General features: G+C 73.1%; 52 protein-coding genes and 1 riboswitch (1 of these 53 cut by a window edge). Of the genes, 24 read left to right on the top strand and 28 right to left on the bottom strand.

Annotated elements, in window-relative coordinates; all coding sequences use genetic code 11:
- On the top strand, positions 1-410 hold the 3' portion of the coding sequence (locus tag ACFXGX_RS08355) for an SCO1860 family LAETG-anchored protein (RefSeq protein WP_384786531.1). It extends 538 nt beyond the left edge of the window; the window shows 410 of its 948 coding nt (coding positions 539-948); its start codon lies beyond the left edge, outside the window; its stop codon occupies positions 408-410.
- A gap of 104 nt (positions 411-514) precedes the next feature.
- Here ACFXGX_RS08355 and cobC read toward each other — a convergent pair whose 3' ends face one another.
- The 6 genes from cobC to cobM are packed head-to-tail and all read right to left on the bottom strand — an operon-like array spanning position 515 to position 6,730.
- Complete coding sequence (gene cobC, locus ACFXGX_RS08350; protein ID WP_384786527.1) at positions 515-1,690, bottom strand: Rv2231c family pyridoxal phosphate-dependent protein CobC; 1,176 nt, start codon at positions 1,688-1,690, stop codon at positions 515-517.
- On the bottom strand, positions 1,680-2,615 hold the full coding sequence (locus tag ACFXGX_RS08345; RefSeq protein ID WP_384786524.1) for a sirohydrochlorin chelatase: 936 nt from the start codon (positions 2,613-2,615) through the stop codon (positions 1,680-1,682). The genes cobC and ACFXGX_RS08345 overlap by 11 nt, the downstream gene beginning before the upstream one ends.
- Positions 2,612-2,914, bottom strand: a complete 303-nt coding sequence (locus tag ACFXGX_RS08340) for a hypothetical protein (RefSeq protein WP_384786521.1) — start codon at positions 2,912-2,914, stop codon at positions 2,612-2,614. The genes ACFXGX_RS08345 and ACFXGX_RS08340 overlap by 4 nt, the downstream gene beginning before the upstream one ends.
- The gene (cobJ, locus tag ACFXGX_RS08335) at positions 2,911-4,617 is read right to left on the bottom strand and encodes a precorrin-3B C(17)-methyltransferase (RefSeq protein WP_384786518.1); all 1,707 of its coding nucleotides are present in this window, start codon (positions 4,615-4,617) and stop codon (positions 2,911-2,913) included. Before cobJ ends, ACFXGX_RS08340 begins: the two co-directional genes overlap by 4 nt.
- Positions 4,614-5,882, bottom strand: coding sequence for a precorrin-6y C5,15-methyltransferase (decarboxylating) subunit CbiE (gene cbiE / locus ACFXGX_RS08330; protein WP_384786589.1), 1,269 nt, complete (start codon positions 5,880-5,882; stop codon positions 4,614-4,616). Before cbiE ends, cobJ begins: the two co-directional genes overlap by 4 nt.
- A gap of 2 nt (positions 5,883-5,884) precedes the next feature.
- Entirely contained in the window at positions 5,885-6,730 is an 846-nt protein-coding gene (cobM, locus tag ACFXGX_RS08325) for a precorrin-4 C(11)-methyltransferase (protein WP_384786515.1), read from the bottom strand.
- Between the two features lie 134 nt (positions 6,731-6,864).
- Between cobM and ACFXGX_RS08320 the strand changes: the two genes are divergently transcribed.
- Positions 6,865-7,593: a ZIP family metal transporter gene (locus tag ACFXGX_RS08320; RefSeq protein ID WP_384786512.1), complete on the top strand. Its 729-nt coding sequence runs from the start codon at positions 6,865-6,867 to the stop codon at positions 7,591-7,593.
- Between the two features lie 74 nt (positions 7,594-7,667).
- On the opposite strand, the gene cobI is transcribed toward ACFXGX_RS08320, so the two are convergent.
- The 9 genes from cobI to ACFXGX_RS08275 form a co-directional block, all read right to left on the bottom strand.
- Complete coding sequence (gene cobI, locus ACFXGX_RS08315) at positions 7,668-8,417, bottom strand: precorrin-2 C(20)-methyltransferase (RefSeq protein WP_384786509.1); 750 nt, start codon at positions 8,415-8,417, stop codon at positions 7,668-7,670.
- On the bottom strand, positions 8,414-9,937 hold the full coding sequence (locus ACFXGX_RS08310) for a cobyrinate a,c-diamide synthase (protein ID WP_384786505.1): 1,524 nt from the start codon (positions 9,935-9,937) through the stop codon (positions 8,414-8,416). Before ACFXGX_RS08310 ends, cobI begins: the two co-directional genes overlap by 4 nt.
- Complete coding sequence (gene cobO, locus ACFXGX_RS08305; protein ID WP_384786502.1) at positions 9,931-10,530, bottom strand: cob(I)yrinic acid a,c-diamide adenosyltransferase; 600 nt, start codon at positions 10,528-10,530, stop codon at positions 9,931-9,933. Before cobO ends, ACFXGX_RS08310 begins: the two co-directional genes overlap by 7 nt.
- Positions 10,530-12,578, bottom strand: coding sequence for a putative cobaltochelatase (locus ACFXGX_RS08300; RefSeq protein ID WP_384786499.1), 2,049 nt, complete (start codon positions 12,576-12,578; stop codon positions 10,530-10,532). Before ACFXGX_RS08300 ends, cobO begins: the two co-directional genes overlap by 1 nt.
- The gene (gene cobN / locus ACFXGX_RS08295; RefSeq protein ID WP_384786496.1) at positions 12,575-16,228 is read right to left on the bottom strand and encodes a cobaltochelatase subunit CobN; all 3,654 of its coding nucleotides are present in this window, start codon (positions 16,226-16,228) and stop codon (positions 12,575-12,577) included. Before cobN ends, ACFXGX_RS08300 begins: the two co-directional genes overlap by 4 nt.
- Positions 16,225-17,820: a cobyric acid synthase gene (locus tag ACFXGX_RS08290; protein WP_384786493.1), complete on the bottom strand. Its 1,596-nt coding sequence runs from the start codon at positions 17,818-17,820 to the stop codon at positions 16,225-16,227. Before ACFXGX_RS08290 ends, cobN begins: the two co-directional genes overlap by 4 nt.
- A complete protein-coding gene (locus ACFXGX_RS08285) occupies positions 17,817-18,788 on the bottom strand; it encodes a cobalamin biosynthesis protein (protein ID WP_384786489.1) in 972 nt (323 codons plus the stop codon). The genes ACFXGX_RS08290 and ACFXGX_RS08285 overlap by 4 nt, the downstream gene beginning before the upstream one ends.
- A 105-nt stretch (positions 18,789-18,893) precedes the next feature.
- Positions 18,894-19,037, bottom strand: a riboswitch (cobalamin riboswitch).
- Positions 19,038-19,170: 133 nt separating this feature from the next.
- A complete protein-coding gene (locus ACFXGX_RS08280) occupies positions 19,171-19,389 on the bottom strand; it encodes a hypothetical protein (protein WP_326788553.1) in 219 nt (72 codons plus the stop codon).
- A gap of 20 nt (positions 19,390-19,409) precedes the next feature.
- Positions 19,410-20,651 carry an anion permease gene (locus ACFXGX_RS08275; RefSeq protein WP_384786485.1) on the bottom strand — a complete coding sequence of 414 codons (1,242 nt, stop codon included), beginning with the start codon at positions 20,649-20,651 and terminating at the stop codon, positions 19,410-19,412.
- A gap of 503 nt (positions 20,652-21,154) precedes the next feature.
- Between ACFXGX_RS08275 and ACFXGX_RS08270 the strand changes: the two genes are divergently transcribed.
- The 3 genes from ACFXGX_RS08270 (at position 21,155) to ACFXGX_RS08260 (ending at position 24,804) form a co-directional block, all read left to right on the top strand.
- Positions 21,155-21,958 carry a class II aldolase/adducin family protein gene (locus ACFXGX_RS08270; RefSeq protein ID WP_384786482.1) on the top strand — a complete coding sequence of 268 codons (804 nt, stop codon included), beginning with the start codon at positions 21,155-21,157 and terminating at the stop codon, positions 21,956-21,958.
- Positions 21,959-22,098: 140 nt separating this feature from the next.
- Positions 22,099-23,226, top strand: a complete 1,128-nt coding sequence (locus ACFXGX_RS08265; RefSeq protein ID WP_384786479.1) for an alpha/beta hydrolase family protein — start codon at positions 22,099-22,101, stop codon at positions 23,224-23,226.
- Positions 23,227-23,394: 168 nt separating this feature from the next.
- On the top strand, positions 23,395-24,804 hold the full coding sequence (locus ACFXGX_RS08260) for a hypothetical protein (RefSeq protein WP_384786476.1): 1,410 nt from the start codon (positions 23,395-23,397) through the stop codon (positions 24,802-24,804).
- 43 nt (positions 24,805-24,847) lie between these two features.
- Here ACFXGX_RS08260 and ACFXGX_RS08255 read toward each other — a convergent pair whose 3' ends face one another.
- Positions 24,848-25,258 carry a VOC family protein gene (locus tag ACFXGX_RS08255; protein ID WP_384786473.1) on the bottom strand — a complete coding sequence of 137 codons (411 nt, stop codon included), beginning with the start codon at positions 25,256-25,258 and terminating at the stop codon, positions 24,848-24,850.
- A 106-nt stretch (positions 25,259-25,364) separates the two neighbouring features.
- Positions 25,365-26,252, bottom strand: coding sequence for a neutral zinc metallopeptidase (locus ACFXGX_RS08250; protein WP_384786470.1), 888 nt, complete (start codon positions 26,250-26,252; stop codon positions 25,365-25,367).
- A gap of 279 nt (positions 26,253-26,531) precedes the next feature.
- Here ACFXGX_RS08250 and abc-f point away from each other — a divergent pair, with 279 nt between their 5' ends.
- The 3 genes from abc-f (at position 26,532) to ACFXGX_RS08235 (ending at position 29,674) form a co-directional block, all read left to right on the top strand.
- The gene (gene abc-f, locus ACFXGX_RS08245; protein ID WP_384786467.1) at positions 26,532-28,130 is read left to right on the top strand and encodes a ribosomal protection-like ABC-F family protein; all 1,599 of its coding nucleotides are present in this window, start codon (positions 26,532-26,534) and stop codon (positions 28,128-28,130) included.
- A 373-nt stretch (positions 28,131-28,503) separates the two neighbouring features.
- Positions 28,504-28,725, top strand: coding sequence for a helix-turn-helix domain-containing protein (locus ACFXGX_RS08240; RefSeq protein ID WP_006123601.1), 222 nt, complete (start codon positions 28,504-28,506; stop codon positions 28,723-28,725).
- A 145-nt stretch (positions 28,726-28,870) separates the two neighbouring features.
- Positions 28,871-29,674, top strand: a complete 804-nt coding sequence (locus tag ACFXGX_RS08235; RefSeq protein ID WP_384786464.1) for an enoyl-CoA hydratase/isomerase family protein — start codon at positions 28,871-28,873, stop codon at positions 29,672-29,674.
- Between the two features lie 311 nt (positions 29,675-29,985).
- Here ACFXGX_RS08235 and ACFXGX_RS08230 read toward each other — a convergent pair whose 3' ends face one another.
- On the bottom strand, positions 29,986-30,747 hold the full coding sequence (locus tag ACFXGX_RS08230; protein ID WP_384786461.1) for a nucleopolyhedrovirus P10 family protein: 762 nt from the start codon (positions 30,745-30,747) through the stop codon (positions 29,986-29,988).
- A gap of 87 nt (positions 30,748-30,834) precedes the next feature.
- On the opposite strand from ACFXGX_RS08230, the gene ACFXGX_RS08225 reads away from it, so the two are divergent.
- The 5 genes from ACFXGX_RS08225 to amaP all read left to right on the top strand — a co-directional run bounded on the left by ACFXGX_RS08225 (position 30,835) and on the right by amaP (position 33,291).
- On the top strand, positions 30,835-31,320 hold the full coding sequence (locus ACFXGX_RS08225) for an Asp23/Gls24 family envelope stress response protein (RefSeq protein ID WP_355772156.1): 486 nt from the start codon (positions 30,835-30,837) through the stop codon (positions 31,318-31,320).
- A gap of 83 nt (positions 31,321-31,403) precedes the next feature.
- Entirely contained in the window at positions 31,404-31,589 is a 186-nt protein-coding gene (locus tag ACFXGX_RS08220) for a hypothetical protein (RefSeq protein ID WP_266757222.1), read from the top strand.
- 3 nt (positions 31,590-31,592) lie between these two features.
- A complete protein-coding gene (locus ACFXGX_RS08215; RefSeq protein WP_384786457.1) occupies positions 31,593-32,015 on the top strand; it encodes an Asp23/Gls24 family envelope stress response protein in 423 nt (140 codons plus the stop codon).
- Positions 32,012-32,707, top strand: coding sequence for a DUF6286 domain-containing protein (locus ACFXGX_RS08210; protein ID WP_384786454.1), 696 nt, complete (start codon positions 32,012-32,014; stop codon positions 32,705-32,707). Before ACFXGX_RS08215 ends, ACFXGX_RS08210 begins: the two co-directional genes overlap by 4 nt.
- A 5-nt stretch (positions 32,708-32,712) precedes the next feature.
- Positions 32,713-33,291, top strand: a complete 579-nt coding sequence (amaP, locus tag ACFXGX_RS08205; protein WP_384786452.1) for an alkaline shock response membrane anchor protein AmaP — start codon at positions 32,713-32,715, stop codon at positions 33,289-33,291.
- Between the two features lie 247 nt (positions 33,292-33,538).
- Here amaP and ACFXGX_RS08200 read toward each other — a convergent pair whose 3' ends face one another.
- The 6 genes from ACFXGX_RS08200 to ACFXGX_RS08175 form a co-directional block, all read right to left on the bottom strand.
- Positions 33,539-34,294, bottom strand: a complete 756-nt coding sequence (locus ACFXGX_RS08200) for an SDR family oxidoreductase (RefSeq protein ID WP_384786449.1) — start codon at positions 34,292-34,294, stop codon at positions 33,539-33,541.
- Positions 34,295-34,308: 14 nt separating this feature from the next.
- Positions 34,309-36,162, bottom strand: coding sequence for a glycoside hydrolase family 15 protein (locus ACFXGX_RS08195; protein WP_384786446.1), 1,854 nt, complete (start codon positions 36,160-36,162; stop codon positions 34,309-34,311).
- A 151-nt stretch (positions 36,163-36,313) separates the two neighbouring features.
- Positions 36,314-37,105 (bottom strand): SURF1 family protein, encoded by a 792-nt coding sequence (locus tag ACFXGX_RS08190; protein ID WP_384786442.1) that lies wholly within the window; start codon positions 37,103-37,105, stop codon positions 36,314-36,316.
- Between the two features lie 98 nt (positions 37,106-37,203).
- Complete coding sequence (locus tag ACFXGX_RS08185; protein ID WP_078943477.1) at positions 37,204-37,437, bottom strand: hypothetical protein; 234 nt, start codon at positions 37,435-37,437, stop codon at positions 37,204-37,206.
- A gap of 78 nt (positions 37,438-37,515) precedes the next feature.
- Positions 37,516-38,514, bottom strand: coding sequence for a DEDDh family exonuclease (locus ACFXGX_RS08180; RefSeq protein WP_384786439.1), 999 nt, complete (start codon positions 38,512-38,514; stop codon positions 37,516-37,518).
- Positions 38,515-38,647: 133 nt separating this feature from the next.
- Positions 38,648-41,227 carry an MXAN_6230/SCO0854 family RING domain-containing protein gene (locus tag ACFXGX_RS08175; protein ID WP_384786436.1) on the bottom strand — a complete coding sequence of 860 codons (2,580 nt, stop codon included), beginning with the start codon at positions 41,225-41,227 and terminating at the stop codon, positions 38,648-38,650.
- Between the two features lie 313 nt (positions 41,228-41,540).
- On the opposite strand from ACFXGX_RS08175, the gene ACFXGX_RS08170 reads away from it, so the two are divergent.
- From ACFXGX_RS08170 to ACFXGX_RS08140, 7 genes are all read left to right on the top strand, one after another.
- Positions 41,541-42,338, top strand: a complete 798-nt coding sequence (locus tag ACFXGX_RS08170; RefSeq protein WP_384786433.1) for an acetoacetate decarboxylase family protein — start codon at positions 41,541-41,543, stop codon at positions 42,336-42,338.
- Positions 42,338-43,222, top strand: a complete 885-nt coding sequence (locus tag ACFXGX_RS08165; protein WP_384786430.1) for an SDR family NAD(P)-dependent oxidoreductase — start codon at positions 42,338-42,340, stop codon at positions 43,220-43,222. The genes ACFXGX_RS08170 and ACFXGX_RS08165 overlap by 1 nt, the downstream gene beginning before the upstream one ends.
- A gap of 9 nt (positions 43,223-43,231) precedes the next feature.
- Entirely contained in the window at positions 43,232-44,515 is a 1,284-nt protein-coding gene (locus ACFXGX_RS08160; RefSeq protein ID WP_384786427.1) for an amidohydrolase family protein, read from the top strand.
- Positions 44,512-45,807 (top strand): amidohydrolase family protein, encoded by a 1,296-nt coding sequence (locus tag ACFXGX_RS08155; protein WP_384786424.1) that lies wholly within the window; start codon positions 44,512-44,514, stop codon positions 45,805-45,807. The genes ACFXGX_RS08160 and ACFXGX_RS08155 overlap by 4 nt, the downstream gene beginning before the upstream one ends.
- Positions 45,808-46,033: 226 nt before the next feature.
- Positions 46,034-46,906 (top strand): sterol desaturase family protein, encoded by an 873-nt coding sequence (locus ACFXGX_RS08150; RefSeq protein ID WP_384786421.1) that lies wholly within the window; start codon positions 46,034-46,036, stop codon positions 46,904-46,906.
- A complete protein-coding gene (locus ACFXGX_RS08145) occupies positions 46,903-47,574 on the top strand; it encodes a lysoplasmalogenase (protein ID WP_384786418.1) in 672 nt (223 codons plus the stop codon). The genes ACFXGX_RS08150 and ACFXGX_RS08145 overlap by 4 nt, the downstream gene beginning before the upstream one ends.
- 40 nt (positions 47,575-47,614) lie before the next feature.
- A complete protein-coding gene (locus ACFXGX_RS08140; RefSeq protein ID WP_384786415.1) occupies positions 47,615-48,658 on the top strand; it encodes a zinc-dependent alcohol dehydrogenase family protein in 1,044 nt (347 codons plus the stop codon).
- Positions 48,659-48,711: 53 nt separating this feature from the next.
- Here ACFXGX_RS08140 and ACFXGX_RS08135 read toward each other — a convergent pair whose 3' ends face one another.
- Positions 48,712-50,223: a CoA transferase gene (locus ACFXGX_RS08135; protein WP_384786412.1), complete on the bottom strand. Its 1,512-nt coding sequence runs from the start codon at positions 50,221-50,223 to the stop codon at positions 48,712-48,714.
- 144 nt (positions 50,224-50,367) lie between these two features.
- Complete coding sequence (locus tag ACFXGX_RS08130; RefSeq protein WP_384786409.1) at positions 50,368-51,894, bottom strand: S8 family serine peptidase; 1,527 nt, start codon at positions 51,892-51,894, stop codon at positions 50,368-50,370.
- Positions 51,895-52,319: 425 nt separating this feature from the next.
- Here ACFXGX_RS08130 and ACFXGX_RS08125 point away from each other — a divergent pair, with 425 nt between their 5' ends.
- From ACFXGX_RS08125 to moaA, 3 genes are all read left to right on the top strand, one after another.
- On the top strand, positions 52,320-52,676 hold the full coding sequence (locus ACFXGX_RS08125; protein ID WP_384786406.1) for a DUF485 domain-containing protein: 357 nt from the start codon (positions 52,320-52,322) through the stop codon (positions 52,674-52,676).
- Positions 52,673-54,310, top strand: coding sequence for a cation acetate symporter (locus ACFXGX_RS08120; protein ID WP_384786403.1), 1,638 nt, complete (start codon positions 52,673-52,675; stop codon positions 54,308-54,310). The genes ACFXGX_RS08125 and ACFXGX_RS08120 overlap by 4 nt, the downstream gene beginning before the upstream one ends.
- 171 nt (positions 54,311-54,481) lie before the next feature.
- Positions 54,482-55,471: a GTP 3',8-cyclase MoaA gene (gene moaA, locus ACFXGX_RS08115; protein WP_384786400.1), complete on the top strand. Its 990-nt coding sequence runs from the start codon at positions 54,482-54,484 to the stop codon at positions 55,469-55,471.
- A 22-nt stretch (positions 55,472-55,493) separates the two neighbouring features.
- Here the strand turns inward: moaA and ACFXGX_RS08110 are convergent, their stop codons facing one another.
- The gene (locus ACFXGX_RS08110; protein WP_384786397.1) at positions 55,494-55,760 is read right to left on the bottom strand and encodes a hypothetical protein; all 267 of its coding nucleotides are present in this window, start codon (positions 55,758-55,760) and stop codon (positions 55,494-55,496) included.
- Between the two features lie 337 nt (positions 55,761-56,097).
- Positions 56,098-56,484, bottom strand: coding sequence for a DUF3099 domain-containing protein (locus tag ACFXGX_RS08105; protein ID WP_384786586.1), 387 nt, complete (start codon positions 56,482-56,484; stop codon positions 56,098-56,100).
- Between the two features lie 241 nt (positions 56,485-56,725).
- Here ACFXGX_RS08105 and ACFXGX_RS08100 point away from each other — a divergent pair, with 241 nt between their 5' ends.
- Positions 56,726-57,010 (top strand): GlsB/YeaQ/YmgE family stress response membrane protein, encoded by a 285-nt coding sequence (locus tag ACFXGX_RS08100; RefSeq protein WP_384786394.1) that lies wholly within the window; start codon positions 56,726-56,728, stop codon positions 57,008-57,010.
- Positions 57,011-57,131 lie beyond the last annotated feature (121 nt).

Raw genomic sequence — 57,131 nt, 5'->3', positions numbered from 1 at the left:
CGCATGTGAAGGTCCCCGGCGTCGGTGAGGTGCGGCTCGACCTCTCCAGGACCGAGACCACGTCCCGTACGGCCGCCGCCACCGCACTCGAACTGAACGTGTCCGTCGACCCGTTGAAGCTGGGTGTGGCCGAGGTGGAGGGCACGGTCACCCTGGCGAAGGCCACCTGCGAGGCGCCGGCCGCGCCCGCTCGGGAGGCCGCGCCGGACAGTCCCTCGGCGACCCCGGCCAGTCCCTCGGCGGCCGCCGCCGAGCCTACGGCCGAGGCGAGCCCGCAGGGCGGTCGCGAGGAGGGCGGCCTCGCCGAGACCGGGAGCAGTTCGATGACGCCGTACCTGGCGGGCGGCGCGGCGGCCCTGCTCGCCGCGGGCGCCGGAGCGGTCACCCTCTCCCGCCGCCGCAGGGGCTGACGCCCGCTGTTCTCCCCGGCGTCGGAGACGCTGAACGGGCCGGGCCCGCCCGGGGGTTCGGAGTTCGGGGGTTTGAGGAACGGGGGGGCTCGGGGCCCGGTCGCTCAGGCCGAGGAGGACGTCCGCGGCGGCTCCGGGCGCGGGCCGGGTGGGGGCGGCGGGGGCTGCCGGGGCGGAACGATTCCCGTGCCGCCGGCGCCGCCGTCCCCGGCGACGGTCATCGCCCGGTCCACGGCCTGGAGGAACCGGTTGACCGTCGTCCGGTCCCGTACCGCGATCCGCAGCCAGTCGTCGCCGAGCCCGGGAAACGTGTCCCCGCGCCGCACCGCGAACCCGAGACCGCGCAGCGCGCGGCGCACGCCGGCGGCCCGCGGCAGCCGGACCAGTACGAAGGAGCCCTCGGCCGGCTCCACCACCCGCAGCCCGTCGGTGCAGGCGAACTCCCGCAGCCCCGCGACCAGATGGTCCCGGTCCTTGGCGATCCGCCGTGCCGCGTGCGCCGCCTCCGCGAGCGCCTGCGCGGACACGCACGCCTCCGCCGCCGCGAGCGCGGGCGTGGACACCGGCCAGAGCGGCTGGGCACGCTCCAGCCGGGCGATCGTCCCGGGTTCGGCGAGCACGTATCCGATCCGCAGCCCCGCGAGACCCCACGTCTTCGTGAGACTGCGCAGCACGACGAGACCGGGTACGTCCGTCCGCCCGGCCAGCGACTCGCGCTCGCCCGGCACCGCGTCCATGAACGCCTCGTCGACCACCAGCACCCGCCCGGGACGGGCCAGTGCGGCGACCGTCCCGGCCGGGTGCAGCACCGAGGTCGGATTGGTCGGATTGCCGATCACGACGAGATCGGCGTCCTCGGGGACGGCGGCCGGATCGAGCCGGAAGTCGTCCTCCTCACGCAGCAGCACGCGGCCCACCGTGTGGCCGGCGTCCCGCAGCGCGGCCTCGGGCTCCGTGAACTGCGGATGCACGACGACCGGCCGGCGCACCTCCAGGCCACGCGCGAGCAGCACGAACGCCTCGGCCGCGCCCGCCGTGAGCAGCACCCGCTCCACCGGCAGCCCGTGCCGCGCCGCCACCGCCGCCCGCGCGGCCCGCCCGTCCGGGTAGGCCGCGAGGGACGGCAGTGACGCGGCGATCCGGTCCAGCAGCCACGCGGGCGGGGTGTCCGCCCGGACGTTCACGGCCAGATCGGTCAGCTTGGAACCGTCGTCGCGCACCTCGGCGTCCCCGTGGTGCCGCAGATCGTGCCCGCCCTCGGCGGCCTGGTCAGTGGGCATGGGAATGCGTGTGTCCCCCGTGATGGTGGTGCCCGTGTCCGTCATGCCGGCCGTCGTCGTCCGGGTGGAAGTGCGGCTGCTGGGGCAGCCCCACCTTGTCCTCGAAGCCGGGCAGCGCGATCCGGTACACGCAGGAGTCGCAGTTCATCCGCAGATCGCCCGCGACGGCCTCACGGTAGCGCTCCATGACCAGGTCGAGCAGCTCGGGTTCGGGACCGATGACCTCGGCGGACCCCACCTCGACCCCGGGGTGCGCGGCGGCCCAGTCCTCCGTCTGCCGCCGCACCCGGTCCGGGAGGATGCCCGTGAACAGGAAGTAGGGCAGGACCACGATCCTGCGCGCGCCCAGCTTCACACAGCGGTCGAGGCCCGAGGGCACGTCCGGCGCGGCCAGGGACACGAACGCGGTCTCGACGCCCGCGTACCCCCGGCCCTCCCACAGCAGCCGCGCCGCCTTGTGCACCTCGGCGTTGGCGTCCGGGTCGGTGGACCCGCGGCCCACGAGCAGCACGGTCACCTCGGCCCGCTCCTCGGGGGTCGTGACGCTGTCGCCGAGGACCTCGTCCAGCCGCCGCTCCAGCACGGCGAGCAGCGAGGGATGCGGGCCCAGCGGACGCCCGTACGTGTAGGAGATCCCGGGGTGCCGCTCCTTCTCGCGGGCCAGCGCCGCCGGGATGTCGCCCTTGGCGTGCCCGGCGGACACCAGCATCAGCGGTACGGCGGCGAAACGCCGGACGCCCTGTCCGACGAGTTCGCCGACCGCATCGCCGAGCGGCGGCGGCGACAGCTCGATGAACCCGCCGGCGACGGGCAGTTCGGGATGGCGGCTGCCGAGCTCCCGTACGAAGGAACGGAAGGCCTCGGCTCCGGCCTCGTCCCGGGTGCCGTGTCCGGCGATGAGCAGCGCGGGGGGAGGGGTGGTCACGATGTCTCCTTGGCGGCAGCGTCGGCCGCGGCTGATCTCGAGGCCTGGTGGGCCTCAGCGGTTGTCGGGGCCCGGTCGGTCCGAGCCGTCTGGAGGGCCGGGTCGGCCCGAGCGGTCTTCTTGAGGGCCGGGCCGGCCCGAGAGGTCTTCTCCGTGGCCGGGTCGGCCCGCGGAGCGGAGGGGTGCGGCGGGACGCCGACGGGCTCCCGCCCGGCGCCGGGCGCGGCCCGGAGTCCGGGCAGGGCCTGGGGTTCGGGCAGTGCCCGGAGTCCGGGCAGGGCCTGGTTCACTCGGCTCACTCGGCCTCCTTCTGCCAGCGGTAGCCGCGCGGGGTCACCATGCGCCCGGCGATCTCGCGCGTCGCCGTGTTGCCCACGGTCACCACGGTCATCATGTCGACGATTGCCGGATCCAGGGACCCCAGCGTCGTGACCCGGCTCGACTCGTCCGGACGGGAGGCGTTGCGCACCACACCCACCGGTGTCGTCGGCTCCCGGTGCTCCGCGAGGAGCGCGAGGGCCTTGGGGAGCTGCCAGTCACGGCCCCGGCTGCGCGGGTTGTAGAAGGTCACGACGATGTCGGCCTCGGCCGCCGCGCGCACCCGGCGCTCGATGACCTCCCACGGCGTGTGCAGGTCGGACAGGCTGATCGACACATGGTCGTGGCCGAGCGGCGCGCCGAGGATCGCCCCGGCCGCGAGCGCCGCGGTCACCCCCGGCACCCCGACCACGTCGATGTCGTCGGACGCCTCGGCCAGCGCGGGCGAGGCCATCGCGTACACGCCCGCGTCGCCGCTGCCGATCAGCGCGACGGCCTGTCCGCGGCGCGCCTCGGCGACCGCCGTGCGCGCCCGCTCCTCCTCGGCGCCGAGCCCCGACTCCAGGATCAGCGTGCCGGGCCGCAGGAGGTCGCGGATCTGGTCGACGTACTGGTCGAGCCCGACGAGCACCGCGGCCCGCCGCAGTTCCGCCGTCGCCCGCGGGGTGAGCAGATCGCGGGCCCCGGGGCCGAGGCCGACGACCGCGAGCCGTCCGCGCGCCGGGCGGCGCACGACCGCGCAGGTCGCCATCGCCGGCTGCCCGTCCGTCCGTACCGACTTCCGCTTGGGTACGAGGAGTTCGCCGCCGCCCAGCAGCGCGGCGGCCTCCGCCACGGACGGCGTTCCCACGGCGGCGAGCGGCGCGTCGGAGGGGTTCGGGACCGCCACCGCCGCCAGTTCCCCGGCGGTGTACGTGACGACCGGGACCCCGAGCCGCCCGGCGGCCCCGACGATGCCGGGCTCCTCGGACTTGGCGTCGACGGTGGCGAGTGCGGCCACCGACCGCACGGAGAGCCCGGCCTCGCGCAGCGTGTGCCGGACGAGCCCGAGGACCTCCTCCACGGGTGCGCCCCGGGAGGCGCCGACACCGACGACGAGGGACGGCGGACGCAGGACGACCTCGCGCGCGGCGGTCTCCCGGACCCGGTCGCTCACCCGGACGACGGCGGCACCCGGCGCCGCCGGACTGCCCACGTTCGGCGGCAGCGCGGGCAGCGGCCAGGGCGACTCCCGCTCCAGCACGACCGGTTCGCCGTCCAGCATGGCCCGCGAGACCCCGGCGAGATCCCCTTCCACCGGCAGACCGAGCGTGTCGAGACCGGGCACGCCCACCGCGTCGGTCGCCGTCGTCACCACCGGCTCCGCGCCGAGCAACTCGCCCACCTCGCGCGCGAGTTCGTTCGCCCCGCCCGCGTGGCCGCCGACCAGCGACACGGCGAACCGTCCCGCCTCGTCGACGCACACCACCCCGGGGTCCGCCCCCTTGTCCGAGAGCAGGGGAGCGACGAGCCGTACGACCGCGCCCGTCGCGAGGAAACACACCAACTGGTCGCACTCCGCGAAGGCCCGCCGCACGGCGTCCGCCACGGGCCCGTCGTACACCTGGGTGCGCGTGGACCAGGCCACGGCGAGCCGGTCACGGGCCGCCGCGCCCGCCGCCGTCGCGGAAATCAGGCCGATCACTGGGAAACTCCTTCGGTACGGGCCGGAGGCCGGACGCCCCACAGCACGAAGACGGGATTGGCCGCCGCGAGCCGGGAGACCCCGCCCGGCAGCGGTGCGAGCCGCGAGGACTGCAACAGGACGCCGTCGCAGGTGAATCCGGCCGAGGTGAGCGCGTCACGGGCGGCCGGCACCCGGTCGAGCGAGGCCATCGCGACGACGACGGCACGCCGGGCGCGGCGCGCGCACTCCGTGACGATCCCGGGCAGTTCACGTCCGCCGCCGCCGATGAAGACGGCGTCCGGATCGTGCGGCTCGTCCAGGCCGGACAGCACGGCGGGCGCGGACCCCCGCACGACCCGTACGTCCACGCCGTGCGCCGCCGCGTTGGCGCGGACGCGCTCGCAGCCGTCCGGGGTCTTCTCGACCGCGGTCACCGCGGCGCCGAACCGCGCGCACTCCACGGCGACGGACCCCGAGCCCGCGCCGATGTCCCAGACCAGGTCGCCGAGCCTCGGTCCGATCCGGGCCAGCGCCAGCGCCCGTACCTCGAACTTGGTGATCATCGAGTCGCGGTGGGCGAACTCGCTCTCGTCCAGGGCCCATCGGCCGGGACCGGCAGGCGGCCCGGCGACGGTCCGGACGGGGGCCAGGGCCCGCGACTCGTCCAGGCACAGCACGACACTGACCGCCGGACCCCAGTCGCGGGCGGCGGCCTCGGCGGGCGTGACCCGCTCGACGTCCTCGTGTTTCGGGTCGCCGAGGGCCCGCGCCACCACCAGGACGCGCTCGGCGTCCGCGTCGGCGAGGGCGGCGCCCAGCTCGGCGGGCCCGGACCCGGGAGCGGTCAGCACCGCCACCTTGGGCCGCGACCGGCAGATCTGGACGGCCGTCCGCAGATCACGCCCGTGCGCGCTGACCACCACGGCGTCGTCCCAGGGAAGGCCGAGCCGGGCGAAGGCGGCCGCCACGGACGAGACTCCGGGCCGGACGTCCAGCCGCGCGTTCCCGAACCGCTCCGCGAGCGCCCGTACGATCCCGAAGAACCCGGGGTCGCCCGACGCGAGGACCACGACCGGACCCTCCGGCGCCCCGGCGTCCGTGTACCGCTCGATGCGGTCCAGGGCCGGCGCCAGCGGTCCGAGCACCACCCGCTCCGCCCGCTCCGGCAGCCGGGCCGCCGCCAGATGCCGACCGGCACCCACGACCAGCCCCGCCCCGGCGAGCGCGGCCCCGGCGTCCGGGGCCGGCGGCGCCCCCGTGCCCGTACCGACGACGGTGATCACACTCACGACGCGGGGCCCTGCGCACTGCCCGCACCGCTTCGGCGGGCGGCGCGCAGCTCGGCGCGCGCCTGCGGGTCGGCCTTGCGGAAGCCGTGGAAATGGCCGGGGTGGTAGAGGTGCGAGCGGGTGCCGCTCGCGTCGAGGGCGGGGCCGACCAGGAAGAGCGTGTGCTTCCAGAGCTTGTGCTCCTTGACGGTCTCCTCCAGCGTGCCGATCGTGCACTTCACGATCAGCTCCTCCGGCCAGGTCGCCTGGTAGGCGACCACGACCGGTGTCGTCGTCGGATAGCCGCCCTCCAGCAGCTCGCGCACGAGCTGTCCGCTGCGGGCCGCCGACAGGAACAGCGCCATCGTCGTGCCGTGCTTCGCGAACTCCCGTACTTCCTCGCCGGGAGGCATCGGCGTCTTGCCGCCGCCGAGCCGGGTGAGGATCACGGACTGGGCGACCTCGGGGATCGTCAGCTCGCGCTGCGCGATCGCGGCCACCGCGGAGAAGGACGAGACACCCGGCACGATCTCGGTCTCGACACCGAGCTCGGCGCACCGGTCGACCTGCTCCTGCGTGCCGCCCCACAGGGCCGGGTCGCCGGAGTGGATCCGCGCCACCCGCAGGCCCTCGGCACGGGCCCGCTCGTAGACGGCGACGACGTCCTCCAGCGACATCGTCGCCGAGTCGAGGATCTCGGCGTCCTCGCGTGCGTGGCCGAGGACCTCGGCCTGCACCAGGCTGGCCGCCCAGATCACGACATCGGCCTCGGCGATGGCGCGCCCGGCGCGGAAGGTCAGCAGGTCGGCGGCGCCGGGGCCGGCACCGACGAAGGTCACTTTGCCGGTGGGGGCATCGGCCATGGGAATCGGTCCTCTCCTACGAGTCCTACGGGACATCAGGGGTGCTGCGCATCAGGGGTGCCGCGAACGCTTCGGCGGGCGCGGGGCCGTCGCCCGATGTGCGCGCACGGGGGTGCATCGGATAGCAAGGGTGTATGGCGGTCCTCGTCGCGCTCGGCGCGTTCCTGATGACGCTGGTCGGCGGCTGGACCGCGCAGCGGGTGACCGATCGCCGTCATCTGGTGCTCGGCCTGGCCGGTGGCCTGATGCTCGGCGTGGTCGGCCTCGATCTGCTGCCGGAGGCACTGGCCGCGGCGGGCACCGAGGTGTTCGGCGTACCGGCCGCGCTGCTCCTGTTCGTGGGCGGCTTCCTGCTGGCCCATCTGGTCGAACGGCTCCTCGCCCACCGCCAGGCCGCGCACGGCGGTGACGAGCACGCCGGACGCGCGCCCGAGGTGGGCCTCACGGCGGCCGCCGCCATGGTCGGCCACAGCGCGATGGACGGCGTCGCCATCGGCGCCGCCTTCCAGGTCGGCGGAGGGATGGGGCTGGCGGTGTCCCTCGCGGTGATCGCCCATGACTTCGCGGACGGCTTCAACACGTACACGATCACGAGCCTGTACGGGAACGCCCGCCGCAAGGCGCTGCTCATGCTGTACGCGGACGCGGCGGCCCCGATGATCGGCGCCGCCTCGACGCTGTTCTTCACCATCCCCGAGCGGCTGCTCGGCGGCTACCTCGGCCTCTTCGGCGGTGTACTGCTCTACCTCGCCGCCGCCGAGATCCTCCCGGAGGCACATCACGAGCACCCCGCCCGCTCGACCCTGCTGTGCACGGTCGCGGGCGTGGCCTTCATCTGGCTGGTGGTGGGCCTCGCGGGCTGAGCCCGCACGGTCCGCCGGGTGCGGCGGAGGCCCCGCGGGCGCGGGGGCCGCCGAGCGTGCGGGGTGGGTGCGGGTCACAGTTTTCCGCCGCGTGTCCCGTCGCGGCGCGCGGGCGCGATGAGCGTCGAGAGGTACGGCAGCGGCTCGCCGTCGAGCTCGGCCGCGGGGCGGATCGACTCGTCGTCCAGGCCGAGGGCCGACCCCCAGACGGCGTCGTCGATCCGCCCGCTGTCCCGCAGCGCCTTGGCCACCTCGGCGGCCTGCCGCCCGAACTTGTACGCGACCACCGTGCCGGGCCCGTTCAGCGCGTCCTTGAGCACGGCCGCGCCCGCGGTCACCGGGACGAGCGTGAGCGGCTCGGTCCCCTCGGTGAGAACGGCCCCCGACCGCGCGGCGAGGTCCTGCATGGCGGTGATGCCGGGCACGGTCTCCACGACCGTGCCGGGCACGAGCTCCCCGATCGTGTGGGCGAGATAGGTGAAGGTCGAGTACACGTTCGGGTCGCCGATGGTGGCGAAGGCGACCGTGCCGTGCCGGCCGAGGAGGCCCGCGACCCGCTCGCCGGCGGCGTCCCAGGCGGCCTCGCGCCGTCCCCGGTCGCTCCGCTCGTTGAGCGCGAACACCACGCGGACGACCTTCTCGACGGGCACGTAGTGCAGCACGGTCGCCTCGGCCCGGCCCCGCTCGCCGCCGTCCTCCCCGTCCGTCCCGGCCATCACGGGTACGACGACGACGTCCGCGGCGCGCAGGGCGTTGACGCCCTTGACGGTCACCAGCTCCGGGTCGCCGGGGCCGACCCCGACCCCGATCAGCTTGCTGCTCATGACGTCAGGCACCTCTCGACGAACCTACGGGCCACACCGGGCTCGGACGCCCAGTGCGTGTGGAGATAACTCGCGTGCACGCCTCGCTGCACGAAACCTTCGACGCGCCGCTCGGGGGCGCGCACCCCCCAGGCGGGAGCCGCCCCGGCGCCGGGCTCCACGACCGTGCGGTGGAACTCGTGACCGCGCATCCTGGTGCCGGCCGCGGCGAGCACGCTGTCGCTGACGGCCACCGCGTCCCGGTAGCCGAGGGTGAGCCGCTCGTCCATCCGGGCCACGGCGTCGATCACCCCGCACATGGGCCGGCCGTCGAGCTCCCGTGCCAGATACAGCAGCCCGGCGCACTCGGCCGCGACCGGCGCCCCGGCCGACGCCAGCTCGGTCACCGCTTTGCGCAGCGGTTCGTTGGCGGACAGCTCGGCCGCGTACACCTCGGGGAAGCCGCCGCCGATGACCAGACCCCGGGTCCCGTCCGGCAGGTGCTCGTCGCGGAGCGGATCGAAGGGGACGACCTCGGCACCGGCGGCGGTGAGAAGCTCGGCATGCTCGGCATAGGAGAAGGTGAACGCCTCCCCGCCGGCGACCGCCACCACGGGCGCCCGCTGACCGGCCCAGCGAGTCGGGTGGTCGGTGAACGCCTCCTCGACCGCGCCGGCTACCAGTGGCCCCGGCTTCCCGGCCGAGCGACTCGGGCGGCCGGTGACCGCCTCCGCGCCCGCGCCGGCCACCGATGGCGCTCGCTTTCCGGCCGAGCGAGTCGGGTGGTCGTGGGTGGGCAGATCCACGGCCTCGGCCGGGTCCCAGGCCGCACCCGACAAGGCACCGGCACCGCGCGCCAGCGCCGCCAGCGCGTCCAGGTCGCACCCGGCGGAGACCTGCGCGGCCATGGCGGCGACCGCCTCCACGGCCTCCGCCCGCCGCTCGGCGACCGGTACGAGACCGAGGTGCCGCGACGGCGTGTCCACCTGCGGCGCCCGCCGCAGCACCCCCAGCACCGGCACCCCGGACGCGTCCAGCGCCTCCCGGAGCATGGCCTCGTGCCGGTCGGACCCCACCTTGTTGAGGATCACGCCCCCGATCCGCACCCCGGGATCCCAGGAGGCGAAGCCGTGCACCAGCGCGGCCACGGACCGCGACTGCGAGGACGCGTCGACGACCAGCACCACCGGCGCCCGCAGCAGCTTCGCGACCTGCGCCGTGGACGCGAGCTCTCCCTCGCCCGCGGCCCCGTCGTACAGCCCCATCACGCCCTCGACGACCGCGAGATCGCACCCGCGCGCCCCGTGCGCGAACAGCGGGCCGATCAGCTCCGTGCCGCACAGATACGCGTCGAGATTGCGTCCCACGCGTCCCGTGGCGAGCGCGTGATAGCCGGGGTCGATGTAGTCGGGCCCCACCTTGTGCGGGGACACGGCGAGCCCCCGCGCGGCGAAGGCCGCCATCAGCCCCGTGGCGACGGTGGTCTTGCCGCTGCCCGAGGAGGGCGCGGCGACCACCAGCCGGGGAACGGACGTCACCACTCGATGCCCCTCTGGCCCTTCTGGCCGGTGTCCATCGGATGCTTGACCTTCGACATGTCGGTCACGAGATCGGCCAGCTCGACCAGCTTCTCCGGGGCGTTGCGCCCCGTGATCACGACGTGCTGGGTGCCGGGACGGTCCCGCAGCACCGCCACGACCTCGTCGGTGTCGATCCATCCCCAGTGCATCGGGTACGCGAACTCGTCGAGCACGTACAGCTTGTACGTCTCGGCGGCCAGGTCGCGCTTGACCTGCTCCCAGCCCTCACGGGCCTTCTCCTCGTTGTCCATCTGCGCGTCGCGCTGGACCCAGGACCAGCCCTCGCCCATCTTGTGCCAGTCGACGGTCCCGCCCTCGCCGGAGGCCCCGAGCACGCGCAGCGCGTTCTCCTCGCCGACCTTCCACTTCGCCGACTTGACGAACTGGAACACCCCGATGGGCCACCCCTGGTTCCAGGCGCGCAGCGCGAGCCCGAACGCGGCCGTCGACTTGCCCTTGCCGATCCCCGTGTGCACGACGACCAGCGGCCGGTTACGACGCTGACGGGTCGTCAGGCCGTCGTCCGGTACGACACTCGGCTGTCCCTGCGGCACTACGCGGCCCTCCTCGAAGTCCCGTGCGCACCCTGCGCACCCTGTACATCCCGGACGAGGCCGGCGATGGAATCGGCCCGCAGCTCGTCCAACGTCACCGCGGTTCCACCCAGTTCACCCGCGAGCCGGCCCGCGAGAGCGAGCCTGACCGGTCCGCTCTCGCAGTCCACGACCACCGAGGCGATCTGTTCGGCCGCGAACAGCCGTGCCGCGCGCCCGGCCAGCGCCACCGGCTCGGGACCGCCCGTGGCGCGCCCGTCCGTCACCACCACGACGAGTGCCCGGCGTGCCGGGTCCCGCAGGCGTTCCACCCGCAGTACCTCGTGGGCCCTCAGCAGTCCGGCCGCGAGCGGAGTGCGGCCGCCCGTCGGCAGCGACTCCAGCCGGGCCGCGGCGGCCTCCACCGAGGAGGTCGGCGGCAGCGCGAGTTCCGCGGCCGAACCGCGGAAGGTCACCAGGCCCACCTTGTCCCGCCGCTGGTAGGCGTCGAGCAGCAGCGACAGCACCGCTCCCTTGACCGCGCCCATCCGCTGCCGCGCCGCCATCGACCCGGAGGCGTCCACGACGAACAGCACGAGGTTGCCCTCGCGGCCCTCCCGCGTCGCCTGCCGCAGATCGTCCCGCCGTACGACCAGACCACGGCCCGACCGCCCGCGCGCCCGCTGATGCGGGGCCGCCGCCTGTACGGTCGCCGCCAGGTGGAGCTTGGTGAGCGTTCCCCGGGGCCGCCGTGCCCCGGTCGTGCGGCCGTGCTCGGTCCGCGCCCGCGAGCGCCGCCCGGCCGCGCCCTCGCCGAGCCCCGGCACGCTCAGCGCCTTCGTGCGAAAGGGCTCGGCGGCCCGTACGGGCGACTGCTCGCCGCCCTGTCCGGCCGGTGCCTTCCCGTCGTCCGAGGGCTCGCCCTGCGCCGGGACGTCACCGGCGGGGGAGTCGTCGTCCGGACCGTCCTGAGGAGGCTGCCCGCCCCCGCCCGGCCCGTCCGGGTCCGGGTCCGGGTCGTCGTCGGAGGAACCCTCGCCGGAGGGGTCCTCGTCCGAGCCGCCGAACTCCTCCAGCGTCTCGTCGAGCTTGTCCTCGTCGAGGCCGGGCGCGTCGAAGGGGTTGCGGCGCCGCCGGTGCGGCAGCGCGAGCAGCGCCGCCTGCCGCACGTCCTCGGCGATCACCTCGGTCCGTCCCGCCCACGCGGCGAGCGCGGTCGCGGTCCTGGCCATCACGATGTCGGCGCGCATGCCGTCCACCTCGAAGGCGGCACAGGTCGCCGCGATCTGCCGCAGCGGCCCGTCCCCGAGTCGCACGGAGGGCAGCAGTGCGCGGGCCGCCACGATCCGCGCCCGCACGGTGGCCTCCTCGTCGGCCCAGCGCGCGGCGAAGCCGGCCGGGTCGTCGTCGTGGGCGAGCCTGCGCCGCACGACCTCGACCCGCTGATCGGGCTCGCGCGAGGCGGCCACCTCGACGGTCAGCCCGAACCGGTCGAGCAACTGCGGCCGCAGCTCGCCTTCTTCGGGATTCATGGTCCCGACGAGCAGGAACCGCGCGGCGTGCCGTACGGAGACACCCTCGCGTTCCACGTACGAGGCGCCCATCGCGGCCGCGTCCAGCAGCAGGTCGACCAGATGGTCGTGGAGAAGGTTGACCTCGTCGACGTACAGGATCCCGCGGTGGGCGTCGGCCAGCAGCCCCGGCTCGAAGGCCTTCACGCCCTCCGCGAGCGCCCGTTCGATGTCCAGGGCGCCGACCAGCCGGTCCTCGGAGGCGCCGACGGGCAACTCGACCATCCGGGCGGGGCGTTGTGCGCCGGACCCCGACTCGTGCGGCCCGTCCGGGCACGCCGGGTCGGCGGCGGCCGGATCGCAGGAGAAACGGCAGCCGGGCACGACCGCCACCTCCGGCAGCAGCGCCGAAAGGGCGCGCACCGCCGTCGACTTGGCGGTGCCCTTCTCGCCGCGCACGAGCACGCCGCCCACGGCGGGCGACACGGCGTTCAGCAGCAGCGCGAGCCGCAGGTCGTCCTGGCCGACCACCGCCGTGAACGGGAACGGGGTACTCACTGGTCGTCGCCCTCCAAGTCGCCTTCGAGCTCCAGATAGGTGGCGCGCAGCCGCTCCAGCGTGTCCGCGTCCGGCTCGGCCCACAGCCCCCGGTCGGCGGCCTCCAGCAGCCGTTCGGTGATCCCGCGCAGCGCCCAGGGGTTGGACTTCTTCATGAAGTCCCGGTTCTCCGCGTCGAAGACGTACTCCGCGCTGAGCTTCTCGTACATCCAGTCGTCCACGACCCCGGCGGTGGCGTCGTACCCGAAGAGGTAGTCGACGGTCGCCGCCATCTCGAAGGCGCCCTTGTAGCCGTGGCGGCGCATCGCGGCCATCCAGCGCGGGTTGACCACCCGGGCCCGGAAGACCCGGTGCGTCTCCTCGCCCAGCGTGCGGGTCTTGACCTGGTCGGGGACGGCCGAGTCGCCGACGTACGCCTCGGGGGAGGCCCCGGTGAGGTGGCGGACCATCGCGACCATGCCGCCGTGGTACTGGAAGTAGTCGTCGGCGTCGACGAGGTCGTGCTCGCGGGTGTCGACGTTCTTCGCCGCCACCGCGATCCGCCGGAACGCCGTCTCCATGTCCCCGCGCGCGGCCCGTCCGTCGAGCCCGCGTCCGTAGGCGTAGCCGCCCCAGACGGCGTACACCTCGGCGAGGTCGGCGTCGGAGCGCCAGTTGCGGGCGTCGATCAGGGGCAGCAGCCCGGCGCCGTACGCGCCCGGCTTGGAGCCGAAGATACGGGCGGTCGCACGCCGCCGGTCGCCGTGCTCGGCGGTGTCCTCGTCGGCGTGCCTGCGCACGAAGTTCCGGTCGGCGGGCTCGTCCAGCTCGGCGACCGCCCGTACGGCGTCGTCCAGGAGCCCGACCACGTGCGGGAAGGCGTCCCGGAAGAACCCGGAGATACGGACCGTGACGTCGATGCGGGGGCGGCCGAGCTCGTCGAGCGGGACGATCTCGAAGCCGGTGACCCGCCGCGAGGCGTCGTCCCACACCGGGCGGCAGCCGAGCAGCGCGAGGATCTCCGCGATGTCGTCGCCCTGGGTGCGCATGGCCGACGTGCCCCACACCGTCAGCCCGACCGATGTCGGGTAGTCGCCGGTGTCCTGGAGGTAGCGCTGCACGAGCGAGTCCGCGAGGGACTGGCCGACCTCCCAACTCAGCCGGGACGGAATCGCCTTGGGGTCGACCGAGTAGAAGTTGCGGCCGGTCGGCAGGACGTTGACGAGCCCGCGGGTCGGTGACCCCGACGGGCCCGCCGGGATGTAACCGCCGTCCAGGGCCTTGAGGATGTGTCCGATCTCGTCCGTCGTCCGGGCGAGCCGCGGCACCACCTCGCGGCAGGCGAACTCAAGCACCGCGACGGCGTCGGGGAGTTCGGTGCCGAGGACGTCCCGCACGAGCGCGGGCACGGCGGCCGGGTCCCAGCCCCGCTCCTCCATGCCGAGCGCCGCCCGGCGGCAGAGCTGCTCCAGCAGGTCGATCGCGTCGGCCGCCGTACGGGCCGGGCCCTCGACGAGGTCCGTCAGCTCGACGGCCGCCTTCACCGGAGCGCCCGGCTCGGCCAGCAACTCCTTCTCCACCAGGCCGAAATGCTCCGCGAGCGCGGCGCGCAGACCGGGCAGCGCGTTCGCCGCGCCGCCCCACACCTGCGAGGCGCGCAGCACGGCCAGCACGAGGTTCACCCGCGGTTCGGCCTCCGGGCCGCCGCCCAGGATGTGCAGACCGTCGCGGATCTGCACGTCCTTGATCTCGCACAGATAGCCGTCGATGTGCATCACGAACGCGTCGAAGTCGCCGTCGTCGGGCTGGTCGTCGACATGCAGGTCGTGGTGGAGCTCGGCCGCCTTGACCAGCGTCCAGATCTGCGCGCGGACCGCCGGGGCCTTCGTCGGGTCCAGGTCGGAGACCAGCGCGTACTCGTCGAGGAGCTGCTCCAGCTTCGCGAGGTCGCCGTAGGTGTCGGCGCGGGCCATCGGCGGCACGAGGTGGTCGACCACGGTGGCGTGCCCGCGGCGCTTGGCCTGCGTGCCCTCACCGGGGTCGTTGACGATGAACGGGTAGACGAGGGGGAGTTCGCCGAGGACGGCGTCGGGCGCGCAGCCCCCGCTGAGCCCGAGTCCCTTGCCCGGCAGCCACTCCATCGTGCCGTGCTTGCCCATGTGCACGACCGCGTCCGCGCCGAAACTGTTCTCCAGCCAGCGGTAGGCGGCCAGGTAGTGGTGCGAGGGCGGCATGTCGGGGTCGTGGTAGATCGCGATCGGGTTCTCGCCGAAGCCGCGCGGAGGCTGGATCATCACGACGACGTTCCCGAACTCCAGGCAGGCGAGGACGATGTCGTCGCCGTCGACGTAGAGGGAGCCCGGCGGCTCGCCCCAGGCCTCCAGCATGCCCTCGCGCAGCGCGGGGTCGAGGGTCTCGAACCAGGCTTGGTAGTCGGCGAGCGGCACCCGCGCGGGGGCGGCGGCGAGCTGGTCCTCGGTCAGCCACTCGACGTCGTGGCCGCCGGCCGCGATGAGCCGGTGGATCAACTCGTCGCCGTTGTCGGGGTATTCGGTCAGGGCGTAGCCCGCGTCCCGGAGCGCGTCGAGGACCCGTACGGCGGAGGCGGGGGTGTCGAGGCCGACCGCGTTGCCGACCCGCGAGTGCTTGGTCGGGTAGGCGGTGAAGACGATCCCGAGCTTTTTCTCCGCGTTCGGCTTGTGCTTCAACAGGGCGTGCCGCAGGGCGATTCCGGCGACACGCGCGGCCCGCTCGGGGTCGGCGACGTACACCGGGACGTCGTCCGGGCCCTGCTCCTTGAAGGAGAACGGCACGGTGATCAGACGGCCGTCGAACTCCGGGATGGCGACCTGCATCGCCGCGTCCATGGGGGACAGGGCCGCGTCCGAAGCGTCCCAGGCGGCCTTCGACGAGGTCAGGCAGAGACCCTGGAGCACGGGGATGTCGAGGTCGGCGAGCGCCCCGATGTCCCAGGCCTCCTCGTCGCCGCCCGCGGACGCCTGCGAGGCGTGGGTGCCGCCCGCCGCGAGGACGGTGGCCACCAGCGCGTCGGCCCGGCCGAGGATCTCGTACAGGCCCGGGTCGGCTCCGCGCAGCGAACCGCAGTACACGGCAAGGGCGTTGGCGCCGCGTGCCTCGATCGCCTCGCACAGCGTGTCCACGAACGCGGTGTTCCCGGACAGTTCGTGCGCCCGGTAGAACAGCACGCCGACGGTCGGCCTGCCCTCGACGAAGGCGTGCTCGCCGTGGACGCCGAACTCCGCCGACTTCCGCGGCTCCTCGAAGCCCTCACCCGTGAGCAGCACGGTGTCCGAGAGGAACCGGGCCAGCTCGGCCAGGTTGGCCGGACCGCCCTCGACGAGATAGCGCAGCGCCTCCGCGACGACGCCCGCGGGCACCGACGACTCGGCCATCAGCTCGGCGTCCGGGACGGACTCGCCGCCCAGCAGCACGGTCGGGATCCCGGACGCCTTCAGGAAGGCCAGCCCGTCCTCCCAGGCCCGCTTGCCGCCGAGCAGCCGTACGACGGCGAGGTCCGCGCCCTCGACGAGCGAGGGGAGTTCGCCCGTGACGTCCACCCGGTTCGGGTTGCCGATCCGGTAGGCGGCGCCACTGGCGCGGGCCGCCAGCAGATCCGTGTCGGCGGTCGACAACAACAACACTGTGCTCATGCGGGTGCTCCCGGTGGAATGAAGGGCAGTCCTTGCGGTGCGCCGGACTCGATGAGCCGCCAGAGCGCGTCCGTGTCCGCGTGTTCCTCGATCAGGTCGCCGAGCCGGTCGAGCTGCTCCTCGCGCAGCGCCGCGAACGACGTGTCGGGGGCCGGCACGAAGCGGCGGCCCGCGGCGGCGGCCACCTCGCGCAGGAAGGCCCGCCGGAAACCGTCCGACTCCAGGGAGCCGTGCCAGTGCGTGCCCCAGACGGAGCCGGCCCGGCAGCCGTCCAGGCTGTGTCCGTGGCCGTCGGAGATGAACGCTTCGCCGCCGGTCACCTCGGCGACGCCATGATGGATCTCGTACCCCTCGACATGCTCGCCGAGGGCCTCGCCGACCGGCCGCGCCAGCGTCTTCTCCCGCGCGAACCGCACGCGTACGGGGAGGAGTCCGAGCCCCTCGACCCGGCCGGCGCGGGACTCGACCTCGTCCTCGATGCGCTCGCCGAGAAGCTGGAAGCCGCCGCAGATCCCCAGCACGGGGCGTCCTTCGGCGGACCGGCGCGCGATCGCGTCGGCGAGGCCGCGCTCGCGCAGCCACTGAAGGGCCTTCACCGTGCCCCGGGTCCCGGGAACGATGACCAGATCGGCGTCGGCCAGTTCCTCGGCTCGGTCCACGAACCGCACGACGACGCCCGGTTCGGCGGCCAGCGCGTCCACGTCGGTGAAGTTGGACATCAGCGGGACCGCGCAGACGGCGACCCGCAGGATGTCCTCGCCGACGGGGGAGGAGACCGCCGACTCGCGGACGGCCCCGCGCAGCGAGACCCGCAGTCCGTCCTCCTCGTCGATGCCGAGTCCGTGCTGGAACGGCAGCACGCCGTACGAGCGCCGCCCGGTGAGGCCGTGCAGCATGTCGAGCCCCGGCTCCAGCAGACTCACGTCACCGCGGAACTTGTTGACGAGGAAACCGGCGACGAGCGCCTGGTCCTCGGGGGACAGCAGGGCGACCGTCCCGAAGAACGAGGCGAACACCCCGCCCCGGTCGATGTCGCCGACGACGAGCACGGGGAGCCCCGCGTTCCGCGCCACCCCCATGTTCACGATGTCGGTGCGCCGCAGATTGATCTCGGCCGGGCTGCCGGCCCCTTCACAGATCACCGCGTCATACGTGCCCCGCAACTGCGCCAGACAGTCGAGGACGGTGGCGAGGAGTGCTTCCTGGCGCCCCCCGCGCAGCCGGTCCCCGGTCGGCACGGCACCTGACGAGGGGTCCGCCACGGACCCGGCCGTCCCGAAGAACCCGCGGGCGCTCATCTCGCCCACCGGCTTTCCCATCAGGACGACCTGACTGCTGCGGTCGCTGCCCGGCTTGAGCAGCACGGGATTCATCAGCGCGGTCGGCTCCACGCGGGCGGCCTGCGCCTGCATGGCCTGCGCCCGCCCGATCTCGGCGCCCTCGCGCGTCACGAACGAGTTCAGGGACATGTTCTGCGCCTTGAAGGGCGCGACCTTGACGCCCTGGCGCGCCAGCCACCGGCAGATCCCGGCGGTCACGACGCTCTTGCCCGCGTCGGAGGTGGTCCCGGCGATCAGCAGCCCGCCGCTCATGCGGTGCGTCCCTTCCTGGTGGACGGAACCCGTCCGGCTCCGGTGAGCAGAATCCGGCCGGCGGCGCTCACGCCGAGCGCGAGCCAGCCGACGCGCCGGGAGAGCCGTACGGCCCGTTCGATGTCGTGGACGTGGACGGCGCGCCCCGCGCCGTTGAGCACGGGCCGGTGCTCGACCCGTCCGCCGTACGAGAGGGTGCCGCCGAGCCGCACGCCGAGCGCGCCCGCGAACGAGGCCTCCACGGGTCCTGCGTTGGGGCTCGGATGCTTGCGGGCGTCCGAGCGCCAGGCCCGCAGGGCACCGCGCGGATCGGGTCCGGCCACGGCCGCGAGGACGGCGGTCAGCCGGGCTCCCGGCCATCCGGCCAGGTCGTCGAGCCGGGCGGAGGCCCAGCCGTAGCGCCGGTAGCGGGGGGACTGGTGTCCGACCATGGCGTCGAGCGTGTTCACGGCGCGGAAGGCGACGAGTCCGGGCACACCGCCGACCGCGCCCCAGACCAGAGCGCCCACGACGGCGTCGGAGGTGTTCTCGGCGACGGACTCGACGACCGCGCGCGCGACACCGTCGGCGTCCAGCGCCTGCGGATCGCGTCCGCACAGGTGCGGCAGCCGCTCCCGGGCCGCGCCGAGGTCACCGGCCGCGAGCGGGCCGCCGATCGCCCGCGCCTCGCGGCCGAGGGAGGTGCCTCCGACGACGGCCCAGGTGGCGGCGGCGGTCAGGGCGATCGAGGCGGTACGGGAGCGGCGTACGGTACGGCTCGCGAGCGCGGCCAGTCCGGTGGCGCCGCCGACGCAGACGGCCGTGTGCAGCGCGCCCCACCCGCGGTGGTCCCGCCACAGTGTCCGTTCGACGGTCGCGGCGGCCCGCCCGAAAGCGGCGACCGGATGCCCTCGGCGGGGATCGCCGAGCAGCAGGTCGCCGAGAAGGCCGGCGGCGGCGCCGTACGCGAAGACGCGATCGGCACGCACGGGGTCAGCCGGCCGTGGGGTGGAGCGGAACCCTCGTACTCAGTGAAACGGGCAACGGGCAGCCGCGCATGGCGATATGTCCTCACTCAGGGTGTCCACGCCCTGGTTCGACGAGACCGGCGGTGAGAGTTCCTGGCTCCCGGGGAGTTTCTTCCCCGATGACAGTGGCGGGACCGCGCCGGATTCGCACCGGCTTCCTCTCATGCCGCCGTACTTGGCTCCGGCAGTCCACCACGGGGTGAGAACGGCCGTCAACTGGCTGTTGACCTGCGGAGGGACAGTGTGCGCAGGCCCACATACGCGTGGGGTGCGGGACGGTGATCCGTCCCGCACCCCACGCGCGGTACCGCTCGGCGCAGCCCGGTTCCGGGCCGCCGCCGGGCTACTTGGTGATGATCAGAGAGATGCCGTACGCCACCGCCGCGGCGCAGGCCGCGAAGCAGACGTACGCGCCGGTGGCCGCCGCGACCGCGGAACCGCCCTGGGCGGACTCCTTCTTGGAGAGGCCGGCGACACCGAGGGTGAAGAGGGCGACGAGGGCCACGGTCACTCCGAGGCTGACCCCGAAGACGGACCCGAGGGCTGACCAGTCGATGCTCATGCTGTTTCTTCCTTCGGTTCTCAGGCCACTCGGGACGGCGCCGACGGGTTCACCGTGGGCTCGGCCGGAGCCGGGATGGTGGCCGTGAGGCCTTCGGCCACGGTGCCGGCCGGGGGCGGGGTGACGGCGGCGATGGCCTGCGTCACCACACCGGCGGGCTCCTCGGTGTCGTTCACGTTGTTGTGGTCGATCACCTCGCGGCGCGAGCGGCGCCAGATCGCGAAGCTGGAGCCGACCAGGAACGCGGCGACGAGCGCGGTGCCCCAGGCACCGAAACCGGTCACCCACTCGGCACCGGCGCCGACCAGGGCTGCGGCGGGCAGCGTGAGGACCCAGGCGACGACCATGCGGGTGGCGGTGGACCAGCGGACCACACCGCCCTTGCGGCCGAGACCCGCGCCCATCACGGAACCGGAGACCGAGTGCGTGGTGGAGAGGGAGAAGCCGATGTGCGAGGAGGCCAGGATGACCGTCGCCGCGCTGGTCTGGGCGGCGAAGCCCTGCTGCGGCTGAAGGTCGGTCAGGCCCTTGCCCATCGTGCGGATGATGCGCCAGCCGCCCAGGTAGGTGCCGAGCGCGATGGCGAGACCGGCGGAGAGGATGACCCAGACCGGCGGGTCCGAGTCGGGAGCGACGGCGCCACCGGCGACCAGGGCCAGGGTGATGATGCCCATCGTCTTCTGCGCGTCGTTGGTGCCGTGGGCCAGCGAGACCAGGCCCGCGGAGGCGATCTGGCCGGCGCGGTAGCCCTTCTTGGTGGCCTTGGTGTCGGCGCCACCGCTCAGCTTGTACGACAGCCGGGTGGCGAGCATGGCGGCCAGACCGGCGACGACCGGGGCGGCGACGGCGGGCAGAAGCACCTTGCCGACCAGGACGTCACCGTGCACGGCGCCGGTACCGGCGGACGCGATGGTGGCGCCGACCAGGCCGCCCATGAGGGCGTGCGAGGAGCTGGACGGGAGCCCGACGAGCCACGTCACCAGGTTCCAGAGGATCGCGCCGACGAGCGCGGCGAAGATCACCTCTGGCCGGATGCCTGTCTCGTCGACGAGGCCCTTGGAGATCGTGTTGGCGACCTCGACGGAGAGGAAGGCGCCGACAAGGTTGAGGGCGGCGGACATGGCCACCGCGACCTTGGGCTTGAGTGCGCCGGTCGAGATGGTGGTGGCCATCGCGTTGGCGGTGTCGTGGAAACCGTTCGTGAAATCGAACACGAGAGCGGTGACGATCACGATTCCGAGGAGGAGCGTGATGTGTTCCATTTACCCAGGCTTCTGTTGGACGTCAGTGGCAGGTGGACCGTAGGCAACCTGGATGAACGGAAGATGAACTGGGTCGGGCTGCATGGTGTCCTGAACGGTGGATTGTCATTCCGCTTGTGTCGAGGCGCGGCTCGACGGCTTCGAACGGATTCGGAATTCCGTACTCCGCTTGGGGTCGGTGCCTCGGATGAATCGTTCGGTTCGGGGCGGGTTCGGGCGGTGAGATCCGTGTCACCCGCAGGTTGTAGCCGTCGTCACAGCTCCCGAGGGCCCGAGAGGGTCGCCCCCTGGGGGTGTGCGGGTGCTGCCGGGTCGTAGCAGGCCGACCACGGGGTGTGATCCGCGGTAAATGTCCGACCCGGGGTGACGTCGGTGTTCCATGGATGTGACGTGATGTAAATCACATACAACCGTGGGGTCTTGGCGGGCCGATCCCTCCCGCATCCGTCCTGAAGCACGCCCGCGCGGGGTGCGGGGAAAGCGGTGGCTGGCAGGATCGCGTCATGACTGAGCGGCACCAGGACACACCGGGCGGGCCCGAGCGGGTACGGACTCCCGGGGAGCCCGCCGAACCGGACGGGCCGGTCGCCCCCACCGCCCCCACCGAGCCCGCCGAGCCCGCCGAGCCCTCCGCACCCGGCGGTTCGGTCGCGTATGACGGGCCGGACGGGCTCCGGCGGGCCTGGGACGAGTTGGTCTCCACGGCCCGGCGCACGGTCGCCGACGGGCTGGTCGTCGGAACGTCCGGCAACGTCTCGGTCCGCGTCGGCGACACCGTCCTGGTCACCCCCACCGGCGTCCCCTACGACCGGCTGACGCACGACGACATCACCGGCGTCGCCCTCGACGGCCGGCAGGTGCTCGGTTCGCTGCGCCCGACCAGCGAACTGCCCATGCACCTCGCGGTGTACCGCGCGACCGAGGCGCGGGCCGTCGTCCACACCCACGCACCGCACGCGACGGCCGTCTCGCTCCTCGTCCACGAACTCCCGCTCGTCCACTACATGGCGGCGGCCCTCGGCGGCCCGGTCCGCGTCGCCCCCTACGCGGCCTACGGCACACCGGAGCTGGCCGAGAACACCCTCCGGGCCCTGTCCGGCCGCACCGCCTGCCTCCTCCGGAACCACGGCACCATCGCCCACGGAACCACGCTGGACCAGGCGTACGACCGCACGGCCCAGCTCGAATGGATGTGCCGCGTCTGGCTCCTGTCCGCCTCGGTCCCGGGCCTCACCCCCGCCCTGCTCTCCCCGGCCCAGCTCGAGGAAGCCGGCGAGCGCCTGCGGGGCTACGGCCAGCAGACCTGAGGCCCGCCCGCACCACGCCCGGCGCACCGCACCAGGCCCCTTCCGCGCCGCCCCGCTGCGGAGGGGGCGCGGAGGGCCGTCCGTCACCCCTTGGCGCGCTCCCGCTGGCCGATGGCCGGGTCCCCCGGGAAACTGGTCGAGTGCGCACCCTAAGAGCCACGGCAGCGGCCGTCACCGTAGCCATAGCCGCGGGCGCGGCCTCCGTGGCGGCGGGCCGGTTCGCCAGCGACGCCGCGCTGAAGACGAGGCCCGGCAAGCCTCTGCCCACCGAGCCCCGGCTCACCGTGCACGCCACGACGTCGGGCGGAATCACCCTCACCAGGGCCCTCGCGTCCCGGCGCCCGGGAACCTACGGCCTCGCGGGCGACGGCTCGCACGCGGTCGTCGGCCCCCTCCAGAACTCCGTGCCCCACACCGCCGACACCGTCGTACGCAGCCTCGAACGCGTCACCCACGGCTCCCTGGAGCCCGGCGACAAGGTGTGGCTGACCCCGAACCTGTACGTCGGCGACCCCGGGTCCGCCCTCGGACTCGAACACGCCGACGTCGACGTGCCCGGCGAACTCGGCGCACTGCCCGCCTGGTTCGTGCCCGCGGTCCGCGACACCTGGGTCATCACCGTGCACGGCCTGGGCAGCACCCGGGAACACCCCATGAACCTGATGGGGTTCCTGAACAGACGGCACTTCCCCGTCCTCGACCTCGCCTACCGGGGCGACCTCGGCGCCCCCCGCCCGCCCGACGGCCTGAACCACCTCGGCGAGACCGAGTGGCGCGACCTCGACGCGGCCATCCGGTACGCCGTGCGGTTCGGCGCCGAGCGGGTCGTCCTGTACGGCTGGTCCACCGGCGCCACGATGGCCCTGCGTGCCGCCGCCCACTCCGCGCTGCGCGAGCGCATCTCCGGGCTCGTCCTGGACTCACCGGTCCTCGACTGGGAGACCACGCTGCGCGCCCTCGCCGGCGCCCGCCACACCCCGGCCTTCCTGCTGCCGCTCGCCGTGCGCGCCGCACAGGGCCGCACCGGCGTACGCGGAGACCGCATCGCCCACGCCGCGCACCCCGACCAGGTCAAGGTGCCCACCCTGCTGGTGCACGGCCCCGACGACGGCATCGCCCCCTGGGGCGCCTCCCGCCGCCTCGCCGCGAGCCGGCCCGACCTGGTCACCCTGCACACCGTCCCGAACGCCCCGCACGGCGCCATGTGGAACGCCGACCCGGCGACCTACGAAGAAGCCCTGCGCCGGTTCCTCACCCCTCTGATGTAAGCGCCCCGGCCGCCGCGGAGACGGGCTTCCGGTTGGGTCCCCGACAACTCCGCGCGGCCCTCGTTCCCGCGCGCCGGGCCCCCCGGGAGGCCCCCGCTCCCAGCGCCCCCGCGGCCCGCGACGGCATTCCGTTTGGGTTTTCGGACTGTCAACCGCAAGACTGCACCCGTGACGTCCCGTAACCCGCGCGACTCCAGGCTCCGACTCGTCAGCCCGCGGTCCCTCGCGACCGCTCCCCGAGCGGTGACCCAGCGCCGCACCCGCCGCCCCGCACCGCGCCCGCCGGAAGGCACACCGCCGCCCGCGGAACTCGCCCGCATGGCGCGCACCGGCCTGTCCGACGCTGCCCGCGTGGCGCGCTGGGCCGACGCCGCCCTGCGCCCGGGGCGCGACAGCGCGAACCCCGACGGCAAGGGCACCCTCTCCGACGCCACCGCCGAACGGGCCGCGACGGATCTCGGACTGACCCCGGTCCAGGTCCGCGCCGACTGGGACACCGCCCGCCTGGCCGGCCTCATCGAGGTGCACGGCGGCGACGCCCGCCCGGGATGGCGGCTTCGCGCCTGGAGCCGCGACGACAGCGCCGTCCTGCGCGGCTGGGTCGCCCTCTTCGACGCCTGGTCCCTCGCGTACCCCGAACCGGTGGACCGCGAGCCCGCGGCCGTCGCCGAGGTCGTCTCCGCGATGCCCCAGGTGCTCTCCTTCCTCCAGCTCTCCGCCGGACCGGTCCCCGTGGACCAGCTCCTCGACCTTCTCGGGCAGCGCGTCACGGAACTGCGCACCGAGCGCTGCGAGATCTCCTACGGCCCCGACCCCGCGACCGACCCCGCCCCGGAACCCGCCGAGGTCCCGGACGCCCCCCTCGCCCCGCTCCTCGAATGGGCCCTCCAGGCACTCGCCTCCGTCGGCGCCCTGACCTACGGCGAGGGACAGGCCACCCTCACCGCGCTCGGAAGCTGGGCGGTGTGGGTCAAGCTGGAGCAGATCTGCGTCGCCGCGCAGAGCCCCGCCGGCAACATCGAGCAGTCCGCCGAGGACATGCTCCGCGGCTGCGCCCAGCTCCGCCCCAACGCCGCCCGCGCCGAGTACCGCGCCTGGCTCGCCGCCCGCCCGGTCGGCGGCGCCGTCACCGAACTCATCGACGCGGCCCGCGGCGAGGACGCCCTCACCCGCGGCCTCGCCTTCGAGGCGCTGCGCGTGGTCGGCGCCCCCGCCGAACCGGACGTGCGCGCGGTGGTCGAGGAGACCTCACTGCGCCCCTACGCCCTGCTGTGGCTCGCCGAGCACGACGGCTACGACCCCGAGGACGCCCACGAGGTCCTCACCCGCGCCGAGTCCACCTGGCTGTGGGTCGACACCGCCGCCGCCGTCGCCGACCACGGCGAGTCCCCGCTCCTGGTCCGCCATCTGGAGTCCGCGGTGCAGCCCACCGTGCCCGCGCTCCTCGACGAGGTGCGCGCGGTCGGGCACCCGCGCACCGTGCAGGTGCTGGTCGCGCTGGCCGCCGCCCACCCGGACCCGGCGCTAGCCAAGGCCGTACGCCGGGCCGCCTTCCAGGTGCACACCGGAGGGAGCTGACCGGCCCGGCCGGGACCGCCTCGGACCGAAGCCCGGAGCGGTCCTACGCGCCTATCTCCGGGGCGTAGGTGCCGAAGCTCCAGATGTTGCCCTCGAGGTCGCGGGCCATGTAGTCCCGCGAGCCGTAGTCCTGGTCGGTGGGCGCCATCAGGATCTCCGCGCCGTGCTCCACGGCCCGCTGGTGATGTGCGTCGACGTCGTCCACGACGATGTACACCCCGCACGGGCCCGCGCTCTTCATCGCCTCGTCGAAGCGGCCGCCGCGGCCCTTGGAGCCGAGCATCACCGCGCCGTTGCCCTGCACCAGCTCGGCGTGCGTCACCGAGCCGTCCTCACCCTCGTAGACGGCCAGCTCGGTGAAGCCGAAGGCCTCCGTGAGCTGCCTGATCGCCGCCTTCGCGTCCGCGTACAGCATCGAGGGGTAGATACTCGGGCGCTCGTTCGTGCCGGCCATACCGATCACTCCGTCTCGTCACAAACTGCCGGATTCCGATCCGCTGCCCAGTCTGGCACCCGCCACTGACAACGCCCCGCGGCCCGGATCACCGGGACGGTCACGCTCACCGGAAGGTGTTGCACTGCGCCATGTCGCCGCTGGTGAAGCCCTGGTAGAACCACTGCTGCCGCTGTTTGGCCGACCCGTGCGTCCAGGTCTCCGGCGTCACCCGGCCCTGGTACCGCTCCTGGATCCGGTCGTCGCCGACAGCCGCCGCCGCGTCCAGACCGTCGCGGATGTCGGTGTCCGTCAGCGAGGTCAGCAGCGGCTTGCCCGACGAGGACGGTGTGGTGGTCGCGTGCCGCGCCCACACCCCCGCGTAGCAGTCGGCCTGGAGTTCCACCTTCACCGAGTCGCTGTCCGCGCCGGTCACGCCGTCCTGCGCGCCGGCCAGGGTGCCCGTCAGGTTCTGCACGTGATGTCCGTACTCGTGCGCCACGACATAGGCCTGCGCGAACGGTCCCCCGCCGGAGCCGAACTTCGTCCGCAGATCGTCGAAGAAGCCGAGATCCAGATAGACCTTGCGGTCACCGGGACAGTAGAAGGGCCCGACGGACGACGACGCCGTGCCGCAGGCGGTGCCGACCCGGCCGCCGAAGAACACCGTCGGGGCGCGCGTGTAGGTGCCGCCCCGGCGCGCGAACTCCCGGTCCCAGTAGGCCTGGACACTGTTGACCACCGCCACGGTCCGGCAGTCCTCGCGGGCGTTGGCGTCCCGCCCCTTCAGACAGGTCCGCTGCACCTGCGCGAGCGAGGAGGAGGACGCTCCGGGCTGGTCGCCGTCCGAGGTGAGCCCGAGCTGGTCGGGACCCACCCCGAAGAGCAGCCCGAGGACCAGGGCGATCAGACCGGCGAGGCCGCCGCCGAGGGTCGCCCTGCCGCCGGGGATGCGAGCGCCGCGTACGTCCCGCACCTCGGAGGTGTCCAGATCGGCGTCGTCGTCGAACCGCATGAGCACACCACTTTCGTCGCTCCGTGGCGCCATCCTCGTACGCTCCCGGGCCCCCGGCCCCGGCCCGCGGTCCGAACGGGCGACCCCGGACCCGGCCGCCGGACCGGTCCGGTCCGGGCGTCCGGAGCATCCCGGAAGGGGGCGAGTGTCACAGTGCGCACCGGAAAAGTGGTTGCACGGCCCCGTTAGACTTGGCCCATGGCCATTCTCCTCGCGCACTAGACGGCGGGAACGCCTCAGCCGCCCACCCCGCCAACCCCATCGCTCTGGAGTCTGTCCGTGATCTCCGCCTCCGGTATCGAGCTGCGCGCCGGCGCCCGCATCCTCATCGAGTCCGCGACCTTCCGCATCACGAAGGGCGACCGCATCGGCCTCGTCGGCCGCAACGGCGCGGGCAAGACGACGCTCACCAAGGTCCTCGCCGGCCAGGGCCAGCCCGCCGCGGGCACCGTCACCCGCTCCGGCGAGGTCGGCTACCTGCCCCAGGACCCGCGCACCGGCGACCTCGACGTCCTGGCCCGTGACCGCGTCCTGTCCGCCCGCGGCCTGGACGTCCTGATCCGCAAGATGCGCGAGAACGAACAGCGCATCGCCAACGGCGCAGGCGCCACCCGCGACAAGGCCATGCGGCAGTACGAGCGCCAGGAGACGGAGTTCCTCACCAAGGGCGGATACTCCGCCGAGGCCGAGGCGGCCACCATCGCCGCCGCGCTCAACCTGCCCGACCGGGTGCTCGGCCAGCCCCTGCACACGCTCTCCGGCGGTCAGCGCCGCCGTATCGAGCTTGCCCGCATCCTCTTCTCGGACGCCGACACCCTGCTGCTCGACGAGCCGACGAACCACCTCGACGCCGACTCGATCGTCTGGCTGCGCGACTACCTGAAGACCTACCGCGGCGGCTTCATCGTGATCTCCCACGATGTCGACCTCGTCGAGACGGTCGTCAACAAGGTGTTCTACCTGGACGCCAACCGCGCCCATATCGACGTCTACAACATGGGCTGGAAGCTCTACCAGCAGCAGCGCGAGGCCGACGAGAAGCGCCGCAAGCGCGAGCGGCAGAACGCCGAGAAGAAGGCCGCCGCGTTGAACTCGCAGGCGGACAAGATGCGCGCCAAGGCCACCAAGACGGTGGCCGCGCAGAACATGGCCAAGCGCGCCGACAAGCTGCTCGCCGGCCTGGAGGCGGTCCGCGTCTCCGACAAGGTCGCCAAGCTGCGCTTCCCGGAGCCCGCGTCCTGCGGCAAGACCCCGCTCATGGCCGAGGGCCTGTCGAAGTCGTACGGCTCCCTGGAGATCTTCACGGACGTCGACCTGGCCATCGACAAGGGCTCCCGCGTCGTCATCCTCGGTCTGAACGGTGCCGGCAAGACGACCCTCCTGCGGCTGCTCGGCGGCGCCGAGAAGCCCGACACCGGAGAGGTCATAGAGGGTCACGGCCTGAAGCTCGGCTACTACGCGCAGGAGCACGAGACCCTCGACCCCGAGCGCACGGTCCTGGAGAACATGCGCTCCGCGGCCCCCGACCTGGACCTGGTCGAGGTCCGCAAGACGCTCGGCTCGTTCCTGTTCTCCGGCGACGACGTCGACAAGCCGGCCGGTGTGCTGTCCGGCGGCGAGAAGACCCGTCTCGCGCTCGCGACCCTCGTCGTCTCCTCCGCGAACGTCCTGCTCCTCGACGAGCCGACGAACAACCTCGACCCGGCCAGCCGCGAGGAGATCCTCGGCGCGCTGCGCACCTACAAGGGCGCCGTCGTCCTCGTCACCCACGACGAGGGCGCCGTCGAGGCGCTCCAGCCGGAGCGGATCATCCTGCTGCCGGACGGTGTCGAGGACCTGTGGGGCTCCGACTACGCCGACCTGGTGGCCCTCGCCTGAGTCCCGCGCGGCCTCCAGGAGGGGGTGCGCGCCGCTTGATCGATTGACTGATCCACTGCGTATGGATCATTCGGCCGATCCGTGATCCATCATCTGTGTGAGATCTCCTCGTACCGAGGTGTGTCGTACATCGATTTCACGGCCGAGTCCTTTGTTCCCAAGGGCTCGGCCGTCTTGCGTCGCTGACCAGGCACTTCGCGGACGAACCCGTTCGGCGGTACCGGCGACATCGGACGGAATCCCTGATTCCGTTCGTGGGGACGGACTCCTGTCGTCAAAACCTTGTCTTACGGACCTTGCCGAATGGGTGGCCATGACGCCCGAAAGGGGTGATCATGAGAGTCCAGAGCGCACTTCCCATGAGGAGGACCGGGTGGCCGAGACTCTGAAGAAGGGCAGCCGGGTTACCGGCGCCGCGCGCGACAAGCTCGCGGCAGACCTGAAGAAGAAGTACGACTCCGGTGCGAGCATCCGAGCGCTGGCCGAAGAGACCGGCCGCTCGTATGGCTTCGTCCACCGGATGCTCAGCGAGTCGGGTGTCACGCTCCGAGGGCGTGGCGGCGCGACGCGGGGCAAGAAGGCCGCCTCGGCCTGAGGCCGGGCGTCCCCATCGGCTTCGGTGGTGACCACCCGGTCGGTCGGGTGACCGACCGGGTGGTTACTGTGCAGTCACTTAGGTGCGTTCCTCGTGTCTTCGCGAGGTACGCGTCTGATCCGACCGCACCCATCGGAGGCAGCCCATGGCTTCGCTCGACAAGGACCTCGACCCGGTACTCGACAAGGACGGCGTACGGCTCACCGTCGACGACGCGATCGCCACGGTGACGCTGACCAATCCGGCCAAGCGCAATGCCCAGAGTCCCGCTCTCTGGCGGGCCTTGACGCAGGCCGGTCGGTCACTGCCGGGCTCCGTCCGGGTGGTCGTCCTGCGTGCCGAGGGCCAGTCCTTCTCCGCGGGGCTCGACCGGCAGGCGTTCACACCCGAGGGGTTCGACGGGGAACCGTCGTTCATCGACCTCGCGCGCGGCTCCGACGCCGAGCTCGACGCGACCATCGCCGAGTACCAGGAGGCGTTCACCTGGTGGCGGCGCAGTGACCTCGTGTCCATCGCCGCCGTCCAGGGACATGCCATCGGTGCGGGGTTCCAGCTCGCCCTCGCCTGTGACCTGCGCGTCGTCGCCGACGACGTGCGGTTCGCCATGCGCGAGACCAGCCTCGGCCTGGTGCCCGACCTCACGGGGACGCACCCGCTGGTCGGCCTCGTCGGGTACGCCCGCGCGCTCGAGATCTGCGCCACGGGCCGCTTCGTCCTGGCCGAGGAGGCCGAGCGCACCGGGCTCGCCAACCTCGCCGTGCCCGGCGAGCAGCTCGACGCCGCGGTCGCCGACCTCGCCGCGGCGCTGCTGGCCGCGCCCCGGGACGCCGTGATCGAGACGAAGGCGCTGCTGCGCGGGGCCCAGGAGCGGTCGTACGAGGAGCAGCGCACCGCCGAACGCGCCTCCCAGGCCCGCAGGCTCCGCGACCTCGCGGGCGTGGGCGACTAGCCACTCCGGCCCGAAGGCCCGAGGGCCCTGTGCGGCGGGGACGCCCCGCCGTGCGGGCCGGGCTCTACACCGTACGAGGGTCACGCCGTACGCGGGGCACGCCTCACGCCCTTACGGAGGTGACACGGCCCGCCGCCTTACGGGGTCACGCTTCACCCCCGTACGGAGCGGCCTGCCTTACGGGGTCACGCTTCACCCCCGTACGGAGCGGCCTGCCTTACGGGGTCACGCTTCACCCCCGTACGGAGCTGACGCCGTCCCCGCCTTACGGGGTCACGCCTCCCGATGACGGGTGCCTTCCCGCGCGACGGTCACCGATGACGGGTGCCCTCGCTCACGGCGGTCACCAGTACCGCCACGGACGGGGTGTCCTGTGCGGCCTCGGTGACCGCGGCCCTGACCGCCCGTGCGACATCCACCGCGCGCTCGTCCCCGGACACCTCCAGCTCGACGCGGATGTGGCGGCGCGGCAGGGCCGGTTCCGCATCGGTCGGCGCGCTCTCGACGTGGACCGGCCGGCCCAGGGAGTCCGTCAGACGGGTGACTCCTGGGACGGCCAGAACCACCGACGCGATCCGGGCCTCCCCGGGATCCTTCGGCACGGGCGCCGTCCTCACGTCGCCCGCCGGGTGTGCCGTGGGCGCCTCGTCCTCGGCCTCGTCCTCCAGCAGGTCCGTCACCCGCAGGTCGACCTCCGTGACGTCGAGGCCGAGGAGCCGTGTCGCGGCGGACACGACGGCCAGGCGCAGCCGGGCCGCGACGGCCGGAAGGGGCTCCACGCCCGGAGCCGTGGGATCCACCGAGACCCGGAACTCCGCGGTGACGCGCAGCGGACCCGGTGGCAGAGCGCTCGGCGGAGGCGGCACGGCCGGAGTGCCGGCCGGGTCCGGGTCGGCGAGCGCGATCCGCAGCGCCCCGAGCCGTACCCCCTCGACGGCCGCCGTCTCGCGCCGCAGCACCGACCAGGCCGCCTCCTCCGTGATCCACGCGCCGTCGAGCGCGAGCCCCAGCGGCAGGAGTCTGCCGAGCCCGAGCTGCTGCCGTACCGCCTGCGTCCACCGGTCCGCCGTCATTGCTCCAGCGTGCCCCATCCACGGCGCGCGACCGCGCGACCCGACCTACTGTGAGCAGAGGAGGACGACCGAAAGGGACGTACGGCGATGACCGACATGAGCGAGCGGAACCGGACGGACAGCCCCGACACGGAGAAGGAGTCCCAGCAGACCCGCAAGCCCACCCGGCGAGGCGGCGGAGATCCCGCCACACGGGGACGGACCACGATCGCCGACGGTGTCGTGGAGAAGATCGCCGGGCTCGCCGCCCGGGACGTGGTCGGTGTCCACACGATGGGCAGCGGGCTGAGCCGTACCTTCGGAGCGGTACGGGACCGGGTTCCGGGCGGTTCCACCAAATCCGTGACGCGGGGTGTGAAGGCCGAGGTCGGAGAGCTGCAGACGGCGCTCGACCTGGAGATCGTCGTCGACTACGGAGTGTCGATCTCCGACGTGGCGCACGCCGTGCGCGAGAACGTGATCGCCGCCGTCGAGCGCATGACCGGGCTCGAAGTGGTGGAAGTCAACATCGCGGTGAGTGACGTGAAGCTTCCGGAGGAAGAGGAAGAGGAGCCGGAGTCACGGCTCCAGTGACCCCCGGGCCGCCCGGAGCCTCCGGACAACCGGCCACCGCACCCTGAGTGATCACGCGGCCACCGACTGCTGAGGAGCGCATCATGAGCTTGGCCGTGATCGGCATGATCGCCGGAATGGCGCTGGGCTTCGCCGGGTATTTCGGCGGCTTCGGCGCCTTCCTCCTGGTGGCCGCCCTGGGGGCCGTCGGGTTCGTCGTCGGACGGCTCCTGGAGGGGGACCTGGACATCGGCGACTTCTTCCGCGCCCGTGACGACCGGCGGCGGTGACGCGTGCCAGGTCATGTCGACCGGCTCGGTGAGACCACACCGGGCATCGCGAGGGTCCCGCCGCCCGAACGGGGCGCCACCCGGATCGCCGACCGTGTCGTCGCGAAGATCGCGTCGCGGGCGGCGCGCGAGGCGCTGCCTCCGCTGCCCGCCGACGCCGTCCCCCCGCACGCGTCGGTCGTCGTACGGCGCCAGGCGTCGGGCTCCGGCGGCACGGACGGCACCCCGACGCACAGCGCCCGGGTCCGGGTGAGCCTCGAACTCGGCTACCCCGCCGACATCGGGGCCCAGTGCGGCGAGGTGCGTCGTCATGTCGCCGAGCGGGTAGAGGCGTTGGCGGGGATGGAAGTGCCCGAGGTGGCCGTCCAGGTGGAGCGGCTGCATCTGACACCCGGGCCCGGCGCGGCACAGGGGAGGACGCAATGAGCGAGCCCCAGGGCTCCGAGGACACCCGCAGGACGCCCGTACTGGAGAAGACGGAGCAGCCGGAGGCGGGGGACGGCGCGGGGGCCCTCGGGCAGTCCGCCTCCTCCGCCGCCTACGAACCGCTGGGGACCGCCAACGACGAGGACGGCCGCCAGGGCCGGTTCTGGTCCGCGCGCCGCGTCCCCGCCGGCATCCTCGCGCTCCTGATCCTCGTCGCCGCGGGCGCTTTCCTGTACGACGTCGTGGCCGTGCGCGCCGGACGGACCGCGCTGCGCTGGCGGACCTGGCTGGCGGAACAGCTCGCCGAACGGCCGCTCGACGACACCGCGGTCCTCGTCGGCGCGGGAATCGCCGCCGCGTTGGGACTCTGGCTGATCGTCCTCGCGGCCACGCCGGGACTGCGGGACGTGCTGCCGATGCGGCGCACCCACGCCGACGTCCGCGCCGGACTGCACCGGGGCGCCGCCGCGATGGCGCTCCGCGACCGGGCCATGGAGGTCGCCGGTGTGCAGTCGGTCCGCGTGCGCGTGAAGCGCCGGAAGGTCGACGTCCGCGCGTTGTCGCACTTCCGGGAGCTCGACGACGTGCGCGCCGACCTCGACTCCACCCTCGCCGACGGCATCAAGGGTCTGGGACTGTCCCGTTCGCCCGCCCTGGCGGTGCGTGTCGCGCGCCCCGGACGGAAGGGGTGAGGTCCGTGCTGCGGATCGTCAACCGCGTACTGATCGGCTTCATCGGGCTCGTGCTGCTCGTCCTCGGCGGCTCCGTGCTCGCCGTGGGACTCGGCGTACGGCCCCCGTCGTGGTGGATCCACGACGGGCGGCACGACGTGCTGCTCAGTACGCCCGAACGGACCAAGTGGCGTGACCAGGGCTGGTGGTGGCCCGTCGTCATCGCCGCGCTCGCGGTGCTCCTGCTGCTCGCCCTGTGGTGGCTGGTCGCCGTCGTACGGCGCCGACGGCTCGCCGAAGTGCTCGTCGACACCGGTGACGGGGCGGGCGCGCTGCTGCGCGGACGTGCCCTGGAGGGCGTGCTGGCCGCCGAATCGGCCCGGCTGGGCGGTGTCGACCGCGCCGACGTGCACCTGACCGGGCGGCGCACTCTGCCCGAGGCGCGGGTGCGGCTTCTGCTGGAACCGCATGTGGACCCCGGGCAGGCGCTGCGGCTGCTGACCGTGGAGGCGCTCGCGCACGCACGGGACTCGGCCGGCCTCGCCGCGCTCCCGGCGGAGGTGCGGCTGCGCGGCGTCAAGCACCGTGCCGAGCGCGTGACGTGACAGGCCGGGGGCCACCACCAGGGGTCTGGAGCCCACCCGGCGTTCCGCGGTCCCCGGCCCGGTGTCCCGCAGCGCCTCGCCGGGTGTCCGGAGACCCGTCCGGCGTTCTGGTGTGCCTCGCCGGGGGTCTGGAGACCCGCCCGGCGTCCCGCCGTGCCCCGCCGGGGTCTGGAACCCCGCCCGGCGTTCTCCCGGGTCCCGCCGGGGGGCCCGGAGCGCGGCGCCCGTTCCGTCGTACCGCGGGGTTCTAGAACCCGCTCCGCATCCCGCCGTCCACCGGGAGCATGATGCCCGTCAGGTAGGACGCGGCGGGGGAGAGCAGGAACGCGGCCGCGCGGCCGAACTCCTCCGGGGCGCCGTAGCGGCGCAGCGGGATGCGGGACTCGTTGGCCGCGCGGGTGGCCTCGGGGTCGGCGGACAGACCGTCGAGCTGGCGGACGCGGTCCGTGTCGATGCGGGACGGCAGCAGTCCGACGACGCGGATGCCGCGCGGGCCCAGCTCGTTCGCGAGGGACTTGGCGAACCCGGCGAGGCCCGGACGCAGACCGTTGGAGATGGTGAGCCCGGGGATGGGCTCGTGCACCGAGCCGGAGAGCACGAAGCCGATGACACCGCCCTCGCCGAGCTCCTCGGCGGCCGCGCGGGCCAGCCGTACAGCACCGAGGAAGACCGACTCGAACGCCACCATCCACTGTTCGTCGGTGTTGTCCGCGGCGAACCCGGGCGGCGGTCCCCCGACGCTGATCAGGATGCCGTCGAAGCCGCCGAAGTGCTCACGGGCGCCGGCGATGAGCCGGGCCGGGGTCTCGGCGGCGCCGTTGTCGGCCGCGACGCCCATCGCGTTCGGGCCGAGCGCGGCGGCGGCGCCGGCCGCGCTCTCCTCGTCGCGCCCGGTGACGACCACCCTGGCGCCGTCGGCGACGAGTTCGCGCGCGGCGGCGTTGCCCAGGCCCCGGGTGGCTCCCGTGACGACGTACACACGATCCTTCAGTCCAAGATCCATGGCCCCATCCTCCCCTATCCCGGTGATACGGCCCCTGGTGCTTCCCCCGTCTCCTCGGCCGTCCCGTCGACTGATTCGTCGACCGTCTCATCGACGCCGAACAGGCTGAGGGCGGACACCACCAGGCCGATGTGGCTGAAGGCCTGGGGGAAGTTGCCGAGCTGACGGCCCGCGACCGGGTCGTACTCCTCGGACAGCAGTCCCAGGTCGTTGGCGAGGCCGACCAGCCGCTCGAACAGCTCGCGCGCCTCCCGCGTACGGCCCGTCAGATGCAGGGCGTCCGCGAGCCAGAACGAGCAGACGACGAAGGTGCCCTCGTCGCCCGGGAGCCCGTCGACGCCGGCCGTCGTCGTGGTGCTGTAGCGGCGCACCAGGAAGCCGTCGCGGGCGAGTTCCGCGCGGACCGCGTCGACCGTCCCGACCACCCGCGGATCGTCGGGCGGCAGGAAACCCACGCGGGGGATGAGCAGCAGGGAGGCGTCCAGTTCGGGTGAGCCGTAGGACTGCGTGAAGGTGTTCCTGACGGGGTCGAAGCCGCGCTCGCACACCTCCCAGTGCACCTCGTCGCGCATCGCCCGCCAGCCCTCGATGTCGCCGTCGAGGGTCGGGTCGTCCTCCAAGGTGCGTACGGCGCGGTCTGCGGCCACCCAGGCCATCACCTTCGAGTACACGAAGTGCCGGCGCGGGCCGCGCACCTCCCAGATCCCCTCGTCGGGCTGCCGCCACGCCACCCGGAGGAACTCCATCATGGCGCACTCCACCCGCCACATGTGGGGCCGGGACGGCAGGCCCGAGCGCCGGGCGAGCGACAGCGAGTCGATGACCTCTCCGTACACGTCGAGCTGCAGTTGCTCGACCGCGCTGTTGCCGACGCGGACGGGCGAGGAGCCCGCGTAGCCGGACAGCCAGGGGATCTCGTACTCCGACAGCCGGCGTTCGCCCGAGAGGCCGTACATGATCTGCAGGGCCGCCGGGTCGCCGGCGACCGCGCGCAGCAGCCAGTCGCGCCAGGCCTCGGCCTCCTCGTGGTAGCCGGCCGACAGGAGCGCGCCGAGGGTGAGGGTGGAGTCGCGCAGCCAGCAGTAGCGGTAGTCCCAGTTGCGGACGCCGCCGAGTTCCTCCGGCAGCGAGGTGGTGGGGGCGGCCACGATGCCGCCGGTCGGCGCGTAGGTGAGGGCCTTGAGGGTGATCAGGGAGCGGACGACGGCGTCCCGGTGCGGCCCGTCGTAGCGGCAGCGCGCCGCCCAGGCCCTCCAGTCCTGGACGCTGGTCTCCAGGGCCTGGAAGGGATCGCACAAGGGCGGCCGGGGCCGGTGCGAGGGATGCCAGGTCAGGACGAAGGCGACCTTGTCGCCCGCTTCCACGGTGAACTCCGAGTGCGTACGGAAGTCCTTGCCGTAGGTGTGCACGGGCGGCTCGCTGCGCAGCCACACCGAGTCCGGGCCCGCGACCGCGACCCGGTGGCCGTCCGAGCGGCGCATCCACGGCACGACCGAGCCGTAGTCGAACCGCAGCCGCAGCAGACTGCGCATCCGGACACGGCCGCCGAGGCCTTCGACGATGCGTACGAGATCGGGGGCGTGCTCGCGCTGCGGCATCAGGTCGGTCACCCGGACCGAGCCCTCGTCGGTGTCCCACTCGGTGTCGAGCACCAGGGTGTCGGGGCGGTAGGCGCGCCGGGTGCACGCGCCGGCGTCCTCGGGCGCGATCCGCCAGTGACCGTTGTCCTCGTCGCCGAGCAGGGCCGCGAAGCAGGCCGCGGAGTCGAAGCGGGGCAGGCACAGCCAGTCGACGGAGCCGTCGCGGCCCACCAGAGCGGCGGTCTGTTCGTCCCCGATGAGCGCGTAGTCCTCGATGCGTCGGTGCACGGTGGACGGGTTCCCGACCGGAGTGACGGTCAATCGGGCCGCCAGAGTGGCGTGGACACCCGTGGCGCGGTGCGGCGGGCAGCCGCGGGGCTCCGGGTGCCGGTCTGTACGCCGGCCGGTCTGTACGTCCGCCGGTTTGTAGCCCGCCGGTCTACACGCCCGCGGGTTCCGCCTCCGGGGCGCTCTGCGCGGCGGCGGACTCCGCCCGGTCGCGGCGCTCGCGGCGGACCAGGACCACCCAGCCGAAGGGGACGCCCGCGGAGAAGAGCCACCACTGGATCGCGTACGCCATGTGCGGGCCGATGTCGCTGTGCTCGGGGTCCGGGATCAGCTCGGGGGAGCCGTCTTCGGGCGCGGGCGCGGTCTGCTCGACGTAGCCGCCGAGGACGTCCTTGCCGAGCCGCTGTGCCTCCTGCCCGCTGCCGATCAGCATGACCTGGCGGTCGGGCAGGCCCCGGACGTTCTTGATGCCGCTCTCGGCGGTGGTCTGGTCGGCCATCAGCCGGCCGGTGACGGTGATCTCGCCCGGGGCGGGGGCCGGGATCTTCGGGAAGGCGGTCTGCGCGCCGTCCGCCGGTACCCAGCCCCGGTTGACCATGAGGACGCGGCCGTCGGTCAGGACGAACGGGGTCAGGACGTGGTAGCCGACCTCGCCGTCGGCGTTGGTGCGGCGGCGGACGACCTCTTCGTGCGCGGTGTCGAAGCGGCCCTTCGCGGTCACCCGGCGGTACAGGTCGTCGTCCCGGATCTGCCGGCCCGGCGTGGTGACCGTCTCCACGGGAACCGGCTTCGCGGCGAGCGAGTCGGAGATCACCGTGTTCAGAGCGACCTTGTGCTCGTGCCGGTGGAGCTGCCAGAAGCCCAGCTTGATCATCGTCGGGATGAGCGCGAGGGCCACGAGGGTGAGGATCACCCACTGGCGGGTCAACAGGAAGCGGTACACCCCATTGACGGTACTCGGCATGATTCGGCCCCCGACGGGAGGGTCCCGCCGAGGGCCGCCCGATGCCCTGTCCGGGGCGACGGGGCCGGGGCCGGGGCTCAGACCTTGTCGACGATCCCCGCCTTCCCCTCCGCGCGGGCGCAGTGCGCGCCGCAGTACCAGTGGCCCTCGACCTCGACACCCTGGCCGATGACCTGGACGCGACAGTGCTCGCAGATCGGGGCCATCCGGTGGATCGCGCAGGAGAAGCAGTCGAAGACGTGCACGGCGCCCTGCGCGTGCACCTCGAAGGTCATTCCGTAGTCATTGCCGCATACTTCGCATCTCGCCATGCGCCACAGGGTGGGGTGCCGGGGCGGTGCGATCGAGCGGGCGCGGGGCGAGTCGCCCGTCAATCACCCGTACGCCCGTCACCCTTCCGACGCGGGTTCGACGTCCCGCAGGAGCTGCCCGAACGCGGCCTCATCGACCACGGGTGTTCCGAACTGACGCGCTTTGACCACCTTTGAGGTGCCGGAGTCCGGGTCGTTGGTCACCAGCAGACTGGTGAGCCGCGACAGGCTCGTCGCGACATGCAGCCCGGCCTCGACGGCACGGTCCTCCAGCAGCTCGCGGTCGACGGACGTGTCCCCGGAGAACGCGATCCGCATGCCCTGCTTGAGCGGTTTGTCCGCCGTGTACCGCCCGGGGTTCGGATGGGGGCACGCGGGGCGCTTGCGGGAGGGACGCCAACTCCCCGACGGGTAGCCGCCGGAGCCGTAGCCCCCGGACTGCCGTCCGATCCGCGGAGCCGCGGCGCTGTCGGACCACTCCTTGAGCGGCAGGCACTCGAGGAGCGGCAGCCGTACCCCGCCCTCCGCGGCGGCTTGCAGGCTCGGCCGGAACGCCTCGGCCAGCACGCGCGCGTCGTCGAGCGCGTGGTGCGCCCGCTGCTGTACGACACCGAAGTGCGCCGCCAGCGACTCCAGCTTGTGGTTGGGCAGCGGCAGGCCCAGCTCCTTGGAGAGGGCGATGGTGCACAGGCGCTGACGCACCGGCGCCTCACGGTCCGCGCGGGCGTACTCCCGCGCGATCATCGACCAGTCGAAGACCGCGTTGTGCGCGACCAGCACCCGCCCCGCGAGCCGGGCGGCGAACTCCTCGGCCACCTCCCGGAAGAGCGGCGCCCCTTCGAGCATCTCGCTCGTCAGACCGTGGATCCACACCGGTCCCGGGTCCCGCTGCGGATTGACCGTCGTGTACCAGTGGTCCTCGACCTCGCCGCGCGCGTCCAGCCGGTAGACGGCGGCGGAGATTATCCGGTCGTCGCGGGCCAGTCCTGTGGTCTCCACGTCGACGACCGCGTATCCCTGCGGATACGCGGCCGGCCAGGAGGCAGGGGACGCTGCGGTCGTGAGGTCTTCGAGCATGGTCAATGAGGATACGGGCCCCGACTGACATACCGGCCCCCGCCTTCCGGATCGGACACCCCCGGCGGCCCCCCGCCGGGCCACACGCGCGTGGGCACCGCAACCGGGTCCGCCGGTCACGGTGTTGACGCGCTCAGCCCAGCGCCGCCACCAGGTCCCCCGCCGCCAGGGGGGCGAGACCGCAGCCGTCGACCGGGCCGGGCAGCAGCCGGTACACCGATCCGCTCGCGCCCTCGGGGGCGACACCGCCGTGCACCAGGGCGAGCAGGACGTGCCTCTTCGCGGCCGCCCCGGCGGCGAGCGCGTCCACGTCCGCGGCCGGACTCCGTCGCTCGGGAGGCGCCAGGGCGCCCACGCGGGCGGCGAAGGCCGGGGCACTCTCGCCCTTCCCGCGTGCGTAGTGCCACAGTTCCCCGCCCGACCGTGCCCGCCGGACCACCACGACCTCGTCCGTACGGGCCGCCGCGTGCCACACCGCCAGGTCCCACAGCGTCGTACGCCCGGTCGTGAAGTACTGGAACAGGTCCCTGCCGACGCGGCCGAGGTCGGCGCCGTGCCGGTGCACGCTGTGGAAGCCCTCGGCGGACGGCAGATGCAGGTCCGTCCACAGGAACGTGCGGCGCTCCAGGTCGACCAGCAGCGGGACGTGGATGCGCGAGTCGCCCTCCAGGTCGTAGCGCTGACGCACCGTGCGGGGGTCGTACGAGGCGTCCCGGCCGTCCGCCGAGGGCAGTGCCATGAAGCCGGCGAAGGCGTCGAGGAGCTGCTCGAAGGCGATGTCGTTGAAGCTGAACACGACGGGCACCGCGAAGCGCACCGGGCCCCCGGCGAGCGCCGCGAGGTCCAGGTCCACGTACTCGGTGGCGCCGTCGGGCGCCGGGGCCGAGGTCAGGTCACCGGAGTGGACGATCGCCCGCTCCCCGTGGACGAGGTTGGTGTAGTCGCACACGCCGACGAACGCCCAGTCCTCGTCGTACAGCGCGACGGACAGGTCGAGGTCCACGCGGATCCTCGCGGGCTGCGTCCAGTGCAGGAACAGGCGCAGGACCTGACCCTCGGGGAGCGGCTGGGTACTGCCGCGCGGCACCGAGACCAGCGCCTTCGCGGACGCCCGCTCGACGGAGGGGACGGCCAGGCCCGCGAGGTCCGCGTCGAGGACGGCGAGGTCGAAGCGCGGGGCGGACGCCGGCCGGCGCACCGCCTCGGCCTCCAGGAGCGCGCGGACGCCGTCGGTGACCGCCTCGGCCAGCGGGGCCCGGGTGTCGTCCAGGGCGAAGGAGTGGGTGACCCTGCCCCGAGGGAAGAACACCCGCCGCTCGCCGGGGAGATGACGGATCCGCAGCCGTCCGAGCGCCGCGAGCAGCGGACCGGGACCGGCCTGCGGCAGCACCCGCCGCAGGGTGTCGGCGAACCCCTCGGGCAGCTCCTCCAGGTCGTCGAGGCGCAGCAGGTGGTCGAGCCTGCGCAGCAGTTCCCCCGGCCGCCGGGCGAGGAGGTCCAGCGCGCGGGGGAAGTCCTTGTCGCGCAGGGCCTGTTCGGTGTGCGCGCCCCAGGAGTCGGGCCGGATGCGCGTCCCGTCGATCCGCACCGCCTCCGGGTGCGCGGACGCGGTGCGCAGCAGGGCCTCGCCCAGGGGTGTGGCCGAGGTGTCGGTGGCGCGCAGCACGGCGAACGCGAGGGCGGCCTTCGGATGCCGCTCGTGCCGCTCGTACGGGTGCAGGATCTCGGCGGCGCGCTTCCAGCCGAGCGGATGCCGCAGCACGTCCTCGACGAGCGACGCCGCCTCGAACCCGTCGAGCACGGCGAGCAGTTCGCGGCGCAGCGGGCGGGGCAGCGAACGCAGGCGGCGCGGCTCGACGAGATCGGCCTCGCCGCCCGACCAGACCTGCAGCAGCCGCAGCACGTCCGTCGCCGTGGTGAGGTGCGCGGCGAGCAGGGGGCGTACGGCCGCGCGCGTGCGCCGGTCCAGCAGGAGGCTCCCGAGCACCAGGGCCTTCGTCTCGCGGACGGGGATGTCCGCGGGCAGCCAGTCGAGACCGGTGGGCGCGTGTCCGAGGAGCAGCTTCACGTCGTCCCGGTCCTGCGGCGGCAGCGGCGTCCGCCGGGCCAGCAGCCGGAGCAGCGCCTTCGTCGCGTCCGCCCGCTGGTCGGTGCCGAGCGCCAGCAACTTCAGTGGCCCGACGGGCAGTTCACGCGAGAGCCGGGACGGGGCGGGCTTCAGGAAGGGGTCCGTGCCGTCGATCCGGCGGTGGCACAGGGGGCAGCCGGCGTAGTCGCCGCCGTCCCAGCAGACGCGGCACACCAGATGGGCGCACGGCGACACGGGACGCACGCTGCCGACCGTGCCGCACAGCACGCACGGCTGGGCGGGCCACTGGAGCAGCAGGGTGAAGACACGGTCGACGTAGAGCCGGAAGGTGTCGTCGGGCACCGACGCCGGGAAGCTGCGGAACAGCGGCATATGGGTGCGGTCCGCGCCCAGTTCCGCGTCGATCCGCCGGATCAGGGCGGTGCCGGCGTCCGCGAGCCCGGCGGGGCCGAGCCAGGCGAGCGCGGCGCGCAGCGGTGCGGCCGGGGCGAATCCCCGGTCGAGCAGCTCCGCCTCCAGGGCGACTAGACCCTCGGTCGTCGCCGGGTCTCCCGGCCGTGGCCCGGCCTGGTCGACGTAGACGGTACGCAGGCGGCGGAGCAGCACGGACGACAGTACGGACAAGCGGAGATCCCCCGGGATCGGAAGTGGGTGAGGCGGGGGCGGAGAGTGAGCGCGCTACGGCAGTCGTAGAAAAGAGAGAAGGAAGCACGCTTGCGGAGCCGCCCCCGCGCTTGCGGAGTCTAGGAAGGTGCCGGCCTCCGGGGCCACCGATTTATTTCCGCGCCTCGGGACGGAGGGCCGCCGCGCTCCCGAACGAGGCCCGCACGACGCGCCGTTGGGTTTCAGGACGGCGCATGGCTATGGACCTTTCACCCGTGCGGTGCAAGCGTGCTCCGCGCCCCAGCAGGTAGCGCCTACGAAGGGCGGTACGGACATGGCACGAGTGAGGTACGGCGCGCGGACCGAGGCGGAGATCGACGCCGCGCGCGCCGCGAGCTCCAGACTTCCCGACATCTGGTCGACCGGTGTGGTGGCCGTCTGGGAGAGCGATCCGGACGCGGTCGCGGCGGTCCTGCCGCCCCCGCTGAAGCCCACCGCGCGCCCGCTGGTGCGGGTCAACATCAGCAAGGTCGATCTGGCCGGATACCCGCTGGGCGCGGGCTCGTTCGCCGTCGCCGCGGCGCACGAGGACGTCGAGGGCTGGTATCCGCTGGTCATGCCGATGACCCACGAGCGGGCCCTGACCGGTGGCCGCGAGGTCTTCGGGGAGCCCAAGAAGCTCGGTGAGGTGACCGTCGAGCGCGACGGGCTCGTCGTACGGGCCGTGCTCGCCCGGCACGGCATCGAGTTCGTCGAGGTGCGCGGCGCGGTGAGCGGGCCCCTGCCGCTGCCCGAACCCGTGCGGAAGACCGACTTCTACTTCAAGTTCCTCCCCGCGGTGGACGGTTCGGGATTCGACGCCGACCCGGTCCTCGTGCACTGCGTACGCGACGAGAAGGTCCGCAGACTGGAGCGCGTCACCGGGGACGTCGTCCTGCGCGAGTCCATGTACGACCCGGTCGCCGATCTGCCCGTACGCCGGCTGCTGGAGATCACCATCGGCGAGAAGACCACCGACCAGAAGGGCCGGGTCGCCGAACGCGTCAGCGCGCGGGCCCTGTTGCCGTACATCCATCAGCGCTACGACGATCCGCGGCAGATCCTCGACGGTCCGCCCGAGGGGAGCGTCTGATGGAACTGCGCGCGGGACAGGTCGCCGTCGTCACCGGCGCGGCGAGCGGCATCGGGCTCGCGATGGCCCGGCGTTTCGCGGCGGACGGCCTGAGGGTGGTCCTCGCCGACGTCGAGGAGGGCGCGCTGGACAAGGCCGCCGCCGAGCTGCGCGAGGACGGCGCCGACGTCCACGCGCGCGTGGTCGACGTCTCGGAGCGCTCCGAGGTCCTCGCGCTCGCCGAGGACGTGTACGGCACGTACGGCGCGGTGCACGTCCTGTGCAACAACGCCGGTGTCGGCTCCGGCGCCGAGGGCCGGATGTGGGAGCACGACCCGAACGACTGGAAGTGGGCGTTCGCCGTCAACGTGTGGGGTGTCTTCCACGGCGTCCAGGCGTTCGTGCCCCGGATGATCGCCGGCGGCGAGCCCGGCCACGTCGTCAACACCTCGTCCGGCGACGGCGGGATCGCCCCGCTGCCCACCGCCTCCGTGTACGCCGTCACCAAGGCGGCCGTGGTGACGATGACCGAGTCGCTGTACGCGCATCTGAGGGCGGAGCACGCGCGCGTGGGTGCCTCCGTGCTTTTCCCAGGGCCGCACATGCTCCGCACGGGCCTGTGGGAGTCGCACCGCAACCGGCCCGAGCGGTACGCGAAGGAGCGGCCCCGCAGGACCCCGTACCGCAGCCTCGCCCAGTGGGAGGCCGCGATGAACGAGGCGGGCAACGAGGTGCGGTTCACCCCCGTCGAGGAGGTCGCCGACCTCGTCGCCGAGGGGATCCGCGCGGGCCGCTTCTGGCTGCTGCCCGAGAGCGAGCACAGCGACCGGCAGATCCGGGCGCGGTCGCGGTCGATGCTCGAGCGGGCCGATCCGTCGTACCTGGAAAGTTTCATCCTCGACTGAGGGGGCGCGGTGACCGAACAGGACCCGTATCTGATCATCTCCTCCGACTGCCATGCCGGGCTTCCCACCGGGGAGTACCGGCCCTATCTGGACTCCCGTTTCCACCGGGAGTTCGACGAGTTCCTCGCGGGCCAGGGCCGGCGCCGCGAGGAGATGAACCGCCTCGGCATCCGCAACGAGGCGTTCGCCGACAAGTGGTTCCAGGACAACGAGGAAGGCCTGCGCGGCGGTTGGGACACCGCGCAGCGGCTCAAGGAGCTCGACGGCGACGGGGTGGCGGCCGAGGTCGTCTTCCCCGACGCGGACGCCGTGGACAGCCGCACCGCGGCCCCGTTCGGCGTGGGCCTCGGCCTCTCCGGCGACCAGGACCCCGAACTCGGCATGGCGGGCGCCCAGGCCCACAACCGCTGGCTCGCCGACTTCGTCTCCGAGCACCCCGAACGGCACTGCGGGGTGGCCCTGCTGCCGGTCACGGGCGAGACCGGACGGGTCGTCGCCGAGGTGTACCGGGCCAAGGAGTCGGGCCTCGGCGCGCTGATGATCCCCTCCATGTGGGTCGACAAGGAGCCCTACCACGACCGCCGTTACGACCCCGTGTGGGCGGCGGCCGCCGAGTGCGCGATGCCCGTGCTCACCCACTCCGGCGCCGCGCCGCGCCACGAGTACGGCGACCACCTCGGGATCTACGTCTCCGAGGTGACCTGGTGGCCGGCGCGCCCCCTGTGGTTCCTGCTCTGGTCGGGGGCCTTCGAGCGGCACCCGGGACTCCGGTTCGGGGTCGCCGAGTCGGGCTGCTGGTGGCTGCCCAACCTGCTGTGGTTCATGGACCGGCTGTATCTCGGCGCGCACGGCGGAAAGAAGCTGTCGCCCTTCGCGGAGCTGAAGCGGTCGCCGCACGAATACCTGGACCGGCAGGTCTTCGTCTGCGCCACCAACACCAAGCGCCGCGAACTCGCCCAGCGTTACGAGATCGGCGTCGACAACATCCTCTGGGGCAGCGACTTCCCGCACCCCGAGGGCACCTGGCCCGACACCCGGGCGTGGCTGGCGAGGACCTTCCACGACATCCCGGTGACGGAGACCCGCCGCATGCTCGGCCTCTCGGCCGCCGAGGTGTTCGGCTTCGACACGGGCGAACTGGCCCCGATAGCCCGGCGGATCGGTCCGACCCCGGCCGAACTGGGCCAGGACGAGGACCAGTCGGCGGTCGAGGCGTCCTGGGCGCGTTCGCGCGCGGTGGGCCGCCACTGGCTGACGGACCACGACTTCCCCGTACTGGGGGTGAACCCATGACCGCCGAGAACGCCGAGAACGGCGCGAACGCCGAGACCGCCGGGAACGCCGAGAGCCGCGCCGGTGGCGAGGACCGCTACACCGTCGTCTCCGCCGACTGCCACGCGGGCGCCGATCTCCTCGACTACAAGCCGTACCTGGAGCGCCGGTACCACGACGACTTCGACGCCTGGGCCGCCGACTACGTCAACCCGTACGAGGACCTGCTCGCCGACACCGCCGACCGGAACTGGAACTCCGCGCGGCGGCTCGCGGAGCTGGAGGAGGACGGCATCGTCGCGGAGGTGGTCTTCCCGAACACCATCCCGCCGTTCTTCCCGTCGGCCTCCCTCATGGCACCGGCCCCGACGGCGGCGGAGTTCGAGCGGCGCTGGGCGGGGCTGCGGGCCCACAACCGCTGGCTCGCCGACTTCTGCGCGGCGGCACCCGGCCGGCGCGCGGGTGTCTTCCAGATCCTCCTGAACGACGTCGACGCGGCGGTCGAGGAGATCCACCGGTCGGCGGGCGCGGGCCTCAAGGGCGGACTGCTGCTGCCCGGCACACCCCCCGGTTCGGGCCTGCCCGAGCTGTACTCGTCGGCGTACGACCCGATCTGGGCGGCCTGCGCCGAGCTGGGCGTCCCGGTGAACCACCACGCGGGCTCCGCCTCGCCGCCGCTCGGGGACGAACCGGCGGCCCGCGCGGTCTTCATGGTGGAGACGACCTGGTTCTCGCACCGCGCCCTGTGGCACCTGGTGTTCGGCGGCGCGTTCCGCCGGCACCCCGGCCTGAGACTGGTGCTGACCGAGCAGGGCTCGGGCTGGATCCCCGGGGTGCTCGACATGCTGGACTACTACCACCGGCGGCTGGTCGCGGCGGCGGGCAGGGCGTCGACGGCCGAGTCGAAGTTCGGCGCGGGGCTGGCCGCGACGATGGGCGAGCGCCCCTCCGAGGTCTGGCGCGCGAACTGCTTCGTCGGGGCCAGCTTCATGCGCCCCCACGAGGTACCGCTGCGCGGCCGCATCGGCCTCGACAAGATCATGTGGGGCAGCGACTACCCGCACGACGAAGGCACCCACCCCTACACCCGCGAGGGTCTGCGCGTCGCGTACGCGGGCCTGCCGCGCGAGGAGGTCGCCGCCATGGTCGGCGGCAACGCGGCCCGCGTCTACGGCTTCGACCTGGCGTATCTCGACGAGATCGCCGCAAAGGCCGGCCCGACGGTGGCCGAGATCGCCGAACCGCTGGACACCCCGCCCGCCGACGCCACGAGCCCGGTGTTCGCGAGAGGAGGCTCGGTGCGCGTGTGGTGAGCGCGGGGTCCGTACGGGTGTGGCGAGCGCCCCGCCGGAGCCCTGCCCGGTCGGGCGGGGGAGCGCGGAGCCGGCCGCGTGACGCTTCCGGCCGGTCGCGTGACGGCTCTGGCCGGTCGCGTGACGGCTCTTGGCGGAGATCGCCGAGAAGTAAGCGCGTACCGCCGGTAATACTTGTTGGTAACAGCCTCTGTACGCGGCCGACCAGCGCATCTACGGTTCACCCATGCCGAACCTGCCCGATGTCGTGCTCTGGTCGATACCCGCCTTCGTCCTCCTCGCCGTGATCGAGATGATCAGCGTCCGGATCCATCCGGACGAGGACGCCGCGGGGTACGGGACGAAGGACGCCGCGACGAGCCTCGGCATGGGACTGGGCAGCCTGTTCTTCGACTTCCTGTGGAAGATCCCGATCGTCGCCGTCTACACGGCCGTCTACGAACTGACGCCGCTGCGGGTGCCGGTCCTGTGGTGGACGATCCCGCTGATGCTGCTCGCGCAGGACTTCTTCTACTACTGGTCCCACCGCGGCCACCACGTGATCCGCGTCCTGTGGGCCTGCCACGTCGTGCACCACTCCAGCCGGAAGTTCAACCTCACCACCGCCCTGCGCCAGCCCTGGACCGGCTGGACGTCGTGGCCCTTCTACCTCCCGATGGTCGTGCTCGGGGTGCACCCGGCCGCGCTCGCGTTCTGCTCGTCGGTGAGCCTCGTCTACCAGTTCTGGATCCACACCGAGCGCATCGACAAGATGCCCCGCTGGTTCGAGTCCGCCCTCAACACGCCCTCCCACCACCGCGTCCACCACGCCTCCCAGGGCGGCTACCTGGACCGCAACTTCGGCGGCATCCTCATCGTCTGGGACCGGCTCTTCGGGTCGTTCGTCGCCGAGACCGAACGGCCCGTCTACGGGCTCACCAAGAACATCACCACGTACAACCCGCTGCGCGTGGCCACCCACGAGTACAGCGCCATCGCCCGCGACGTCCGGGCGGCGGCGACCTGGCGCGAGCGCGCCGGACGGCTTTTCGGCGGGCCCGGCTGGCAGCCCGCGCCGCCGGCCGCCGCGCCGGCCCCGGCCGTGGAATCCGTCGCGTGAGCCCGCGTACCGCGCGCGTCCTGCTCGTCTGCTTCGCGCTGGCGGCGGCCGTCGACCTCCTCTCGCTGCTCGCCGGATTCGAGCCCGGGCACCGGATCGCCAAGCCGCTCCTGATGCCGCTGCTCGCCGCCCACGCGGGTGTGCGCGGCGGACCCCGGCTGCTCCTGGCCGCCCTGCTCCTCGGCTGGTGCGGCGACCTGGCGCTCATGTCCGACGCCGACCCCGCCTTCCTCGCCGGCATGGCCTCCTTCGCGGCGGGGCACGTGTGCTACCTCGTGCTCTTCCGCCGGACGGCGCGCGTCCGGGACCTGAGACTCGTCGGCGCGTACGCCACCGTTCTCGTAGCCCTGGTCGTCCTGCTGTGGCCCGGGCTGCCGGCCGGCCTGCGCGTCCCCGTCGCGGGCTACAGCCTGCTGCTGACCGCGATGGCGTACGGGGCCACGCGCCTCGGGCCCGTCGCGGCGCTCGGCGGCGCCCTCTTCATGCTCTCGGACACGCTGATCGCCACCGGCGTCGCCGACTGGCCGCAGCTTCCGAAGGCGCCCTTCTGGATCATGCTCACGTACATCGCGGCCCAGTTCCTGCTGGTCCGCGGCGTGCTCGACCCCCTCGGCGCGCGACGCGTGTCCGTGGCGGCGTACGGTGAGATGCGCTCAACCACCCCCTGAGCGCATCTCACCCACGCTCCAGACGAGAAGGATCCTCGCCATGCGCGCCACCACCATCCACGCCCCGTTCGACATGCGTGTGGAGGAGGTGCCCGAGCCCATGGTGCAGCTCCCCACCGACGCGATCGTGCGGGTGCTGCGCTCCTGCATCTGCGGCAGCGACCTGTGGGCGTACCGCGGCGAGGCGGCCCGGCAGCCGGGCCAGCGGATCGGGCACGAGTTCCTCGGCATCGTCGAGGAGACGGGCTCCGCGGTGACCGGCTTCCGGCGCGGCGACCTGGTCGTGGCGCCCTTCATGTGGTCCGACGGCGTGTGCGACTACTGCCGGGACGGGCTCACCACCTCGTGCGTGCACGGCGGCTTCTGGGGCGCCGTCGGCTACGACGGCGGCCAGGGCGAGGCCGTACGCGTCCCCTTCGCGGACGGCACCCTCGTACAGCTTCCCAAGGAGGCGGCCTCCGACGACCACCTGCTGTCCGCGCTGCTGACGCTCTCCGACGTCCTCGGCACCGGTCACCACGCGGCCCTCGGCGCCGGTGTCCGCAAGGGCTCGACCGTCGCCGTCGTGGGTGACGGGGCCGTCGGACTGTGCGCCGTCCTCGCCGCCAAGCGGCTCGGCGCGGAGCGGATCATCGCGCTCGGCCGGCACCAGGTCCGTACCGACATCGCGCTCCGCTTCGGCGCCACGGACGTCGTCGCCGAGCGCGGCGAGGCGGCCGTCGCGGCCGTCCGCGAGCTGACCGGCGGCCAGGGCGCGCACTGCGTCGTCGAGGCGGTCGGCACCGAGCAGTCCATGAGCACGGCCGTGAACATCACCCGCGACGGCGGCGCGATCGGCTTCGTCGGAGTGCCCCACGGCAGCGGCACGGGCCTCGACCTGGGCGTCATGTTCGACCGGAACATCGCCCTGCGCGGCGGGGTCGCCCCGGTGCGCGCGTACATCCCCGAGCTGCTGCCCGACGTCCTGGACGGCACCATCGACCCGTCGCCGGTCTTCGACATGACCGTCGGCCTGGACGGCGTGCCCGAGGGCTACAAGGCGATGGACGAGCGCACCGCGCTGAAGGTCCTCGTCACCTCCTGACCCGGCGGGAGCACGGGCGCCGGGCGGGCATCGCGCCCGGCGCCCGCGGTCTCTCAGGTCCAGCGGGCCGGGTCCGTCCCCCAGCGGCCCGGGGGGCGTGACCAGTCGGCCGGACCGCCCGCGAAGGAGACCGGGGGCAGGGCGTGGGCGAGGAGGCCGACGGGGCCGGCCCGCTCCGAAAGCCAGGCGTCGGGACGGTCGTACGGTTCCCCTGCCAAGGGGTCTGCCACAGCGCTGGACGCCGAGGGGTCCGGCACCGCGCCGGACGCCAAGGGGTCCGGCACCGCGCCGGGTCCCTCCTCCCGCCCGATCCCGTCCGTCAGCCACATCGCCGTGCGGGCCAGCGCCAGCCGTACGACGCGGCCGTGGCCCCGCTCCTCCCGCTCGGTCAGCGCCCGCAGGACCGCCGCCGCCAGCAGATACCCGGTGCCGTGGTCGAGGGCCTGCGCAGGCAGCGCGCCCGGCCGCTCGGGCGATCCCTCCGCCACCGCGATCCCGGTGGCCACCTGCACCAGGCTGTCGAAGCCCCGCCGCCCGCCCCAGGGCCCGTACGCCCCCCACGCCGACACCTGCGCCACCACCAGGCCCGGATAGCGCTCGGCCAGCGCCTCGGGGGAGAGCCCGAAGCGGTCCAGGGCGCCGGGCCGGTACCCGGTGACGACCACGTCCGCCGACGCCAGCAGCTCGTCGAAGGCGCGGCGGTCGGCCGCCAGGTCCAGCAGCGTCGAGCGCTTGCCGAAGCCCGTGTCCGCGTGGGCGTCCGGGTCCTCCGGCAGCTGCGGCGCGTCGACGCGCAGCACGTCGGCGCCCAGCAGGGCGAGGGTGCGGGTGGCGACCGGGCCCGCGATGACCCGGGTCAGATCCAGGACACGCACCCCGGCGGCGGGCAACAGCTCCCCACCCCCGGACAACGGCCCGAGCCCCCGCCCGCGCCGGCCGCCCGGTCCGTCCTGCCCGGCGGACGCGCGGGCGCCCACCGGTCCGCCCCGCCCGGCGGACCCGTCCCACTCGATCAACGGGTGCTCCGCCAGTGCGAGGCCCTGGGCGTGGGCCGCCCACTCCTTCGGTGTGCGCAGCGCGACGGCGAGTCCGCCGGCGGCGTACACCGTCTCCTCGATCTCCCGCGCGGAGCGCCCGGCGAGCAGGGCGGCCACGTCCTCGGGGCCCGCGTCGTCCGACGCGCCCAGCGCGCGCAGCAGCCGGGCCCGGTGATGCGGATAGTTGGCGTGCGTCCGCACCCAGCCGTCCGCGGTCCGCCAGAACCGGGACAGCGGCGCGAAGTTCAGCGGCGCGCGCCCGTCGATCCGCAGATGCCGTTCGCTGACGAAGGCCGTGGCGACGGCGCCGTCGTCCACGCCCACCCGCGGAACCCGCGCGAGTCCGGCCCGCCGGGCCCCCAGTTCGGCGGCCGCGAGCGCGCAGGCGCCCACGCAGGCGCGCGCCAACGCGCGTACGGGCAGGGCGGCTTCCAGCGCCCCGGCCCGCGCCACGGTCGAAACCCCGGGGAGCAGTGCCGGGTCTCCGCCCAGCTCCTCCCACACAGCGGCCATCGGTGTATGCGTCATACCGGCACTATGCGGTGTGGACGCGATCAACACGGGAGGTGGCCCCGGACGGCGCGTGGCCCCGGGCGCCCCCCCGCGGGGGGGGGGGGGGCGCCCGGGGGGGGCGGGGGGGGGGGCGGCGGGCCACGGGGGTTACGGCTGGCGCTACTTGACCGCCCTCAGGGCGTTGACGATGCCGGATCCGTAGAAGCCGTTCACGTGCTTGCCGCCCACGCAGGTCGCGTCGACGACACCGTCACCGTTGCCGTCGTACGGCTCGGCCGGGCAACCCGGGTTGTCCGCCTCGGCCTTGAGAAGGAGCTGGAGCTGAGCGGGCGTCGCCCAGGGGTACTTGGACTTCAGGAGCGCGGCCACACCGGCGACGTGCGGGGTCGCCATCGAGGTGCCCTGGAGGAAGCCGTACGTGTTGTTCGGCAGCGTGGAGAGGATGCGGCCGTTCGCCGAGGGCGTGTCCGGGATCTGGTAGCGGTCGCCGCCGGGCGCCGCGACGTCGATGACACCGTCCCCGTAGCTGGAGAAGTACGACTTGGCGCCCTTGACGCCGGTCGAGGAGACCGTGACGACACCGGGCAACTGGGTCGGGATGTCGAAGCACTTGTGCGGGTCGACCGTCCGCGTCGTGGCGGTCGAGTCGTCGGGGCTGGACGCGTCGGTGAGCGCGTCCGAGTCGAGGTCGTCGTTGGAGTTGCCCGCCGCGGCGACGTTCAGCGTGCCCTTCCGCTGGGCGTAGAGCTGGGCGCGGTTGACGGCGTCGACGATGGCCTTCTGGTCGGGGTCGTCGAGGCAGTTGTACAGCCACGGGTCCACGTAGTAGCTGTTGTTGGTGATCTCGACACCGTGGTCGGCGGCGAACACGAAGGCGCACACGACGCTCTCCGGGAAGAAGAGCTGGGTGGAGTCGGGCTCGGCGACGGTGATGCCGGAGACCTTCACACCCGGCGCGACCCCCGCGACACCGACGCCGTTGCGGGCCGCCGCGATCTCTCCCGCGACATGCGTGCCGTGGTAGTGGTCGGCGTCCACCGGGCGCCAGGACCCGTACGTCGTGTCCGGCTTGCCGCCGACGCAGTTCGCGGACTGCGAGGCGGAGAAGTTCGGCGCGATGTCGGGGTGTGTGTCGTCGACACCGACGTCGATGACCGCGACGGTCACCTTCTTGCTACCGGGGTTGATCGTGGCCGCCTTGTCGGCGCCTATCGCGCGCAGGTCCCACTGGTCGGCCTCCAGGGGCTCCTGGCCCGCGTCGGCGGACTTCGCGACCTTGGCCGCCTCGGCGGCGGACAGCACCTGCGCCGCGCCCTCGTCCGTCGTGCCCGCGGCCTTCAGCGGCGAGGTGCGGGTGGCACCGGCCGACTGCACTCCGCGTACCGTCCGGATCTGCCGGCCGAAGTCCGGGTTCGCGGAGTGGACGACGATCACGCCGATCTGCTCGTACGCGATCACGACACTGCCGCCGGCCGACGCGATCGCCTTCTTCACCGACGCGATCGTCCGGTGGTCCGTCGTCGTGTTGACCACGTACGAGAGGTTCGGCCCGTCCGCGGTCGTCGCGGCGGGCGTGGTGAGAGGTGTGGCCGTCGCGACGCCCGGCAGGAAGCCGAGCGAGGCGGTGAGCGACAGAACGACCGGCACGGCGAGGGCGAGACGGTGTCTGGAACGCAGATGAGCCATGGGATCTCCACATCATCCGGAAAACGGAGCTGCCCGAACACGGATGGTGCTCGGGCAGGTACATGACGGAATGGTGCAGGCCGAAGCTATCCTCCCGCCGACCGGCCCAGCAATGACTTGCGGCGACGACTTCAGAAAGGCGACGGCTTCAGAAAGAGGACGAGGGCGCGTGGCGACGACTTCCGAAAGAAGCCGGGCGAGTTGAACCGGTCCACGCGTGGCGCCGTGACCTTGGGCAGGGAGCCCGTGGACGATCGAGCCCCCGGCTTTGATCACGGAACGGACGCGATCGGCAGCGCTCCGTCACGTGACGCACGTCGATGTGAGGTCGAAGTCCCATGTCCGTACCCGAACCGTCCCCGTCCGCGGGCCCCGATCTGCCCCCGCCCACCGTCGTAACCGCACCCGCAACGCGAGGAGACACCGTGGCCACCGACGCACCACCACCCGCGAGGACCGGAGCCGAGCTCCCGTCCACGGAAAAGTTCGTCGAGATGCAGGAGAGCGCCGAATTCGGTGAACTGCGCAGCTCGCACCGCTCCTTCGCCTTCCCGCTGACCGCCGGATTCATCCTCTGGTACCTGCTGTACGTCCTGCTCTCGAACTACGCGGGCGACTTCATGGGCACCAAGCTGTTCGGCAACGTCAACGTCGCCCTGGTGCTCGGCCTCGCCCAGTTCCTCACCACCTTCCTGATCGCCTGGTGGTACTCGCGGCACGCGGCCACTCAACTCGACCCCAAGGCCGACGCCATCAAGTCCCGGATGGAGGGCGGCGCATGAGCCCCGTACAGACCACCGCGCACACGACCGTGCTGGCCGCGGGCGAGGCGAGCCAGCACCGCCCGCTGATCATTACCCTGTTCGCGGTGTTCGTCGCCGCGACCCTCGTCATCACCGTCTGGGCCGGCCGCCAGACCAAGGACGCAGCCGACTTCTACGCGGGCGGACGCCAGTTCACCGGCTTCCAGAACGGACTCGCCGTCTCCGGCGACTACATGTCCGCCGCCTCCTTCCTCGGCATCGCCGGCGCGATCGCCCTCTTCGGCTACGACGGCTTCCTCTACTCCATCGGCTTCCTGGTCGCCTGGCTCGTCGCCCTGCTCCTGGTCGCCGAACCCCTGCGCAACTCCGGCCGCTACACGATGGGCGACGTCCTCGCCTACCGCATGCGCCAGCGCCCGGTCCGTACCGCCGCGGGCACCTCCACCATCGTCGTGTCGATCTTCTACCTGCTGGCCCAGATGGCGGGCGCGGGCGTCCTCGTCTCCCTGCTCCTCGGCATCACCAGCGACGGCGGCAAGATCGGCATCGTCGCGCTCGTCGGCGTCCTGATGATCGTGTACGTCACCATCGGGGGCATGAAGGGCACCACCTGGGTGCAGATGGTCAAGGCGGTCCTGCTCATCGCCGGCGCCGTCCTGCTCACCTTCCTGGTCCTGCTGAAGTTCCACTTCAACATCTCCGACCTGCTCGGCAAGGCGGCCGACAACAGCGGCAAGGGCTCGCCTTTCCTGGAACCCGGGCTCAAATACGGTGCCACCTCCACCACGAAGCTGGACTTCATCTCGCTGGGCATGGCACTGGTCCTCGGCACCGCGGGCCTGCCGCACATCCTGATCCGTTTCTACACCGTGCCCACCGCCAAGACCGCGCGGAAGTCGGTCAACTGGGCGATCGGCCTCATCGGCGCCTTCTACCTGATGACCCTCGCCCTCGGCTTCGGCGCCGCCGCGCTGATCAAACCGGACGAGATCATCGCCTCCAACAAGGCGGGCAACACGGCGGCACCCCTGCTCGCCCTCCATCTCGGCGGCGTGGACTCCGACTGGGGCGCGATCCTGCTCGCCACCATCTCCGCCGTCGCCTTCGCCACGATCCTCGCCGTCGTCGCGGGACTGACGCTCGCCTCGTCCTCCTCCTTCGCGCACGACATCTACGCGAACGTGATCAAGAAGGGGCAGGCGTCGGAGAAGCAGGAGATGAAGGCCGCCCGGTACGCGACCGTCGGCATCGGCGCCGTGTCCATCCTGCTGGGCGCCCTCGCCCGCGACCTCAACGTCGCCGGCCTGGTCGCCCTCGCCTTCGCGGTCGCCGCCTCGGCCAACCTGCCGACGATCCTCTACAGCCTGTTCTGGAAGAAGTTCACGACCGCGGGCGCTCTCTGGTCGATCTACGGCGGCCTGGTCACGGCGGTCGGCCTGGTGCTGTTCTCCCCGGTCGTCTCGGGCAAGCCCACCTCGATGTTCCCGGACGTCGACTTCCACTGGTTCCCGCTGGAGAACCCGGGCCTCATCTCCATCCCGGTCGGCTTCCTGCTGGGCTGGCTGGGCACCTTCCTGTCCAAGGAGGAGCCGGACGCCGGCAAGTACGCCGAGCTGGAGGTCCGCGCCCTGACCGGCACCGGAGCGCACTAGACACGGCATCGCGCGGGCCCGTCGCAGGACCACCGGTGGATCACCACTGGTAGATCCCTACGACGGGCCCGCGCCGCGTCTCGTGCGATCGGGCCGCTGTTCCCGCCGGTCCCGTCACGTAGGCTCACAGGTATCCGGAGAAAGAGATCGGCAACGAGGGAGGGGGCCCACGTGCTCATCGACACCTACGGCCGGATCGCCACCGATCTGCGTGTCTCACTGACGGACCGGTGCAACCTCCGCTGCACGTACTGCATGCCCGAAGAAGGCCTGCAGTGGCTCGCCAAGCCCGACCTCCTCACCGACGACGAGATCGTCCGCCTGATAGGGATCGCGGTCACCCGCCTCGGCATCGAAGAGGTCCGCTTCACCGGCGGCGAACCCCTGCTGCGCCCCGGACTGCCCGGAATCGTCGAGCGGGTCGCGGCCCTCGCCCCCCGCCCGCAGATGTCCCTCACGACCAACGGCATCGGCCTCAAGCGCACCGCGAGCGCCCTGAAGGCCGCCGGTCTGGACCGCGTCAACGTCTCGCTGGACACCCTGCGGCCCGACGTCTTCAAGACCCTCACCCGCCGCGACCGCCACCAGGACGTCATCGATGGCCTCGAAGCCGCCCACGCCGCCGGCCTGACCCCCGTCAAGATCAACTCGGTGCTGATGCCGGGCCTGAACGCCGACGAAGCCCCGGACCTGCTGGCCTGGTCCATGGAGCACGCCTACGAGCTCCGCTTCATCGAGCAGATGCCCCTGGACGCCCAGCACGGCTGGAAGCGCGACGGCATGGTCACCGCCGCCGACATCCTCGCCTCGCTGCGTACCCGCTTCCGGCTCACCGAGGAAGACGCCGGCGAGCGGGGTTCCGCACCCGCCGAGCGCTGGATCGTCGACGGCGGCCCGCACCGCGTCGGGGTGATCGCCTCGGTCACCCGCCCGTTCTGCGCGGCCTGCGACCGCACCCGCCTCACCGCCGACGGCCAGGTGCGCACCTGCCTGTTCGCCACGGAGGAGACCGACCTGCGCGGCGCGCTGCGCTCCGGCGCGCCCGACGAGGAGATCGCCCGCGTCTGGCGCGCCGCGATGTGGGGCAAGAAGGCGGGAGCGGGCCTGGACGACCCGTCGTTCGTGCAGCCCGACCGCCCGATGTCGGCGATCGGCGGCTGACGGGTCCCGGGGCGGACAGGTCCTACGGCGTGTCCTGGTCCTCCCCGCTCTCCGCGGGCCGGGAGGCCTCCCACTCGGCGAGGGGCACGACGTCCTTCAGGAACCCGCGCACCCCGAGGAACGACGACAGGTGCTCGCGGTGCTCCTCGCACGCGAGCCAGGTCTTGCGGCGCTCGGGCGTGTGCAGTTTCGGGTTGTTCCAGGCGAGCACCCACACGGCGTCCGCGCGGCAGGCCTTGGCCGAGCAGACGGGGGAGACGGGACCGGAGCCGGGGGCGTTCGAGATCACCCAGCCGACCCTAGCCGAGGTCGCGCGGCACGCGTTCCGCGCGGTGGGCGGACCCTCCGCGGGCCGGGCTCCGAGCCTCCGAAAAGGCGACGCCGAGCAGCCACGGGGGGAGCTGCCCGGCGTCGGTCTGTCGCTCCGACGGGGGATGCGGAGCGCGTACGAAGTATGTCACGGGTCACCCGCCGCCCGGCACTGGAACAACATGATTGATCTGAGCTTTTCTTGAGCTTGCCGGTGTGCGGATATTCCGTTTTCGGGGAATGCGCGGACGTCCGTCCGGAGCTGAACCGGCTTTGTCCCAGGGCGAGTTCGCCCGCTTTCCGGCTCCGGTCGGGTCTCAGGCCGGGTCGCGCGGCTCGGCGCCCGAGCGCGCCTCGGGACCGGTCGCGGCGTCCTCGGCGGAGGGCTCCCCGGTGCCGTCCTGCGGTGGCGGAGTGATCATCGGACGCAGCGGAGCGGTGACGAAGGTCGAGGGGAGCGAGGGCGCGTTCTCACGTCCTGCGTTCGCGATGACCACCGCGACGTACGGGAGGAGAATTCCGAGGACCAGAGCGACCAGAGCGACGGGCCGTTCGACGTTCCACAGGGTGGCGGCCAGGATCACCGACACCGTACGGACGGACATCGAGATCACGTAGCGGCGCTGCCGGCCGCGCACGTCGTCGTCCAGGCTCTGTCTGGCTCCCGTGATCCGGAAGACCTGGACGTTGCTCTGCTTCCTGATCACACTCCACCACCTGACTGTGTCGGACTCCCGGTCCGTACCCGTCACGGACCCGTCGAGGACGCGGGCCCGGACTGCTTCCACGGTACGCCGCGTCTGCGCCGCCTTCGAGACCGGGGCACGTCCCGTCCGGGCGGTCACGGTGCGCCGTAGCGCGTACGGCTCCGCCCGACATGCGCCGTATGGCTGACAGCCAGAGACTGGCGGTACCGCTCACGGGGAGCGGTACTAGGAGGCGGACATGGGCTGGTTGTGGGCGATCATCGTCGGGTTCGTGCTGGGCCTGATCGCCAAGGCGATCATTCCGGGGAAGCAGCACAGCCCTCTCTGGCTGACCACCATCTTCGGCATCCTCGGAGCCATCGTGGGCAACGCCCTCGCGCGTGCCTTCGGCGTCGAGGCGACATCCGGCATCGACTGGACCCGTCACCTGTTCCAGCTGATCGCCGCGATCGTCATCGTGGCGCTGGGTGACATGGCGTACATGGCCCTGTGGGGGAACAAGAAGGCGCAGCAGCAGGCGTGACCCCGTCCGAACGGACGAAGGGGGGGGGGGGGGGGGCGCCGCGGGGGGGGGGGGCGCGCCCCCCGCGCCGGGGGGGGGCGTGAGCCCCCGCGCGCACGCCCCCCCCCCCCGGCGCGCGAGG

Source organism: Streptomyces sp. NPDC059371 (assembly GCF_042751995.1).
Taxonomy (GTDB): domain Bacteria; phylum Actinomycetota; class Actinomycetes; order Streptomycetales; family Streptomycetaceae; genus Streptomyces.
Note: the sequence above shows the minus strand (reverse complement) of the source record. Positions and strands in the feature narration are given on the sequence as shown.

What these genes read in the sequence shown, in the direction of transcription:
- ACFXGX_RS08170 (WP_384786433.1), top strand. Translation starts at nt 41,541, where the DNA reads ATGGCACGAGTGAGGTACGGCGCGCGGACCGAGGCGGAGATCGACGCC.
- cobM (WP_384786515.1), bottom strand. Translation starts at nt 6,730, where the DNA reads ATGGCCGATGCCCCCACCGGCAAAGTGACCTTCGTCGGTGCCGGCCCC.
- ACFXGX_RS08225 (WP_355772156.1), top strand. Translation starts at nt 30,835, where the DNA reads ATGACCGACATGAGCGAGCGGAACCGGACGGACAGCCCCGACACGGAG.
- ACFXGX_RS08180 (WP_384786439.1), bottom strand. Translation starts at nt 38,514, where the DNA reads ATGCTCGAAGACCTCACGACCGCAGCGTCCCCTGCCTCCTGGCCGGCC.
- ACFXGX_RS08155 (WP_384786424.1), top strand. Translation starts at nt 44,512, where the DNA reads ATGACCGCCGAGAACGCCGAGAACGGCGCGAACGCCGAGACCGCCGGG.
- ACFXGX_RS08290 (WP_384786493.1), bottom strand. Translation starts at nt 17,820, where the DNA reads ATGAGCGGCGGGCTGCTGATCGCCGGGACCACCTCCGACGCGGGCAAG.
- ACFXGX_RS08210 (WP_384786454.1), top strand. Translation starts at nt 32,012, where the DNA reads ATGAGCGAGCCCCAGGGCTCCGAGGACACCCGCAGGACGCCCGTACTG.
- ACFXGX_RS08185 (WP_078943477.1), bottom strand. Translation starts at nt 37,437, where the DNA reads ATGGCGAGATGCGAAGTATGCGGCAATGACTACGGAATGACCTTCGAG.
- ACFXGX_RS08270 (WP_384786482.1), top strand. Translation starts at nt 21,155, where the DNA reads ATGACTGAGCGGCACCAGGACACACCGGGCGGGCCCGAGCGGGTACGG.
- ACFXGX_RS08220 (WP_266757222.1), top strand. Translation starts at nt 31,404, where the DNA reads ATGAGCTTGGCCGTGATCGGCATGATCGCCGGAATGGCGCTGGGCTTC.
- cobN (WP_384786496.1), bottom strand. Translation starts at nt 16,228, where the DNA reads ATGAGCACAGTGTTGTTGTTGTCGACCGCCGACACGGATCTGCTGGCG.
- cobC (WP_384786527.1), bottom strand. Translation starts at nt 1,690, where the DNA reads ATGCCCACTGACCAGGCCGCCGAGGGCGGGCACGATCTGCGGCACCAC.
- ACFXGX_RS08200 (WP_384786449.1), bottom strand. Translation starts at nt 34,294, where the DNA reads ATGGATCTTGGACTGAAGGATCGTGTGTACGTCGTCACGGGAGCCACC.
- ACFXGX_RS08280 (WP_326788553.1), bottom strand. Translation starts at nt 19,389, where the DNA reads ATGAGCATCGACTGGTCAGCCCTCGGGTCCGTCTTCGGGGTCAGCCTC.
- cobI (WP_384786509.1), bottom strand. Translation starts at nt 8,417, where the DNA reads ATGAGCAGCAAGCTGATCGGGGTCGGGGTCGGCCCCGGCGACCCGGAG.
- ACFXGX_RS08120 (WP_384786403.1), top strand. Translation starts at nt 52,673, where the DNA reads ATGAGCCCCGTACAGACCACCGCGCACACGACCGTGCTGGCCGCGGGC.
- ACFXGX_RS08165 (WP_384786430.1), top strand. Translation starts at nt 42,338, where the DNA reads ATGGAACTGCGCGCGGGACAGGTCGCCGTCGTCACCGGCGCGGCGAGC.
- ACFXGX_RS08150 (WP_384786421.1), top strand. Translation starts at nt 46,034, where the DNA reads ATGCCGAACCTGCCCGATGTCGTGCTCTGGTCGATACCCGCCTTCGTC.
- ACFXGX_RS08255 (WP_384786473.1), bottom strand. Translation starts at nt 25,258, where the DNA reads ATGGCCGGCACGAACGAGCGCCCGAGTATCTACCCCTCGATGCTGTAC.
- ACFXGX_RS08140 (WP_384786415.1), top strand. Translation starts at nt 47,615, where the DNA reads ATGCGCGCCACCACCATCCACGCCCCGTTCGACATGCGTGTGGAGGAG.
- ACFXGX_RS08130 (WP_384786409.1), bottom strand. Translation starts at nt 51,894, where the DNA reads ATGGCTCATCTGCGTTCCAGACACCGTCTCGCCCTCGCCGTGCCGGTC.
- ACFXGX_RS08250 (WP_384786470.1), bottom strand. Translation starts at nt 26,252, where the DNA reads ATGCGGTTCGACGACGACGCCGATCTGGACACCTCCGAGGTGCGGGAC.
- ACFXGX_RS08100 (WP_384786394.1), top strand. Translation starts at nt 56,726, where the DNA reads ATGGGCTGGTTGTGGGCGATCATCGTCGGGTTCGTGCTGGGCCTGATC.
- ACFXGX_RS08320 (WP_384786512.1), top strand. Translation starts at nt 6,865, where the DNA reads ATGGCGGTCCTCGTCGCGCTCGGCGCGTTCCTGATGACGCTGGTCGGC.
- ACFXGX_RS08235 (WP_384786464.1), top strand. Translation starts at nt 28,871, where the DNA reads ATGGCTTCGCTCGACAAGGACCTCGACCCGGTACTCGACAAGGACGGC.
- ACFXGX_RS08135 (WP_384786412.1), bottom strand. Translation starts at nt 50,223, where the DNA reads ATGACGCATACACCGATGGCCGCTGTGTGGGAGGAGCTGGGCGGAGAC.
- ACFXGX_RS08230 (WP_384786461.1), bottom strand. Translation starts at nt 30,747, where the DNA reads ATGACGGCGGACCGGTGGACGCAGGCGGTACGGCAGCAGCTCGGGCTC.
- ACFXGX_RS08275 (WP_384786485.1), bottom strand. Translation starts at nt 20,651, where the DNA reads ATGGAACACATCACGCTCCTCCTCGGAATCGTGATCGTCACCGCTCTC.